The sequence below is a fragment of the Nonomuraea sp. NPDC050394 genome (assembly GCF_044459065.1).
GTDB lineage: Bacteria > Actinomycetota > Actinomycetes > Streptosporangiales > Streptosporangiaceae > Nonomuraea.
Genome location: NZ_JBITIO010000023.1, coordinates 55422 through 109931, shown reverse-complemented (window position 1 = coordinate 109931; position 54510 = coordinate 55422). Strand labels below are relative to the sequence as shown.

Genomic DNA, 54510 nt, shown 5'->3' with positions numbered 1-54510 from the left:
GACCGGGCGCTCGGCTACGCGGTGCGCATGCTCATGCCGCTCACCATGGCCCCGACCGGCGACCCGTGGGGCTTCCCGCGCGAGGCCGCCTTCGGCCTGCCCGGACTCACCCTCACGCCGGCCGCCAAGGAGGACCTCGTCACCCGGCATCTGGCCGCCTTCGGCCCCGCCACCGTCGCCGACGTACAGGCCTGGTCGGGCCTCGGCGGCCTCAAGCCCATCCTGTACGGCATGCCGCTCGACCGCCTGCGTGACGAACGCGGCAGAGAGCTGTTCGACCTGCCCGGCGCCCCGCGGCCCGGCGGCGGGGCGGAGGCGCCGGTGCGGTTCGTGCCCGACTTCGACACCCTGCTCCTCGGCCACGCCGACCGCGGCAGGGTCGTCGACCCCGCCTTCCCCGTCACCACCAAGAACCTGCGGGTGCGGGCGGTCTACCTGTCCGACGGCTTCGTGGCCGGAACCTGGCAGATCAAGCGCACGGCCCGCAAGGCGACACTGCTGCTCTCGCCGTTCACGCCGGTCCCGCGCGCGAGACTGGAGGAGGAGGCCCTGCGGCTGCTGGCCTTCGCCGAACCCGACGCCCCCGCACTTGAAGTCGTGGAGCAAGTCTGATTGGTTCGGGGCGGAGGTGTGACCTGTGCCACAGCTGACCGCCCTGGACGCCCAGTTCCTGCATTTCGAGACCGCCACCAACGTGCCCAACATCGCCGGGCTGGCCATCCTCGAGGGCGACCTGAACCGCTCGGATCTGCAGGCCCTGCTGGAGCAACGGCTGCCGTACGTGGCGGCGCTGCGCCGCAAGCTCGCGCCGGTGCCGTTCGGGCTGGACCATCCGTACTGGGTGCAGGAGGACGACCTCGACCTCGACTACCACGTGCGCGAGATCGGCCTGCCGCCGCCGGGCGACGAACGCCAGCTCGCCGACCAGGTCTCCCGGCTGCATCCACGCCGCCTGGACCGCGGTCATCCGCTGTGGGAGATCTACCTGATCCACGGCCTGTCGGGCGGCCGCATGGGCCTCTACACCAAGATCCACCACGCGGCCGTGGACGGCGTGGGCGGCGCCGACGTGCTGGCCGCCTTACTCGATCTGACCCCGGTGCCCGCTCCGCCGCCCCAGACCGCCCCCGACCGGGACGAACCCGCGCCCGACGGGCTGGAGATGGTCGGACGGGCACTGATCAGGATGAGCGCCAACCCGGCCCAGGCGGTGCGTTTCGCCGCGCGGGCACTGCCGCACCTGGACGAGATCCCGGTGGTGTCGTGGATCCCCGGCAGCCGGCTGGTCTCGGGGCTGGCGCGCCGCCTGGCCGGATCGGGGAAGCTGCCCGAGCTGCCCTCGCTGCCCGCGCCCCGCACGCCGTTCAGCGGGCCGGTCTCCGCCCACCGGCGCTTCGCCTTCGTCTCCCTGCCGCTGGACGAGATCAAGCTGGTCCGCAAGGCGAACGGCGTCACCGTCAACGACGTGGTCATGGCGGTGTGCGCGGGCGCCCTGCGGCGCTGGCTGGCCGCCCACGGCGGGGTGCCGAGGATGCCGCTGGCCGCCGGGGTGCCGTTCTCGCTGCGCTCGGCGGGGGAGGAGGGGCCGGGCAACCAGGTGGCGATCATGACGGCGCCGCTGGCCGTACACGTGGAAGATCCTCTGGAACGGCTGCGGCACGTCCGTGACTCGATGCGGCGGATCAAGGACAGGTTCTCGCTCGCGCCCGCGCGCTGGCTGCGGGAGTTCAGCGAGTCGATGCCCGCCGCGCTCATGGGGCTGGCCTCGCGTTCGGCGTTCGGGCTGGTGGGGCAGACGGCGCCACCGATCAACGTGGCGATCTCGAACGTGCCGGGCCCGCAGTTCCCCCTGTACGTGTGCGGGGCGCGGCTGCTGACCCACTACCCGGTCTCGGTGATCACCGACGTGAGCGGCGGGATCAACATCACCGCCTTCTCCTACGACGGCTCGCTGGACATCGGCGTCATCACCGACCGGCAGATGGTGCCGGACCCGTGGGAGCTGACCGGATACCTGCGCGAAGCCCTGGACGAGCTGCTCAATGCGGAATGAACCTTTCCGCATTGAGTTCTAGGTTGGGTCCATGGAGCTGAGCCAGAAGGTACTCAACCGCACCACGTTGCACCGGCAGCTGCTGCTGGAGCGCGCCGGCCTGGACGTGCGGGCGGCCCTCGAACGCCTGGTCGCCTTGCAGGGCCAGGAGGCCAACGCGCCGTACATCGGACTGTGGTCGCGCCTGACCTCCTTCACCCAGGACGACCTGACCTCCCTGCTGTACGGCAAGCAGGTCGTGCGCGGCACCATGCTCCGCGCCACCCAGCACCTGGCCGCCTCCGGCGACTACCTCTGGCTGCGGCCGCTGATGCAGGTGCCGATGAGCCGGGCGCGGCAGGCCGCCTTCGGCAGGTCCATGCCGGAGGTGGATCTGGAGGAGCTGGCCAAGCTGGCCCGCGAGCACCTGACCGGGCGGACGCTGACCCGGCCGCAGTTGCGCGACCTGCTGGCCGTGCGCTGGCCGGAGGTGGAACCGTCCGGGCTGGGCTGGTCGGCCCAGTCGTTGCTGCCGATCATCCACACGCCGCCGAACGGGACCTGGAACCGGGGCGGGGCCACGCCGTTCACGCTGGCCGAGGAGTGGCTGGGCCGCGCGCTGGAGTCGTCGCCGCCGGTGGAGCGTCTGGTGACGCGGTATCTGGCCGCGTACGGCCCGGCCGGCGTGATGGACGTCCAGGCCTGGTCGGGCCTGACCCGGCTGAAGCCGGTGATGGAGGCGATGGACCTGGCAAAATATCGCGATATATCCGGCAAAGTTCTCTATGACCTGCCGGGGGCGCCTCTGGTCTCGGCCGACACCCCGGCGCCGGTGCGGTTCCTGCCGTGGTTCGACAACCTCATGGTGGCCTTCGCCGACCGGCGCCGCATGATGACCGACGAGCAGCGCAAGGCGATCTGCGTCGGCTCGGTCATCTACCCCACCTTCCTCGTCGACGGAACCGTCGGCGGCATGTGGGACTTCAAGGACGGCGCCCTGGTCATGGTGCCCTTCTCGCCGCTGCCGGAGACGGCTCGGTCCGAGCTGGCCGAGGAGGGCGCGCGCCTGCTGGCCTTCGCCGGTCACGAGGGCGGGGCGATCGAGTGGCGGACCCCCGGGACCGGGATGCCGATCTAGGGCCGCCCATCGCCGAAGCCGCCGAATATGTCAAGAGCCTCAGCTGATGGAGCTTTGTTCGCCCCGGCGTTGGGTAGCGTGAAAGAGGCAGCCTCACCTCAGCATCCCCATCTAAAAATTTTAGGTCGGTCCTTATTTTAGGTTGACACTACTCTCGTGCTGACCTAAAGTTGGGCCCATCCTAAGTTTGGAGAAGGGTCCCTCTTGCCTCTACTCACCGCGTCACCGACGAAGCCGGCCCACCGAAGCGAGGAGAGCGTCTTGTCCGAAGTAGCAGAGCTTCCCGTCCTGGACGACAGCGCCCCGGGCACCGGCGACTCGGTCAAGGCGTACCTGAAGGAGATCGGCCGCGTCCCCCTGCTCACCGCCGAGCAGGAGATCGAGCTGGCCAAGCGCATCGAGGCCGGCCTGTTCGCCCGCGAACGGCTCGACACCGAGACCGACCTCCCCCTCGACCTGCGGGCCGACCTGGAATGGGTCGCCGAGGACGGCCTGCGCGCCAAGGAGCGCATGCTGGAGTCCAACCTGCGCCTGGTCGTCTCCATCGCCAAGCGCTACACCGGCCGCGGCATGCTCTTCCTCGACCTCATCCAGGAGGGCAACCTCGGCCTCATCCGCACCATCGAGAAGTTCGACTACCGCCTGGGCTTCAAGTTCTCCACCTATGCCACCTGGTGGATCAAGCAGGCCATCACGCGCGCCATGGCCGACCAGGCCCGTACCATCCGCATCCCGGTGCACATGGTCGAGCTGATCAACAAGGTCGCCCGGGTCCAGCGGCGCATGCAGATCGAACTCGGCCGCGAGCCCACGCCGGAGGAACTCGCCCCCGAGGTCGAGATCACGCCCGAGCGCGTGGTCGAGGTCCAGTCCTACAGTCGCGAGCCCATCTCCCTGCATCTCCCGCTCGGCGAGGAGGGCGACAGCGAGTTCGGCGACCTCATCGAGGACACCGAGGCGGTCTCACCGGCCGACGCGGTCTCGTTCACGCTCATGCAGCAGCAGCTCCGGTCGCTGCTGGACGACCTGACCGAGCGCGAGGCGGGCGTCATCACCATGCGGTACGGCCTGGCCGACGGCAAGCCCATGACCCTCGACGAGATCGGCAAGGTGTACGGGGTGACCCGCGAGCGCATCCGCCAGATCGAGTCCAAGACCATGTCCAAACTCCGCCACCCCTCCCGCGCCCTGGCCCTGCGCGACTACCTCAGCTAGCTCAACCGCCCCTGACCTCCGCCCCGGCTGGACTCCCGACCCCCGGCCCATGGGCCGCCCCTCGCCCGCCCGGGACCGCCGTCCCGCGCCGGCACCCGCTCCCTGCTCGGCACCCGCTCCCTGCTCGGCACCCGCTCCCTGCTCGGCGTCCGCTCCCTGCTCGGCACCCGCCCCCTGCCCGGCGTCCGCTCAGGACCCGCCGTCCTGTGTCCGCCGCCTCACCCTGCCCGGCCGGTCCGTTCTCGCGCGCCCGGAACCGCCCTTGGGCGCCGGCTCCGCGCCTGCCGGCCCCGCGAGCGCCGGGTTGAGGCGCCGGGCGGGGTGGAAAATGGGCTGCTTCGCAGGTGGGCGGTCGGTTAGGGTCCGTGCGGTGAGAGACCTGCGCGCGCTGCCCAAGGCACACCTGCACGTACACCTGGAGAGCACCGTCCGCCCCGAGACCTCGGAGGAGCTCGGCGGCCCCGCCGGACGCGGCGGCCCGTTCGCCACCTTCCGCGACTTCGCCGACCACCGCGCCCAGGTCAGGCAGCGCCTGGTCGAACCCGGGCACTTCCGCCGCGTAGCCAGGGAGTTCTGCCAGGACGAGGCGGCTCAGGGGACCCGTTACGCGGAGGTGAGCTTCACCGCGGCCGCCCACGGCGAACGGCTCGGCAGCCCGGACATGCCGCTGGAGTCCGTCCTGGAGGGCCTGGCCGAAGGGCGCCAGTACGGCATCGAGTGCCGGGTGATCCTCGACCACTCCCGCCGCCGCCCCGTCGAACGCCTCTGGAAAACCCTCAAACTTGCCCAAAGCCACCCCGAGGTCGTCGCCATCGGCCTGGCCGGCGACGAGGAGTACCCGCTGGCCCCCTTCACCGAGGTCATCGACGCCGCCCACGCCTCCGGCATCCGCCTGGTCCACCACGCCGGCGAGTCCGCGGGCCCGGACAGCATCCGCGCCGCCCTGGGCCCGGGCCGCACCGCCCGCCTCGGCCACGGCATCCGCATCCTGGACGACCCGGCCCTCACCGCGCAGGTGGCCGCCGCCGGCATCGCGCTGGAAGTCTGCCCGAGCTCGAACGTCCTGCTCAAACTCGTCCCCTCCCTGCCAGAACACCCCCTGCCCCGCCTCCTCGACGCCGGCCTGACGGTGACGATCAACACCGACGGAGAGACGGACCTGGCCACCGAGTACGAGCTCCTGCGAGAGGTCTTCGGGTACGGCGACGCCGTCCTGGCCGATCTCGCCAGAAACGCGGTGAACGCCTCCTTCGCCCCGGCCGCACTCAAGCACCGCCTGAACACCGGCATCACCACCTGGCTCACCACCGCCACGTGATCCGCGCGCTCGCGCACCGGCGGGACACGCCGCCTTCTGCCGCACTGCCCGCCTGTCACACGTACAGGGCGAAGGGCGTCGGGGGCACACCTGTCGCGGTCCGGCGTCACAGAGCGACCGGCGGCGGGTAGCCGGGGATCGGCCGGGGGGCGAGCCAGGGCTCGTGGATCAGCCGGGCGGGGACGTCGGCCAGTTCGGGGACGTGGCGGCGCACGTACGCGCCGTCGGGGTCGAAGCGCCTGGCCTGCCGGATCGGGTTGAACGTGCGGTTGGGCCGGGTGTCGTTGCCGGTGCCGGCGATCCACTGCCAGTTGCCGGAGTTGTTGGCCACCTCGCCGTCGAGCAGCAGGTCGAAGAAGTGGGCGGCGCCCGCCCGCCAGTCGACGCGCAGGTGCTTGACGAGGTAGGAGGCGGTGATCATGCGGGCGCGGTTGTGCATCCACCCCTCGGCGAGGAGCTGGCGCATGCCGGCGTCCACGATCGGCAGGCCGGTCTGCCCGGCCTTCCACGCCTGCAGCGCCTCCTCGTCGTCGCGCCAGTCGTGCCCGCGCGGACGGTAGTCGTCGCGCGCGATGTCCGGGAAGGCGAAGGTGACCTGGTGGTGGAAGTCGCGCCAGCACAGCTGCCTGGTGAAGGGCTCGTTGCCGTGCCCGGCCAGTTCCAGGGGTGACAGGCAGCCGAAGCGCAGGTAGGGGCTCAGCTTGGAGGTACGGTCCCCGGCGAGGTCGTCGTGCCTGTCGGAGTAGTCGTCGAGATGCGCGCCGATCCAGGTACGCATGCGGGCGCGGGCATGGGCCTCGCCGCCGGGCATCGCGCCCCAGCGTGGCGCGTGCGGGATCTTTCCCGGCTCCAGATCGGCCGGGACGGTGATCGTGGCCGGGACCGGCGCGAGCGCTCGCCGTCCGGCTTGGGTCCAGGCCCGCCAGTAGGGGGTGAAGATCCGGTAGTGGTCGCCTCCGGCGGGCCGCAGCAGGCCGGGCGGGACGACGGTCACGCCGGGAAACAGGCGCAGGCCGATCCGCTCGGCCGCCAGCCGCTGCTCTCTGCGGCGGGCCAGGGCGCTGACGTCGGCGGAGGTGAAGACCGCTTCCGCGGCGACCTCCCGGGCCAGGCGCACGGTTTCGGCCACGGTGTCGCCGTGCCGTACGAACAGGTCGGCGCCCTTGGCGCGCAGGTGGTCGCGCAGGTCGGTGAGGCTGTCGAGCAGGAAGCTCGTGCGGCGGCCCGCGGGCACGGCGGGATCGAGCACGAACAGCGGAACCACCGTGCGGGCGCGCTCGCAGGCGGAGCTGAGCGCGGGGTGGTCGTGCAGACGCAGGTCCCGGTTGAACAGGACGATCACAGTATCCATCACCAGGGTGTTCGTGAGCGCCACGGTGCCGGTTGCAACCGCGGGGGGCCGGCGTCCGAAAGAATGATGGACGATGTCGACGGAGAACGCGCCTGCCGAGGAGCCGGGATACGGCATAGGAGCCGTGGCCAGGCGGCTTGGCGTGCCCGCTCCCACGTTGCGCACCTGGAACCTGCGCTACGGCATCGGCCCGAGCCGGCGCAGCCCGGGCGGCCATCGCCGCTACGACCAGGCGGATCTGCGCCGGTTGGGGGAGATGGCCCGGCTGATCCACCAGGGGGTCGCGCCCGCGGACGCCGCGCGCGAGGCCCTGGGTATCCGGCTGGACCAGGCGCCGGCGGTGGCCGAAGCTCCGCGGCCGCCGTCGCCCCGGCCGCCGGAGGCGGCGGTGCCGTCGGCGGACATGCTGGCGCGGGCGGCCGCGGTGCTGGATGGCCGCACGCTCGACGAGGGCCTGTCGGCAGCACTGAGCAGGTACGGCGTGGCGTGGACGTGGCAGCGGCTCGTCCTGCCGGTCTTCGCGACGATCAGCAGGGGCCAGGAGCGCACGGGGGCGGGGATCGAGGTCGAGCACGTGTTCTCCGACCGGGTGATGGCGGCCCTGCATCCACTGATCGCCCGGCCGGCCGCGCCCGTCAACGTCCGTCCGGCGCTGCTGGCGTGTGCCGAGGACGAGCAGCACAGCCTGCCCGTCTACGCGCTGGCCGCGGCGCTGGCGACGCGCTGCCGGGTGGAAAGCCGCGTGCTGGGCGCCCGTACGCCGCCGGCCGCGCTGGCCGGCGCGATGCGGGCGCTGTCGCCGGGGGTGGTGTTCGTGTGGTCGCAGCAGCGGGCGACCGGGGATCCGGAGCCGCTGGGCGCGCTGCCCGCGCTGCGCCCGCCGTACCGGCTCATGGTGGGAGGGCCGGGCTGGCGGGGCGGGTTGCCGCGCGCGGCCGTGCGGGTCGGTTCGCTGGAGGAGGCCGTGCGGGCGATCACCGCCGCGCTGACGTGATCGGCGCCGCGGCGGCGATCACGTTGCGGGGCATTCTGCCGAAGATGAGCCGGTGGAACGGCGCGAGCGCCCGCCAGTACACGTGTCCGGCCAGCCCGTGCGGGTGGAACAGCGCGCGCTGTTCGTAGACCGTCCGCCCGTCCCGGGTGTGGACCCCGAGCTCGAGCCAGGCCAGGCCGGGCAGCCGCATCTCGGCGCGCAGGCGCAGGAGCCGGCCGGGCTCGATCTCCTCCACGCGCCAGAAGTCGATGGTGTCACCGACCCGCAGCAGGTGCGGGTGGCGGCGGCCGCGTCGCAGGCCCACGCCGCCCATGACGCGGTCGAGGGCGCCGCGCAGGCGCCAGGCGACGGGCAGGGAGTACCAGCCGTTCTCGCCGCCGATCGCCTCGATCACCCGCCACAGCGCCTCGGGCGCGACGTCGGTACTCCGGGTGCGGTGGTCGATGTAGAGGCTGCCGCCGGCCCAGCCGGGATCGGTGGGCAGCGGGTCGCTGGGCGCACCGGGGGTGGAGGCCGAGGACCAGCGGGTGTCGACGTCGGCTTCCTTGATCTTCTTGAGTGCCAGCTCGCACGCGTGGCGGAAGCCGATCAGGTTGTCCGCAGGGTCGGGGACGTATCGGGCGATGTCGTGCTCCCGGCAGACGGTCTCGTTGCGCAGCGACTCCACCAGAGGCCGGGCGATGGCGGCGGGGACGGGGGTCACCAGCCCGACCCAGAGGCTGGACAGCCAGGGGCTCAGCAGCGGCACCGGAATGATCAGCCGGGGCGGCAGGCCGGCCGTGGCGGCGTAGCCGCGCATCATGTCGGCGTAGGTGAGCACGTCCGGGCCGCCGATGTCGAAGGCGCGGTCGACCTCGCCCGGCACCGAGGCCCAGGCGGTCAGGTAGCGGAGCACGTCGCGGACGGCGATGGGCTGGGTCCGGGAGTTCACCCATCGCGGGGTCGTCATCAGCGGCAGCCGTTCGGTGAGATGCCTGAGCATCTCGAACGAGGCGGAACCCGAGCCGATGATCACGCCCGCGCGCAGCACGACGGCGGGCACCGCGCCGTCGAGCAGGACACGCTCCACCTCGGCGCGCGAGCGCAGGTGCGGCGACAGGTTCTCGTCGGTCGCCAGCCCGCCCAGATAGACGATCCTGCCCACGCCCGCGGCCTTGGCCGCCTCGGCGAAGGTCTGCGCGGCCCGGCGGTCGGCGGCGGCGAAGTCCCGTCCTCCGCCCATGGTGTGGATCAGGTAGTAGGCCACCTCCACGCCCTCCAGCGCCGCCCGCGTGCCGCCGGCGTCGAGCGCGTCGGCGGCGACGATCTCGGTCTGGGCGGCCCACGGCAGATCACGGAGCCGCGCGGGTGAGCGGACCATGCAGCGTACCCGGTGGCCGGCGGCCAGCAGGCTGGGCACGAGCCGCCCGCCGATGTAACCGCTCGCCCCGGTCACCAGGCAAAGCGCCATGATTCACTGCCCTTCTTCGCGACAAGCCCGCCAGGAGCGGTGTCTCATCCGGCGTCCCCGGCGGCCGGTTCCAGCATCCGTCATGGCGGGCTGATCAGGCGGGCACGTGGTTGCGTAGCCGCAGCGTGTCGGGATAAGGGGAGAAGTAGCTTTGATCGCGTACGTATCCGGCGTCCTGCCCGCGCGCGTGGTGGCGCAGCAACGTGGCGGGCACGCTGAGCGGCACCAGGCCCGCCCGGTAGGAGTCGATGACCGCGAGGAGGTCGTCGCGCCGGGTCTTGTCCAGGGAGAGCATGCCCAGGCAGTGATGCAGGACGTTGACGGTCCTGCCCGGGGTCGCCCTTCTCGCCAGTGACCGGCGGAAGGCGTCTGCGTAGGCGTGAGCCAGTTCCTCGCGCGCGCCGCGGCCCGCACCGGCCACGATCCGGCCCGCCTGCCGGTATCCGGCGGGGTCATGGGCGAGGATCTGCATCTTGTGCCGGGAGTGGAAGGCCACCAGGTCCCTCGGGCGCCAGTCGCCGGCCAGGAGCTCGCGCAGCCGCGCGTGCGCGAAGACCCGCTCGACGAAGGACTCCCTGAGAAGCGCGTCGTTCAGCCGCCCTTCGTCCTCCACCGGAAGCAGCGGATGCGCGCGCAGGATGGTGTCGGCGAACAGGCCCCGATGGCGGCGGTCGATCGGCGGGCCGTCCGGGGGGTAGAGCGCCACCCCGTGGATCCCGCAGGTCGGGCTCTTGGCCTTGAACACGTACCCGTCGACGTCGAGGACGGCGGCGCGGCGCCCGGCCAGGGCGGCCATCCGGTCGGTGAGGTCCCTGCCGGTTCTGCGCACCTTCAGGCGCGGCCCGGCGGACTCGTTCTCCAGGCGCAGGGTGTCGCGCGGCGCGCCCAGCCCCAGCTCCATCTCCGGGCAGATCGGCATCCAGTCTACGAACGGCGCCAGCAGCCCGGTGAGGAACCGGTCGCGGCTGTGGCCGCCGTTGAACCGGACCGGCTCGCCGAGCAGGCAGCTGGAGACGGCGATCACCGGCCGGGTCATGCCGCCACCAGGAGTGTGTGCAGGCGGTGCAGTCCACGCGCGGTCCTGGCCTTGACCGTGCCGAGCGGCACGTGCAGGCGTTCGGCGATCTCGCGCTGGCTGAGCTCGCCGTAGTACGCCAGCTCGATGGCCTCACGCTGCGGATCGGGCAGGACGGCCAGCGCCCGCCGGACCCGGTCACGGTCGGCCAGCCGCTCGATGTCGACGCGCCCGTCCCGCCCCGGCGGATCCGCCACCAGGTCGAGCGAGACCGTGCTCAGGCGCCGTACCCGCAGATGGTCGACAGCTCGCCGATGGGCGATGCTCAGCAGCCACGTCTCCAGGCTCCGGTCCGGGTCATAGCGCTCTCTCGATCGCCACACCTCGGCGAAGACCACCTGCGAGACGTCGTCGACCTCCTGCCACGGGATCAGCCGGCGCAGGTAGGACCGGACCAGCCACGCGTGGGTGCGGAAGCATTCGTTGATCGCTTCCATGGCGCCTCCCGAAAGATAACCTATTCAAAAGTTATTCAACCCCGACGGCCGTCGGCCTACAACCAAGCCGCAGAAGATTCCTCGGGACCGGGCCTTTGCGTCGCCGACATCGCCGCCTTCCTCGGCCCACCCCAGCGCACCAGGCTCGCGTGGCGCCTGAGGCGGCCGGGGATCGTCCCCTTTGGCGCGATCTCCTCACTTGTCACTTTCGCCCAGGGGCTTATTGGATTCAGAATCCAGTTTGGGTCTTGTCGGGCCTGGAGCTCCAGGGGATGGTGAGGGCGCACGGTTCGAAGACCCGGACAAGGAAGGCACGCTCATGGCACGTCGCTCCTTACAGGCTCTCGCCCTGCTCGCCGTACCGCTTCTCGCGCTGGCGCTCACCCCCGTCGCAGCGCACGCCGACCCCACCGTCGAGGCCACCTTCCCGCTGGTCGACCAGGCGGGCCCGCCGCCCGCGGGCGCCGCCGCGCTCGCTCCAGGAGACATCCGGATGGTGGCCGTCCAAAGCGACCAAGGCTGGATCAACTGCCAGCGGCCCTCGCTGTCCACCGGTTTCGGCCCGGTCGCGCAGTGCAGCATGATCTCCGGCGGCAAAGCCCGTTTCGGGCTCTACAGCCCCTTCACCAATGACTTCGGCCCCAACACCGACTGGCTGGACGTGCTCGACGGCCGCGGCTTCCGCTTCACGTGTACGGCCACCGCCGAATCGGGCGGCGCGGTCGGCACCTGCCTGGGCGGCCCGGTCGTCAACACCGCCTTCGGCGGCGGCTACAAGGCCACGCAGTACCAGTCCACCCGGGGTCGCTGGGGCTGGTGGAACGTGGTGACCACCCGGTTCTACCCCGACGGCGACGGCGCCTGGTCACCCCGGGTCAACGACTGACGCCGCGGGAGCGCGCGGGGCGGCCGGCCCGGCCCGCGCGCTTGGCGGCACCCGGTCCGAACCGGCCATCTCAGCGATCATGCCTGGTACCTCACGCCCGGCCTCGTCGCAGCCCCAAGATTCAGTGCTCGCCAACGGGAACTCCACTCGCGGCTCCGACCCTCACTCCTCGGCAACCATGGCAGAGGCTCCATCGGGAACTCCGTCGAGCACGGCCACACGAGAAGCGACCTTCAGAGGTTCCCTATCCTCCGAGTCGTGTCGGTGAGACGGCGCCGGCGGCTCCATCTGTGGCAGGGCGACGGCGAATGCCGGAAGCACCGCCCGAAATCAGGTCGTGGCTTCGTCCTGGTAATGCGACCAGCCCTCATCGAGGAGCCGAAACCCTGCATCGATGGTCGATTCCGGATCGGCGTCGCGGGTGGCGTTGAGTTGTATCTGGAGGGCGAACCGGACGTAGAAGCGGATCTCGTCGCTCGGTTCGGTGAGCCCGAAGTCTGCGGTGATCGCTGCGATCAGGGCGTCTTCGTGGCGGAACCACATGCGTTCGGCGTACTCGACGAGGGCGGGTGTCTGTTCCATCAGAGCGAGCATCTGACTTTGGGGTCCGGACCCGAACCCGGCGATCTCGGCGAGGTAGTGCGCCTTCAGCGCGGCGGAGATCGAGGTCCCCGGCGATCGGTCACGTATCGCGGCCACGAGCTGCTCGTGCCGCTCGTCCTCGTCGCCGAACGCGAGGGCCTCTTTCTGCGGGAAGTGCGCGAAGACGGTGGTCGGCGACACGTCGGCCTTGTCGGCGATCTCGCGCACGCTCACAGCGTCGAAACCACGCTCGAGGAACAGCTCGTGCGCGGCTTCCACGATCAACGCCCGGGTCGCGGCCTTCTTGCGCTCCCGCCGCCCCGCTTGGTGCACATCGCTCATGCCCGCCATCGTACTGGATCCAGCCAATAGTTGGCTTGACACCGAAACTGGTATCGATACAGTAATGAACTGATACCAGCCACCAGGTGCCCGGGACATCCGGACGGCGACTGAAGCGATCAGGCGACGGATCCGGAACGGAAAGGCCGCGGACATCACTTGCGAGTCACCGAAAGAAGGCAACCGTGAACGACCTGAAGACCGAGACGCTCACCCCAGGCGGTCATCGGATGGCGCAACGTCGCACCGCCGGCGCCGTACTCATCGCCGGAGGAGCGATCTTCTTCCTCGCCGAATTCGTCGCCGCCGCGGCATGGACGAATCCCCCCTACAGCTACACCCACCACTACATCAGCAACCTCGGCGTTCACGGCCCGTCCGAGGCGTTCGGGCAGTTCATGTACTCGCCACTCGCGTGGGTGATGAACACCGGCTTCTTCCTCTTCGGAATCACCCTGTTCGCCGGTACCGCCATGCTCAGGGGACTGCGGGGCCGGCGCCGCTGGGCAGTGCTCGCACCGGCGACCCTGCTGGCTGCCGGTGGCATCCTGCTGGCCTTCTTCCCCGGCTCCGGCGAAACAGCCGACAACGCGGCCATCGACTATCACGCACTGGGCGCCTTCGCGGGGATCGTGGGCGGCAACGTGCTCATCATCATGCTGGGATGGCTGCACCGACACGTCGCCATCGCTCAGAAGACCGGCAAGGCCATGGTCGTCCTCGGCGCGATCGGACTCGTGGCCCTGGTGGGCTTCCTCGCCCTCGCCGGCTCAGGGACCAACGTCCTCATCGGCCTCGTGGAACGCTGCGCCGTCTACCCGCTGCTGATCGGCCTCATCTGCGCGGGAGCGTCCATCTGGAACCGCAACACCCCGGAACACATCAGCGGCACACCCTCCCGGCCCGGACGAAGCCACTGATACAAGTGCGAGCGCGGCCTCGACCTGGAGGCGGACGCGCACCCGGGGTGCCCGCGGTGGGCGGTGCCGGCACCCGCAGGACCCTCGCCGTACACGGCCCGGTCCTGAAGATCTTCATCGCCGACCTGACCGCCCTCGCCGCCTCGCTCCCGGTCGCGGCAGGCGGGGCCGTACAGGCTGGCCGATCGCGACGTTGGGCGCAGTCACTTCTGGTGTACTGCCCCGCCTCGGTCCACGACCTTGAGTACCCGGTCTCGTTCGGCGGATCAGGCGGGCGGGCCGGGCGAGAAGACGGGCAGGAAGCTAAGGAAGCCGGCCGACCTCGTCGACGACCGCGACCCTGAGTGTGGCGGACATGTAGAGGACCTTGCCTTCGGGCATGTTCTTCTTCATCTCCGCAGAAGGGGTCTCCTCACCAGATGTGCCGCCGGAGGGGCGGAAAGAGGTGTCGTAGTCGACGACCTGTCGTTCGCCGAGGTACTTGAAGGTCTTCGGGTCGAAGATGAGGTCGTGGCGGATGCCGCGGAACGTCTGGCCGACGGCGATTCCGGGACGCCCGGCGGAGTCCGTCACGTTGTCGTACACCTTGGTGCCGGGGATCTCCGCGGCGGCCTTGAACATCGCGGCGAGCGCCTTGGGGCCGACGTAGGCCTCGCGGATCGTGTCCCCCAGTGTGACGAAGGCCTGAACGTCGGGCGGGTTGCCGCCGTGGCTGTTGCGGTAGAGCCAGTCCTTCATCGCCTTGACGTCCGTGGGCAGGTCGATACGGTACGCGGGTGCGTCCTCGCAGCCTGTCGGCGGCTTGGCGAGGTCGATCTCGTCCTCGATCGGCGCGATCGACGGCGCGGCCCCGTCGTTCTTGTGGCACAGCCACGTGCCGTTTCCTTGGCCGCCCTCCTCACGTACCAGCCCGGCCTCACCGCCGAACGCCGAGAGCCAGACGTGCCGGTGGGAGGCTCCGATGGGCTGACCCTGGCCGCGTTCATCGAGAATCTCGCTCTGGGCGCTCTTCGCCTCGACGTACACGAACTGGCCTCGCGCCGGCTTCAGTTCAGGCTCGCTCGCCGCGTACCGGGACGCCTTGACGAGCACCGCGGGGGCCCCGTCGAGCGCCACGGACGTGTCGGGCACAAGTCCGTGGCGCTCGACGGTCTCGCCGTGGAGACCGGGAATGGTCAGCGCGACGGCTGCGCCTGCGGCCAGGGCGGAGGCGACGAGGGCACTGAAGAGGAGCCTGCGGCGAGGCGGCGTGCGGTGAATGGTGGACAGTTCGGACATCAGATGCTGCTTCCTGGTCTCGTGGCCAGGCAGGTCCCGCCGTGTCGGGATGTTCATGAAAGTTCCTCCCTGAAAGGTTTTTCTCTCCCTTTGTGGCCGGTCGGTGGCGGGGGTTCCAGGAGCTTCGCCCGGAGGCGGCTGAGGCGGGAGCGGACGGTCCCGATCGGGATGTTCAGCGCGGCGGCGGCTTCGGCGTAGGAGAGTTCCTCCCAGACGCAGAGCGCGAGCAGTTCCTGGTCGCGGCGCGGAAGTGTCTGGATGTGGTCGAGGATTTCGCGCATGCGCCGCTGGTCGTCAACGCGTTCCACCACGAGGTCGGCGACCTCGTACGCCGGGACGGGCTTGGGCAGGCGGGCAAGGGCGTCGCCATGCCGTCTCAGCGCGCGCCGGTGGTTGCGCAGGCAGTTGGTCGCCACGCCGTAGAGCCAGGCGAGCAACGAGCCGCCCTCCATGCGGACCTGCGTACGGCGCCGCCAGGTCTCAAGGAAGACCACCGAGGTCAGCTCCTCGGCCACCGACCAGTCGGCCGTCCGGCGGAAGCAGTAGTTGTAGACAGCGCGGCTGTGCCGGTCAAAGAGGTCGCCGAAGGCATGCTCATCGCCGGCGAGCGCCAACGCCCACAACTCGGCATCGCTGTTGCTGGTCACATTCCTCTTGTGTCCGGTGCCGGGGGCCGGTTCCGCCCATGGCGCGATGCATTGGCCGGCCGTAGGGCTTCACCGGATCCCACGGAGAGGGTTCCGGGTCCGGCCTCGCCACGCAGCTCGGTTGACCTGCCTTCCGCGGGATCCGCACGGTCCGGAGATCGCGGCGCGGTCCCGCCCGGCAACGCCAAGGTGCCGCCGCGAGCGCACCGGCAGCGAAGAGGCCTGCCGGCCACCGGCTCAGGGGCTGCCCGGTTGGCGATCAACAACAAGGTGACCCACGCCCGGTAACACCCGCCGGACGTGGCCAGGCGCGAACGGCTCACCCGGCATCGCAGGCCGGTGTCCTGGTACACGAAGCTATGCGTTCACCGCGGCCAGCAGCGTGCGCGCTTCTTCGGCCTCCGGCAGGGAGAGGCGGTCGAAGATCTCCAGTGCTTCGGTGTAGCAGGCGTGACCGTGTTCCTGACGGCCGGTGGCGGTGAGGGACTGGCCGAGGATCATCAGGGCCTTGCCCTGCCAGTGCTCGTCGTCGACTTCCCGCAGCGCGGCCAGGCCCTGCTCGGCGAGTTCGAGGGCGCCGGCGTGATCGCCCAGGGTGAGGTGGATGCCGGCCATGCGGGTGGTGGCCGTGCCGATCCAGTCGAGCTCGCCGATCTCACGGAAACCCGTGACCGCGGTCTCGAACATGCGCAACGCCTCGTCGAGCGAGCCCACGGCCTGCAGCGTGAACGCGAGCTGGTAGGGCGCCCACGGGTGCCGCGGGGTGCCGCCGCCGAGTTCGGCGTGGACGCGGTAGGCCGATCGGGCCGCCTCCACGGCCTGGCCGGGCTCGTCCGCCGCGGCGAGTGAGCGGGCCAGCAGGCCGAGCCAGAGAGCCTCGGCGCCCCTGTCGCCGCTGCGCGAGAAGATGTCCACGCCCCGCCTGATGAGCTCGACCGAGGCCTGGTAGTCGCCGTCGTCGTAGGCCTGGACGCCGAGGGAGGCGGTGGCGACGGCCGTCACGTACTGGTCGCCCCGGGCCAGATCGATGGCCGCCAGGGCGTCGGACCGGCGGGTCTCGCGGTCGGCCGACGACAGGGCCGAACGCAGGTAGCGGGCCAGGCCCTCGGCCCGCGGTTCGTCTCCGGCCCGCGCGACCAGGAGGTCGAGGGTGTGCCGGAAGGCCACCGACTCCGGGGCGACGTCCGTCAGCATGTCCACGATCCAGGCCAGCCGGTAGCGGTCGGCGTGGTCGCGCGTGGCGGCCTGCCGTACCACTGACAGCAGGGCGTCGGTCTCGCCGGGGTCGAAGGCGTCCGGGCACTCGCCGGTGGGCAGCAGGTCGGCGCGCAGGTCGCCGGGGAACAGCGAGCGGAAGCGGTTGGCGACGGCGGCGGCGGAGTAATCGAGCAGCCGGTCGAGAGCCGCGCCGGCGGCGGGATCGACCCGGCTCCTGGCGAACACGCGCAGCAGATCGTGGAAGCGGTAGCGGCCGGGCGAGAGCGACTCGAGCATGCTGACGTCGACCAGCGCCTCGCAGATCGCCTCCGCCTCCAGCTCGGGCAGATCCAGCAGCGCGGCCGCGGCACGCAGCGGCACGTCCGCCATATCCGGTACGGCCAGCAGCCGAAAGGCCCGCGCGTGCGCCTCGTCGAGCTGCTCATAGCCCAGCGCGAACGTGGCCTCGATCGCCAGATCGCCGGCGCGCAGCTCCGACAGCCTGCGCCGCTCGTCGGAGAGCCGGTCGCGCATGCCGGCCACGCTCCAGCCGGGCCGGGCGGCCAGCCGGGCGGCCGCGATCCTGATCGCCAGCGGCAAGAACCCGCAGGCAGCGACCAGATCCATCGCCGCGCCCCGCTCGGCGCTCACCCGCTGCTCGCCCACGATCCTGGTGAACAGCCGCGACGCGGCCACCGGTCCGAGCACCTCCAGGTCCACCTGGCGTGCGCCGGTCAGCCCGATCAGCCGGGCCCGGCTGGTCACCAGCACGCCGCAGGTGGCCGAGCCGGGCAGCAACGGCCGCACCTGAGCCACACCGGCCGCGTTGTCGAGCACCACGAGCATCCGCCGGCCGGCGAGCATCGAGCGATACAGCGCCGCCCGCTCGGCCGGCTCCTCCGGCGCCTCCTCCAGGCCCAGCGCGCGCAGAAACGAACCGAGCACCAGATCGGGTTCCAGCGGCTGGGCGCCCGAGCCGCGCAGATCCACGAACAACTGCCCGTCCGGGTAGTCCCCGGCCAGCCGGTGGGCCACGTGCACGGTCAGCGTGGTCTTGCCCACCCCGCCCGTACCCGCCACCGCGGCGACCACCAGCGCCGAGCTCTCCCCGGGGCGCAGTGCCTCCACCAGCGCCTCCACCTCGCTCTCGCGGCCGGTGAAGTCGGCCACGTCGGCGGGCAACTGCCGCGGAACGTGTGGGGCGGCCGGCGCGGCGGCGGCTCTCGGCCGGGCGGGCGCCCGGCCGAGAGCCGGGTCGGCGCTGATGATCTGCCGGTAGAGCTCGGTCAGCTCTGGGGAGGGGTCCACGCCGAGCTCGTCGGCCAGCAGCTCGCGGGTGCCGGTGTAGACGCCGATGGCCTCGGCCTGCCGCCCGGCGCGGTAGAGGGCCAGCATGAGCAGGCCGCGCAGGCGTTCCCTGGTCGGGTACTCGGCGCACAGGGTGCTCAGTTCGACGACCACCTCGGCGTGCCTGCCTTCGTCGAGGTCCTGGCCGAGGCGGTGTTCGAGGGCGGCCAGCCGTTGCTCGGTCAGGCGGGCGCGCTGGGCTTCGGCGTAGTCGCCGCCGAGTCCGGCCAGGGGCTCGCCCCGCCACAGGGCCAGCGCCTCGGCGTAGCGGCCTTCGCCGTACAGCGTCCGCAGCTCGGCGACATCGCACGTGCCCGCCCGCAACGCGTAACCATCGCCAACGGACACCACGGCATCGGCCGGCAGCACCGCACGCAACCGCGAGACATAGGTGCGCAGCACCTGGACCGCGGTACGCGGGCGCTGTAGACCCCACAGCGCATCCATGAGCTGGTCGCCGCCGACCACCCTGCCTTCGGCGAGCAGGAGTACGGCCAGCACCAGGCGCTGCTGCGGCGAGCCGAGCTCCAGCTCCCGGCCACCACGCCAGGCCTGTACCGGGCCAAGCACCGAAAACCTGAGCTCATCGCCCATGCCCGCCCACCCCCGTCATCCTTCACGGCATGGACGATCACCCTACCGTCCGGGCAAATGGCGGCCTTCCACCCGACCTCCCATGCCGAACCCGCCCGAAACCTACCGCGATCCCGAGACGGCGGCAGGGCCTCACCATGGCTACAGGCCGCTTATGGGTAGTCACGCATGGTAGCGGACAATGGTGCTATGACACGACTGAGCGCGAACATGCTGCTTCTCCTGGTTTGCCTGGTGCTGGTTGGTTGTGGTGCTCCCGTCGGGCGGGAAGCCGAGCGCCCCGCCGGTGACGCGAACACCACAGGCGAGGAGGCCGAGGCGCCCGGTGCCCCCACAGGCGGCGGAGGCGGTGCGGAGGCGTACGGAGCTCCGATCGAGATCCCCGCGAAAACGGAGAACTATGGCTTCCCCCTGGATCAGATGACGGAACTGATCAAGGACGGCATCCGGCGGCAGTGTCCCCGGCGCAACCTGTGCGTCAAGGTGAGGTTCGAGGCGCGCGACAGGGGTTCACTCACGGCCTGCCAGTTCGCGGAGACGGAACCCAAGCAGGGGAGCATGGTCAGGCAGGGCTCCACCGTCGTGATCGTCACCGGCAAGGAGCCCTGCTCGACGCCGGCAACCCCCGGCCCCGGCGACTCGTCCCCGGCGCCCGAGAAGCCTCCCGCCCCACGTTCACCCGACGTTCTGGAGTCGGAGGCCGGTCAGTGACGGAGGGCTCGCCAGAAACCGGCCCCGCCGCGGCGAAGCAGCCGCGGCCGGCCGCCGACGAGGCGGCGAGCTGGCTCGGGACCGACTCCCCGATCATCAAAGTCCTCGGGGCGGTCGTGGCTCCCGCCACCGCGCTCACCGCGATCTTCTTCTACTTCGGCTGGTCCCGCGCCTTCTGGTTCTACGACTACCTCGGCGTGGATTCGACGCTGCTGGGCCTGACCACCCAGGACTACGTGTTCCTCAGCGTGGACGGCCTGTTCGTGCCGCTGGTCACGGCCGCCTGCGTGGGGCTGGCCGTACTCGTCCTGCGGTGGGTGCGGACCCGGCTGGGCATCCGCGTCACCCCCGCCCCCAGGGTGCTGGTCCCGTTGATGGTCGCGGCGGGGCTGATGTTGCTCCTCAACGGGGTCTCCCGCATCTTCGGCGAAACGATCTTCAACAGGCAACTGGCGATCGCTCCGCTGAGCCTGGCCGCCGGGGTGCTGCTTCTGGTGTACACGCCTCGCCTGACCCGGATCGCCCGCCCGCGCTGGGTCACCGTCCTGGAACTGGCGGTCGTGCTGGTACTGGTCGGCATGAGCCTCTTCTGGGCCGCCAACGACTACTCCGCCGCGGTCGGCCGTTCCCGGGCCCGCGAGTTCGTCTCCCAGCTCTCAAGAGCTCCGGCCGTGGTGGTCTACAGCGCCCATGGCCTGAGCCTTCAGCATGTGCCCGGTATCCGGCGGACCCGCTGCGAGGACCCTGACACCGCCTACCGGTTCCGTTACGACGGCCTGAAGCTTGTGCTGCGCTCCGGCGACCAGTATCTGCTGGTCCCGGCGGACTGGTCGCGCGCGGCGGGCGTCGCCCTGCTGCTGCCCCAGAGCGACACGCTCCGCTTCGAGTTCAGCCCGGCATCCGTCCGCGCCACCACCCGGCCACCGTCCTGCTGAGCGCACGAGGCCTCTGATCGCCGCGGCGCGGGCGGGCCGTACCCGTTGGTGCGGGTGTGGCAGGTCAGGGGCGGGTGATGGCCACGGTGTCGTACGGCGTGGCCGACGTCGGCTTCGTCGTGAAGCGCGCGTTGGGGAGGTACAGCCGGGACTTGAACGCGGCCACGGTCGTCGGGATGTCGAATCGCGGACTGCCCACCCGCCGCACGACGCGGCCCTCGGTACCCGCCGCGTTCACGCGCAGCGTGGTCAGGAGGCTGCGCCTGTTCGTCACCCCGTTCTCCACCGCGTACAGGGTCCGGCCGCGCAGCAGCAGGCCGTCCCCGTCCGGCAGTGACTCGCCGTTGAGGTCCACCCGGCGGGTCTTGCCGGATGGGTGGACGCGGAACAACCCGCCGGTGTTCGACTGGACCACGAGCAGGCCCCGGCCGTCCGGTGTCTGGGTGATGCCGTTGGCGTTGAAGCCCTTGCCGTACTTCAGATCTCCGGTGAGCCGGATCCGTTCCGCCTTCGCGGGCAGTCGTTGGCCGCGCAGCGGCAGCTTGTAGAGCACGGGGTTGGTGGAGTCGGTGAACCACGCGGCGTCCCGGGTGAGGACGACGTCGTTGACGAACGCCGGGCCCTTGGCCAGCCGGTAGGAGGCCAGTACCCGGCCGGTGCGGGTGTCGATGACGCGGGCGTCGCCGGCCGTGCCACCGGCGACGAACAGCCGTCCGTGCCCATCGGTCTTGATCCCGAGGGCCGGCTTGCCCGAACCCCGGCTGATGATCTCGCCGTGTCCGGTGCGCAGATCGGCGCGGTAGATGGAGCCGTCGGCCATGGAGCCGATGAACGCGTATGGTCCGGGACCGATGGCGATGCCTTCGGGCCGGAAGCCGTTGGGCAACGCCAGGGAGGTCGGATATTTCGCGGGCCGTCGGTCCGCTGTCGCGCCGGCGGGGCCGCCGACGGTGCTGACCAGTGGGAGTGTGACGAGAAGCGCACCCAGGATCCTGATCGATCGCATCATGTGCTGCCTTTCTCGAGAGCTTCGCGTAGGTGATGGGTTGCGGCCCCGGTCCGTGTCCGCCGTGGCCTGCCCCACCCACGGTAAAGATCTGATAGGTACCATTCGGTACCTTACGCACCATGAGTACCTTTGACCGGCCGGGTGACGTCTTCCTGGCCGACTGCCCGGCCCGGCTCGCCGTCGAGATCCTCAGCGACAAATGGTCGGTCGTGGTCGTCTACGCCCTCGGCAACGGCCCGCGTCGCCACGGCGAGCTCAAGGCCCTCATCGGCGGGGTCAGCACGAAAATGCTCACCCAGACCCTGCGCAGGCTCCAGCACCACGGGCTGGTACGGCGCGAGGCGTTCGCCGAGGCGCCGCCACGGGTCGAGTACACGCTCACCGGCCTGGGGAAGTCGGCGCTGGAGCCGGTCGACGCACTGTGCCGCTGGGCCGAACAGAACGGCGACGCCGTACTGGATGCCCAGGAAGGCCAGGCCCAGCTGATGTAGCCATCTCGGCCGGGTGTGTCTCAGGCCGCCGCGCACCCGGCGAGGATCGCCGCACTCTTCCGGCCGGGAGGCGCACCCGGTGTGCCCGCGAGGCGGCTCCTGGCTCAGAGGGCGGCGAGGTCGACGGCCTCGGCCATGGCCCGGTAGCCGGCGTCGTTCGGGTGCAGGCGGTCTCCGCTGTCGTAGGCGGGGCGGAGGCGATCGGTGTCGGCCGGGTCGGCCAGTGCGCGGTCGAAGTCCACGATGCCGTCGAACTCGCCGCCGCCGCGGATCCACCGGTTGACGGCGTCGCGTACCGACTCGCCGCGGTCGGTGAAGAGCGGGGAGTCCTTGAAGGGCGGGATGGTCCCGCCGATGATCTTCACGCCCTCGGCGTGGGCGGTGCGGATCAGCTGCCGGTAGCCGTTGATCAGGGCTTCGCTGGTCGCCTTCGGGTTCGGCGTCGTGCAGGTCGATGGCGTGGTGTCGCCGTGCATGATGTCGTTGATGCCGCCCATCGTGATCACCGTCCGTACTCTGGGGTGGCCGAGAGCGTCGCGCCGGAACCGGTTGAGGAAGCTCTCGCCGAGGCACGCCGAGTCGTTGAGTACCCGGTTGCCGCCGATGCCGCCGTTCAGCACCACTTCCGAGCGGCCCGCGCGCTTCAGCCGCCGGGCGAGTACGTCGGGGTAGCGTCGGTCGGCGTCGGTCGTCGCCGCCTGGCCGTCGGTGATCGAGTCACCGAAGGCCACGATCGTCTCCCTCTTCGCCGGGCGGTGGGTGGAGACGTCCAGCCCGGCGAGGTAGTACCAGGAGGTGCTCCGCTCGGTGAACGGCGCCGCGCCGGGATCGCGCAGGTGGTCGCCCGTGGCCCGGTAGGAAGTGGCGACCGCGAGGTTGTGGTTGGTCGCCGGGCCGGTGGGGTCCTTGAGATACAGGGTCACCGTCACGTGCTCGTCGGCTCTTACGCGCAGGTCCACCGGGTCGGCCGCCATGAGCCCGCCCGCGGGGATGGTCACGGACGCGGATCCGCCGAACCTGACCGTCCGCATCGTTCCCGGCCGCACGCTCGCGCCGCCCGCCGACTCGCCGACGCTCGCGCCGGTCAGCCGGAGGGGGGCTTTGCCGTACACGTTGGACAGCCGCAGCCGCAGGCTCGATCCTCCCGCACCGACGCGGACGACCTGCCGCACGGAGTGGTTCTTGAACCCCGTGTAGGCCCAGTTGGAGATCCACTCGCTCTGGCTGGGATGTTGTACGGCGGCCGCCCACCCCCTTGTCCAGTGGTGCGTGGTGGCGGTGGCCGGGGCGGGCAGGGCGATGAGAGACGATGCTCCCAGCAGGGCGATCAAGGCCATGCGAAACACGTGCGTCGTCCTTTCGTGGTGATGTGTCACGGTGCCGGGGTGACATCCAGGGCGGTGCCGTACAGGCGGGACACGGACAAGGTGATGACCACACGTTGCTCGCGTGCCTGCTGTTCCAGGAAGGCCGGTACGTCATCCACCTGGCCGGCGAACGCCAGCAACTCCTCCGGCTGATCGCTCACCCGAGCCTCGCCTTCCGCGACGGCGAACGACCATACGTCGTCTCCGCGTACGTGCAGGGCGACGCGCGGGTCGTTGCGAACCTGGCGGGCCTTGAGGCGGTCGGCGGTGGTGGAGATCCGGATGACCCGTTCGGCCGCGCTCCATCGGTACGACACCGTCGACATGGCCGGGTGGCCGTTGCGCCTGACGGTGGCGAGCACGCCGAACCGCTGCTCCAGCAGGAGTTGTTCCAGTTCCCGCGTGGTCAGGCCGCGTGGGGTGGGACCCGATTGCTCACTCATGTGTTCCCCTTTTCTTCTTCAGCCGGCGGCGAACCGGTGGAAGAAGTCGATCTGGTCGGCGACCACACGTGTTCGGAAGGTCGGGTCGGTGTAGAAGGTGAAATGGGTGCCCGGGTAGGCGCGCAGTTCGCCCTTGGGCGCGCGGTCGGCCAGCGCCCGCGTGGTCTCCAACGGCGTCTCCTGATCTTCGGCGGCGACGCAGACCAGCAGCGGGCAGGCCAGGCGCGCCGCGGCTTCCGCGGGCCGGTAGCGCATCATCTGCAGCAGTCCTCTGGGCGCGACGCTGTTCTGCCACAGCGTCTCCCCGCCGCCGGTGAGCGTCTGGATGTGCTGATCGGCTTCCGGAGTCGCGGTCACGGCGAGCTCTCCGGGCCGTCCCACCATGGGGATGTAGTACGGCCTGAGGCCCAGCTTGCCGCGGATCGTGTCCCAGACGATCGCGCCCAGCAGCCGCAGGGTGTTCCCGGTGGAGCGTCCCTGCACCTTCTTGGGGAATCCGTTGAACGGGATCTGCGCCACGACGGCGGGAACCCTGGGGTCGGCGGCGGCCACGGTGATGGCGTGCGCGCCACCCAGCGAGTTGCCCCACAGCAGCACCCTGCCGGGATCGATCCGCTCGTGCGCCCGCGCGAAGGCGACGGCGGCGCGGACGTCGATGATCTGCCCGGCGACATCCGGAAACTGGCGAGGCTCGCCGTCGCTTTCGCCGAAGCCCCGGTAGTCGAACACGAGCGCCGCGAAGCCCTCGGCCGCGAAGCGCTCGGCGTAGTCGAAAAGCCGGTCCATCGTCCCGCTGAAGCCGTGGCAGAGCACCACGCACGCCGACGGCCCCGATCCGGAGGGCAGATAGAGGTAGCCGGCACACCGGACGCCGGCGGCGGTGAAGGACACCTTGGTCCGCATACGGAATCATCTCCAGAGCAATAGACTGACTGCTGGTTAGCAATATAGCGAAAGAACTGACCACGGGTAAGTGAGCTTCATGACATCTCAGCGCATCCTGGACGCCGCGGGCGACCTGTTCGCCGCCCGCGGCTACCGGGCCACCTCCATGCAGGCCATCGCCGACCGGGTCGGTATCACCAAGGCCGCCCTCTACTACCACTTCGACTCCAAGGACGAGATCCTCCGCCGCCTCACGCTGCCGCTGCTGGACGAGCTGGAGCTGGTACTGGCCGAGGCCGAGTCCGGGGGTGGCGGCGCGGACGGGGTGCGGTGGCGGGCGATCGAGGGCTACGTCGACGTCCACCTGCGTCACCGCGGCACGCTCACGATGCTGGTCAAGGACATGACGCTGCTGGTGCAGGCTCCGGTGGGCGAGCGCTTCCGGGCCGCGATCGCCCTGACCAACGAGCTGGTGGCCGGTCCCGGGAGCGGCCTGGCTCAGCGGGTGCGCGCCTCGCAGGTGGTCGCCGGGCTGGCCGACCCCGTGGTGCTGTTCCGCGACGAACCCGCCGAGCGGCTGCGGGGCCTCATCCTCGACGGGGCCCGGGCGCTCCTCGGCGAGCCGGGCCCGCCCGGCCCGCGCGGCCGCGCCCGGGGACGGAACGGCGGGCGCCCCGCCGCGCTCACCCAGGAGCAGCTGGCGCAGGCACGTTCCCTGTACGCCGACGGTCTCGCCGTCGAGGAGATAGCGGCCCGGTTCGGTGTCTCCCGTGCCACCGTCTATCGCCGTCTCGAAATCAAATAATTATGAGAATTAGTTTTTGAGAAGAGATACTTGCCCGCGTGGGCGGACTTCACAGAGCGACGCGGGCCGCGTGGCGCAGGATCCTCGAGTCGCACAACTCGGGCACGTCCAGCGCGATCGAGTGCCCAGTGCCCGGCACCAGTTCTGCGCCGCTCGCTACGGCGATGGTTGGCCAGGACCCGGCGGGCCACGCCGTACAGCCAGAGTTTGCCCGCCTCGCCGTCGGGGAGTCCGGCGATCCGCTGCCAGGCGATCACATAGGTCTCGGCCACGATGTCGGCGGCGTCCTCGGGAGAGGAGCACCGCCGTATGGCGTATCCGAGAATCTGCTCGTAGGTTCGCCGGTACATCGCCTCGAACCGGGACCGGTCGTCTTGGTCACTCACGTCTCATCCTCGTCAGACCTTCCCAATGCCGCGTGCTTTCACTTCCTACGTGTCCGCGGGCGACGGCAGAATTTCAGGCCGGGTGTAAACGATGGAGCCGATCGGCGTGAGCCGTGGCCTGACACCGGAAACCCCTGCGCGTCGGCGAGGAGGCGCCGGGGGGAGGACCGACGAGGTGATCGGACGCGCGCGTGCTCACCCTCCCATCTCGCGGTGCGGCTCTTGCGCGGTCACCTCGGGGTGACCGCCTCGGGGGTGTTCTCCTCGGCCGCCGGCGCGGATGGCTTGTTCTCCGGGCCGCGGACGGCGGCGTAGACGAACAAGATGCCCATGACGATGACACCTGCCCACATGGCCTGCTGCCAGCCGTCGACGAAGGACAGCCTGGCGGCGTCAACCAGCGGCTGGGCGTGGGAGCCGGCGGTGTTCGCGGCCTCGATGGCGTTGGCGACGCCTTGGCGTGCGGCGTCCGCCGCGCCCCGGGGGATGCCGTGGAGCCTGTCGTCGATGGAGCCGCGGTAGCCGTTCGCCAGGAGCGCGCCGAGCAGGGCGACGCCGAGTGCGGTGCCGAACTCGCGGGTGATGTCGTTGAGCGCGGAGGCGACACCCTGCTTGTCCCGTGGCAGGGAGCCGGTGATGGCTTCCGTGGACGGGGTCATCGACAGGCCCATGCCGATGCCCATGGCGAGCATGCCGGGCAGGATGGACAGGTAGCCGCCCTCGACGGAGACGATGCCGGCGATGAGCGCCAGACCGGAGGCGAACAGCGCGATTCCCGCCGCCATGGTCGAGCGGGCGCCGACGTACGCGGCCAGCTTGGGCGCCAGGCCCGAGGTGATCATCATCAGCACGGCCATGGGCATCAGCGCCAGGGTGGACAGCAGTCCCGACCAGCCGAGGACGGCTTGGAGGAACGGGAACAGGACCACGAAGACACCCGCCTGGACACCGAAGACCACCAGCAGCGTGATGGAGCCGCCGGCCAGGCCGCGCTCGCGGAAAAGGCGCACATCCAGCAGAGAGGCGTCCCCGCGGCGCAGTTCCCAGGCCACGAAGAAGATCAGGGCCACCAGGCCGACGACGAGAGCGGCCAGGGTGACCGGGTCGCTCCAGCCACGCTCCGGGCCTTCCTGCAGGACGAAGATCAGGCCTGCCACGGCGACGACGGAGGCCAGCGCGCCCATGGTGTCGAAGGAGTGCCCGGAGTGCTCGCGGGAGTCGGGTACGGATCGCATCATGCCGAGCGAGACGACGACCAGGACGACGGGCAGCACGAACAGCCATCGCCAGTCCGCCACGTCCACGAGCAGGGCGGAGAGGAACATGCCGATGATGCCGCCGCCACCGGCGACGCCGGTCCACACGCCGATCGCCTTTCCGCGCTGCTCGTCGGGGAAGGTCGAGGTGATCACGGCGAGGGTGATCGGCATGATCATCGCCGCGCCCACACCGCTGAGCATCCGGGCGGCGATCATGACCTCGGATGACGGCGCCAGGCCCGCCAGCACGCCGGCGGCGCCGAAGACGATCAGGCCGGTGACCAACATGGGCTTGCGGCCCAGCCGGTCACCGATCGCGCCGAGCGGAAGCAGCAGCGCGGCCAGGGTGAGGGTGTAGACGTTGATGATCCACAGGATCGTCGTCTGCGAGGCGCCGAATTCGACGGCCATGTCGGGCTGGGCGACGTTCAGTCCGGTCACCGAGGCGATGACCGCCATCAGGGCGACGCAGACGGCGATCAGGATGGTACGCAGCCGGCGCGGATCCATCGCCGCCGGTGCGGACGGGTTGGTGCTCATGTGTTCCTCTCGGCGAAAGCAGGAGCTGTCTGCGGGCGACGATAGGCACGCTTTGCACCTGGCGCATGAGATGTTGCCTATAACGCAAGACAATGAGGGTCTGGACAGCCTCGTGCGCAAACACCTGCGGGTCGCGGAGGGCCGGCTCACCGCGCAGGCCCTCGTGGGAAAGACACGGCCGCTCCTCTGCATGACCGGACCTTCCGCCCGGGGATCGCCTGGTGGGTGGCCTGATTTTCCGTAACGACGGACAAGATCAATGATGCGCCGGGGTGTCGTCGACGTCGGTGAGGATCTTCGTCGTCCAGGGTCGGGAGGCCCTATCTTGATAGTTCCGGTGGTTCGGCCACCTCACCCGACGGCGAGAAGAGAGCCGCCATGCGGATCGGCATCGTCCTGCCGGCGCAGCCGGGCGTGGAACGCCTGGCTGCCCGCGCGGAAGAACTTGGTTTCACCAGTTTCTGGGTGTTCGACACGCCGATGGTCCACGGCGATCCGTTCGTCTCCCTCGCCCTCTGTGCCGCCTCCACGCACCACATCAGGCTCGGTATCGGTGTCACCTCGCCGGCGCTGCGCTCGGCGCCCGCCGCCGCGGCGGCCGTCGGCAGCCTCAACGCCCTGGCCCCCGGCCGCATCGTCTGCGGGGTCGGCACCGGCAACACGGCACGCCGTACGCTCGGTATGCGGCCCACGACCATCGCGGAGCTGGAGTCGTTCACCGCCGCTCTGCGGGATCTCACCGCCGGTCGCGAGACGGACTACCGCGAGGGCCATCGGTCCGGCAGGGTGCGCTTCCTGCACGTAGGCTCGCAGGTCAACACCGACGCCCCGGTGGAGTTCGTCGTGGCGGTGTTCGGCCCGAAGGCGGCCGCGGTAGCCGGTCGCCTCGGCGCCGGAGTGATCTCCTACGCGCTGCACGACCCCGCCGCCTGGTCCGCGCTCGGCCAGGCCAGGCGGACCGCCGGCGGCACCGAGGACGCGCGTTCGTACCTCATGACCTCCCTGCACGTCCTCGCCGACGGCGAGGACCGCTACGGCGACGCGGTCAAGGACGCGATGGGGCACGTCGCGCTGAGCGCGCTGATCCTCGCCGTGGAGAATCCCGGCGTCCGCGCCGCGCTCCCCCCTGACGAGGCCGCGGCGGTCGAGCGCCTCCTCCAGCGGCGCGGCACCACCCCCAACGACCCCAACCGGCATCAAGCGCTCTACCCCGGCTACCTCGGCCGGCTGTCGCCAGAGGATCGAGAGCTCGTCGTGCCCTCCCTGGTGGACAGGTTCGGCCTGGTCGGGACCCCGGACGAGCTCGCCGCGCGGATCGGCGCGCTGGGGAAGTCGGGGGTCGACGAGCTGGTGATCCAGCCCGTGGTGGACCCGGAGACCGAAATGGCCGAGCTCGCCCGGCTGCTGGGTTGACGCCGCCCGCGCCACACCTCGACATGCCGTCGCGCCTGCGGCCGGTGCGCGGTGGCGACCGGCCGGGCCGGCCGGCTCGACCAGCCGATCGGTGGGGCGAGGTATCGCAGCGCGTAAACCGTCGCCGGAGGGCATGACGCGGGCGACCGCGGGCTTGGGGGCCGGACAACACGCGCCGGGGCCGGCCTCGCGGCCCACCCGCGGCGCCCGACCCCGACGTTCCGTCAGCGGGCCCGTAGCGTGGCGAAGGGCAGCAGATCGAGCAGTTCGCCCTCGGCGGGGCGCCGGCCGTACGGGGCGAGCTGGAAGGTCTCCGGCCCGATGTGCTCGGCCCAGTACTCGCTCACGAACGTACGGCAGGCCGCCACGTCAGCGGGGTCGGGCACCTTGGCCAGCAGCCCGCGCTGGAAGGGCGAGTACTCCAGGAACTGGGAGGCGTGCGCCAGGCAGGCGTCGAGCTTGGCCTCCTGGACCGGGGCGACGTCCACGACGACGTCGTCCCGGTGGACGGGACGGGAGACGTAGTCGGTCATCAGCAGGCAGACCGGCTGCCGGTCCAGGGCGGGCTTGCCGCACTCGACGTTGCGCGTGGTGGAGAACTCCACCGCCTGCCCGGCGAGCGCGCCCGCGGCGCGGTTGTCGGGGTGGCCGCCACCGTCGGCGTGCAGGGCGATCACCAGGTCGGGACGCCAGCCGCGGATCTCGCGCAGGACGCGCACGCGCAGCTCCACGGTGGGTTCGAGGAAGCCGTCGTGCACGTCGTCGAAGATCTCGTACGTGGTCACGCCGAGCGCGTCGGCCGCGCGCCAGGCCTCCTCGGCGCGGCGGCGGGCCAGGGGGGCGCGTTCCATCTCGTGGTGGCCGGCGTCCCCGTTGGTGAGCGTCAGGAACTTCACCGCGTGCCCCGCCCCGGCCAGCAGGGCGGCGGTGCCGCCGGCGTAGATCTCGGGTTCGTCGGGATGGGCGGCGATGACCAGCGTGCGCAACATGTCTCAGCTTTCGTTAGGGGATGTGCTCTCCGGTACGGCCTGCCGTACCGGCATGGAAGACCCGCTCGCGGGCCAGATCGAGGGCGTAACGGACGGCGCCCTCAAGCACGCTGCCGCCGCCCGCGCGGCCGACGGCCACGGTGACCGGGGCCAGGCCGGTGGGGGCGAGCAGCGCGGCGACGCGGGCGCGCAGCGGCTCGGCGCCGGCCACGCAGAGGGGGCCGCTCAGGACGACACAGCCGGGGTCGAGCACGCCGACGGCGGCCGTGACGGCGATCGCGACGCGGGCGGCGACGTCGTCGAGGAAGGCGTGCGAGGTGCCGTCGCTCAGGAGGGCGGACACCTCGGCCAGTCCGCTGTCCGCGGAGGCGGGCAGGCCGTGGGCGGCGGCGAGGGCGGCGAGGGGGGAGGCGCCGAGGAGGGCGCCGAGGGGACCGCCCTCCGGGCCGTAGAGGCGGCCGCGGCGGGCCGGGTCGGGCACGGTCACGGAGCCGACCTCGCCACCGCGCCCGGTGACGCCGCGCCAGAGCGCGCCGTCGAGCACGGCCCCCGCGCCGACGCCGCCGCCGATCCACAGCAGGACGAAGCTCTGTCCCTCGCGGTCGGCCAGCTCGCGGATGGCGACCAGGTTGACGTCGTTCTCCAGCCGGAACCGTTCGGCCCCGAGGGCGTCGCACAGGTCGGCGAGGTCGTCGAGGTGGGACCAGCCGGACAACTGGACCGCCTGGCGCAGCCGCCGCCCGCCGGCTTCGACGATGCCGGGCACGCCGAGCACGATCTGGTCGAGGTCGTCGAGACCGAGCCCGGCCTCGGCGGCGGCCGCGGCGACTGCGGCGGTCAGGAACTCCACGGCGTCGGCCCCGGGGCCGGGCGCCTCGGCCCGGTGGCGGCCCAGGGTCGTTCCGGTCAGGTCGGCGACGCGGACCTCCACCGAGCTCGCGGTCAGGTCGGCCCCGGCGACGCGCGCGGCGCCGCCCTCCAGTTCCCACATCTGCGCGGCCGGGCCGGCGTTGCCCGGCTTGGTGCCGGCCTTGCGTGCCAGCCCGCCGTTCTCCAGACGGCGCAGCACCTCCGCGGCCGACGCCTTGGACAGGCCGGTGTGCTGTTCCAGCTCGGCGCGGGTGAGCCCGCCGTGGCGGAGCAGGAGTTCGAGCGCGGCGCGTTCGTTGAGGGTGCGGAAGACCGTGGGGTTCCCGGTGGACATGCTTACTTCACGGCTCCTGAGGTCAGCCCGGACTGGATGTGTCGCTGGAAGACGATATAGGCGACGACGACCGGCAGGACCGTCATGCTCAGGGCCGCGAACAGGGCGGGCCAGTCGGCCTCGTATCCGGCGATGGTGGAGATGTCGGCGATGCCCTGGGTGATGACCCATTTGTGCTTGTTGCCGGGCAGGAGCACGAGCGGCAGGAGGTACTGGTTCCACTGGCCGAGCACGTTGAAGATGGTCAGGCTGACCAGGCCGGGCTTGGCCATGGGCAGCATGATCTGGAAGAAGGTGCGGGTGTGCGAGGCGCCGTCCATCATCGCCGCCTCCGCGACCGCGTCCGGCAGGCCGCGGAAGAAGGAGGTCAGGAAGAAGACGGTGAACGGCAGCGAGTACGCGATGTAGACCAGCACCAGCCCGACGTGCGAGTTGAGCAGGCCGAGCCCGTCGACCACGAAGAACAGCGGGACGAGGGCCAGGAAGACCGGGAACGCCATGCCGGAGACGAACAGGAAGTAGATCGCCCGGTTGCCGGGGAAGCGGTAGCGGGCCAGCACGTACGCGGCCATCGAGCTGAGCAGCATGGTGCCGAGCACCCCGAAGAAGACCACGATCACGGTGTTGAGCAGGTAGGTGCCGACGTTCGCCTTCTCCCAGGCCCGCAGCCAGTTGTCCCAGCGCAGCTCACCGGGCAGTTGCAGGGCGTCGCCGAAGATCTCGGCGTTGCTCTTGAAGGAGGCGAGCAGCGTCCAGATCAGCGGGCCGATGATGAGCAGCGCCCACACGGCGAGCACGGCCTGGGACAGGCCGCCGAAGAGCCTGCGGCGCATCAGTACACGATCCTGTCTCGCCTGGTGACCCGCATCGTCACGGCGGCGAAGGTGAGGGTGAGGAAGAACAGCGCCACGCCCATCGCCGAGGCGTAGCCGAACCGCGAGTAGCCGAAGGCGTTCTTGTAGATCTCGGTGGCCAGTACCGTGGTGGCGCCGTCGGGGCCGCCCTGCTCGATGGAGAGCACGTTGACCAGGGCGAAGGCATCGAAGGCGGCGATGCCGAGGTAGATCCAGCCGACCTGGACGGTGTCCCAGATCAGCGGCAGCGTGATGCGGAAGAACAGGGTCAGCCGGCCGGCGCCGTCCAGTGAGGCCGCCTCGAAGACGTCCTTGGGGATGGCCGCCATGCCCGCGGAGAAGAGCACCACGTAGAAGCCGACCGCCTGCCAGACCATGACGGCGATGATCGACCAGAGGGCGAGCCGCTGGTCGGTCAGCCAGCCGGCGGGCTCCAGCCCGATCTTCATCAGCGCGCCGTTGAGCACGCCGCCGGCGTCGGGGCGGTAGACGGCCTTGAACAGCACGCCGACCACCGCGACCGCCAGCACCTGCGGAAGGAAGAAGACGACCCGGTAGAAGCCCGAGCCCTTGACTCCGCCCTGCGCGTTGAGCAGGTAGGAGAAGGCCAGGGCCAGGGCCACGGTGGCGAGCGGCATGGCGACGAGCAGGACCACGTGGTTGCGGATCGCCTGCCAGAAGGCGTCATTGCCGAACAGCCGCACGAAGTTGTCCAGCCCGACGTAGTTGAGCCCGGCCGACACGCCCCGCCAGTCGGTCAGCGCGATCTGGAACGCCTGCGCGTACGGGCTGATCACGAAGACGAGGTAGAGCGCGACGGGCAGGAGCAGGAACCCCGCGACGAAGCCGTGCCGCCGCATCGGTCAGACGCTCCGGGTCTGCTTGGTGATCGCGGAGTCGTTCTTGAGTTCGTCCGCCTTCTTCTGCATGTTCGCGCAGAACTGCTCGGCGGTGCCGCGCCCGGCCATGACCGAGTTGGTCTGGGTCTGGGCGTAGTCGAACAGCTCCTTGTACCAGGTCTCGAAGCGGGCGTCGGTGATGGTGTTCCGGCCCGCCGCCTCCTGGGCCTTGGCCGCGCTGTTGACCGCCGAGGTGAGCCGGAGGCCGTCGACGACGCCGTTGACCACGGTGAGGTTCTTGGTGAGCTCGGTGTAGCCGCGCGCGCCTTCCCTGGAGAGCATCAGCCGCAGGTACTCCAGGCCGCCCTGGGGGTTCTTGCCCTTGGCGCCGACGAAGAAGGCCTCGGACACCCCGACGAAGATCGCTTCGTACGGCATGGCGTCGGCGGCCCCGATGCTGGGGACGGGGGCGATGGCGTACTCGAAGCTGTCCGGTCTGTCCTTGGCCATCTCGTTCTCCAGCCAGGAGCCGCACGGGTAGAACAGCACCTTGTCCTGCAGGTGCTTGATCTGGGTCTGCGTGTGGTCGAGACCGAAGTACGCCTTGTCGCCGAAGTCCTTCTGGATCTGCGCCCAGGCCGCGACGGCCTGCCGTACCGGCTCGGCGGTCCAGGCGCCGTCGGCGAGATTGTCGATGTCGATGATGACCTTGTTGCCACCGATCTTGGCGGCGCTGTAGACCAGATTCCAGAGCTGGTAGAAGGGGCCGACCTGGCCGGGGTAGGCGAACAGGGCGATCCCCGCCTTCCTGGCCTCCTCGCCGAGGGCGTTGAACTCGGCCCAGGTCTTCGGCACCGCCCAGCCCTTGGCCTCGAAGAGCTTCGCGTTGTACCAGAGGGCGCGGTGGGCGACGGTGTACTGCAGTACCCGGGGCACGCCGTCGATCAGGGAGTTCTCGTAGACGCCGCCGACGAGGGTGTCCTTGACCTTCTTGCCGGGGAAGGCGAGCGAGGGGGCTTCGAACAGCGGAGTGAGGTCGGCCAGGTGGCCTTCCTGGACGAGGGCCTGCAGGTCCAGGGCCTCGGGCCCGGAGTTGTTGATCACATCGGGGACGTCGCCGGCGATGAAGCGCGGGCGCAGCTGCGTACCGACCTTCTGGGTGGCGACGTGCTTGATCTTCGCGCTCGGATAGGCCTTGCTGTAGGCGGCCTCATGCAGGTCGACGGCGTACTTGTCGCCGTTGCCGCCGCTGAAGATGACCACTTCGAGCGGGCTCGCGGCCTGCACTCCGAGCGGGTTGGCCGCCGACGTCGCTGCGGCGGTGGCGGTGGGGGCAGGAGCGGCGGTACGGCTCGCGGTCGCGCAGGCGGCGAGGGGGGTGGCCAACGCGGCCAGGCCGAGCCCGCGCAGGACGTCGCGGCGGTTGGGGGACATGGCTCCTCCTGAACACAACCGTCTGGATACCTTCCAGACGATTAGCCGCTGACTATAGGAGGGCACCGTGACCAGGGTCAAGAGGTCCGCGACTGCACTGCGCGTGCCGTGTCTCCGATCCGGACGAGATTCGCGATCGCCTTGAGAAGCTGATGCACGAGCTGTCTGTCTGACAAATGGGCCCTCTCAGGGACGATCAGGGCGCTTACGCTGTCGAAAGCCGTCGTTCATCGAGTGTTCATCAACGGCAGACGATCGGGAGTGCCCTGACCTTGCTTCGAGGGGAAGCACACATGACCGAGCTTGATCGACGATCGTTCCTCGGCAGCAGTCTCGCCACCGCCGGTGGCGTCCTGGCCAGCGGGGTCGCCATCGAGACCCTGGGCGCGCACGCGTCCTGGGCCGACGCCGGCCGCCCTGTCCCCGACCCTGGCAAGGTGGGGTATGGCCCGCTCCGCCGTACCGCCGCCAAGAACACCGGCCAGGAACTGCTGGCGCTGCCCGCGGGCTTCTCCTACATCGTCCTGGGCCAGACCGGCACGCCCATGACCGACGGGGTCCCGACCCCCATCGCCCACGACGGTATGGCGGCGTTTCCCGGCAGACGCCGCCACACAGTACGGCTGATCCGCAACCACGAGGTCCGCACGACTCCCGGATCGCCGACGGGCCGTGTGCACGTACCCGGCTCCCGGCGTTACGACGAACTCGGCGTCGCCGGCACCACCACGCTCGAAGTCGATCTGCGCAGCGGCGAGGTTCTGGAGCATTTCGTCAGCTTCAACGGGTCGATCGTCAACTGCGCCGGCGGCAAGATGTTGGCCGGCAAGGGCTGGCTGACCTGCGAGGAAACCACCTCCGGCCTCCAGCAGGGCTGGCAGCGCAAGCACGGTTACATCTTCGAGGTCCCTCTGGACGGCCCCAAACCGGGCAGGCCCGCCCCCTCGATGCCGCTCACCGCGATGGGTCGCTTCTCGCACGAGGCGATCGCCGTCGACCCGCACACCGGATTCGTCTACGAGACCGAGGACGACTCCGGCAAACCCGACGGCTTCTACCGCTTCCGTCCGAAGGACCCGCGCAACCTGGCCGGCGGCGGCGTACTGGAGATGCTCAAGGTCCGAGGCGTCACCAACTACGACTGCCGCGAGGGCCAGACGATGGGCAGCCGCCTGCGGGTGGAGTGGGTCGTCATCGACCAGCCCGACCCCGACCTGGAGAACGGCGCCCCCACCTGCACGCAGCAGGGCCTGGCCAAGGGCGGCGCCAAGTTCAACCGGCTTGAGGGCTGCTGGTACGGCGACGGCGGCATCTTCTTCAGCTCCACCAGCGGCGGCGACGCCAAGAACGGTGACGCCCCGAACGCCGACGGCTACCGCGAGGGGTACGGGCAGGTCTGGCAGCTGATCCCAGGCCGTGGCCGGCGGGGCGATGTCCTGGTGCTGGTCTATGAGTCGCCCGGCCGCAAGGAACTCGATTCCCCCGACAACCTCACGTTCACCCCGCGCGGCGGGATCGTCCTGTGCGAGGACGACGCGTCCGCCACCGACGCCGACCCGCACCCGCTGGCCCCGGGCCTGGAGAACGTCAACCGGGTGATCGGGCTGGCGCCGGGCGGGCAACCGTTCGAGTTCGCCGTCAACATCGCCGACGACAGCGAGTTCGCCGGGGCCTGCTTCAGCCCGGACGGCTCCGTCATGTTCGTCAACACGCTCGGCCACACCGCCGCCCTCGACCCGCCCGGCCGCACGTACGCGATCCGCGGGCCGTGGCGGCGCGGACCGCTGTAGGTCGCCGCCAGGATGCGGCCGGGTCCTGCCGACGCTCCGGGCGCCCTCCTGCCTCAGGTCCGGAGGAACTCGGCGATCGGCTCGCTCTGCCCGAAGATGGCGTGACCGGCTTCGGGGAGCAGGGTCACGGCCGCGTGCGGGACGCACTCACGGATGCGCCGCGCGCTCTGGCGGGAGTCGAACATGGCGTCCCGGCCTCCGACGATGACCAGGACGGGCATGGTGAGGCCGCGCAACGCGTCGTCGGGGAACACCGGGAGCTTCTCCCTGCGAGGGTTGAAGTGCGTAAACGTCAGGACGACGGCGTCGAGCGCCTGCCGGTCCTTGTCCGCGTCGAGTCCCGCGACGGCCATGGCCGACTCGCGTAGCCCGCCGCGCCGGAAGGGGCGGGCCAGGAGGGCCTTGAAGATCCAGCCGGCCTTCTGCCGTCCCACGCCACCGGGGCACATCAGGGCCAGGCGCGTCACTCGTTCCGGACGGCGGATCGCGTAGTCCAGGGCCGTCCAGCCGCCGAGGGACGTGCCGACGAACGCGGCGCCGGTGACCTGGAGCCCTTCCAGCACGTCGTCCAGCCAGAGGGCCACGGCGCCGGAGCCCAGGACGGGACGCGAGGGCGCGCTCAGGCCCGGCTCGCCGACGAGGTCGACCGCGTACGTGCGAAAGTGCCGCGACCAGGTGGCGATGTCCGCTCGCCACATCGACGTGTTCGCGCCCGAGCCGTGCAGCAGCACCAGAGGCGGCGCGTCCTGCGGGCCGGAGGCGAGGACGAAGGTCTCGCCCTCGCGAGTCGGCACCCGTATGTGCTCGGCGGGAACCGGCCAGGTGTCCAGGATCCGCCGGTAGTGGCCGAGGAGCTCGAGTCCGCCCTCGCGGGACTTGTAGATCATGGTCATGACGACGGCACCCCCGGGCGTGTCGAGTGGGACATGGGAACCACCTCCTTGGCGACAGTGAAGGCCTTGTCACTGTGTCAAGGTCAAGTGAGTGGCTTCCACGCTTGGTGCCGGTCGGCGGGGCGGGGTTCTGAGCATTCGCTCACTTTGTTCGAGCGAATGCCCAGCATCTACCCGTGTGCCCGGCGACGGGCCTCTAGCAGGGACGCCACCACGTGCCGTAGGCGGTGGACGGCGCACTGGCGCTCACCGCCTGGAAGCGGATGAAGACCCGGTAGGAGGTGCCGCAGGCCAGTGCCAGCATCCTGGAGTAGGCCCTCGGGAAGTGCCTCTGCCAGCCGTTGCCGCTTTCCGTACCGGCGCCGCCGGAGGTGCTGCGCAGGAGCTGGCAGGCACGGATGATCATCGACTCCGGCAGGTTGGTGATGGTGCACATGCCCCGGGCCTGGCCGGCGTTCCCGAAGATCGTGAGGTTGACCTTGTAGCCGTGGGCGTAGGAATAGACGTTTCGGTGCAGGACGCCGTCGGCGGACGCCACCGCCGGTGTGAGGGCCAGGGTGGCCGCGATGATGGAGAGGGCGCCCAGCAGTGTCCGGACTCGGCCTGACATCTGTCAGCTCCTTTGGTCGGGGTTTGGGGGACAGTGCCAGCTCGCCATAGCCGATTGCTCTTGTCATCGCTTCTGGGCTGCGCATCAATAGCAACAACAACCGCAACAACCCGGAGCGGGCCATGTCGCGAGGTGGACGCAAGGATCAGCCGATCGACCGCGAAACGGGTCCCATCGCGGAGTTCGTCGACGATCTGCGCCGGCTGCGAGGCGAGATGTCGTTGCAGGAGGTCGGGCAGCGGATGCGCTACCACTCCAGCACGATTTCCCGGCGGCTGAATCCGGTGGAGCTGCCGCCGCTGGACTTCGTCCGCTCGTATGTCGAGGCCTGCGGCGGGGATCTGGATGTCTGGGAGGCCCGGTGGCGCGCGATCGCCGGGGAGCCAGGGGAGCCGGGGGAGCCGGGAACATCCCCGGACCTTCCGGGGGAACCCGCCGGCGAGCCGTCACGGCGCGCGTCCTGGCGGCTCCCGCTGGCCGCCGCGCTCGCCGTCGTGATCGTCGCCGGGGGCGCCGGATACCTCTGGCTGTCCGGCCGTGAACCGGGTCCCGCGAACGCGACCCCCGCCTCGGCCTCTCCGTCGGTATCCCCATCCAGCGGCTTCCCCTGGAAGGTCACGAACATGTACAAGCAGGTGACCTCTCGCGAGTGGACGCAGCACACCGAGGGCGACCTCGAGATCTGGGCGAACTTCTCCTGCCCCACCGGGATGATCGAGTACTGGATCGCCTTACGCCCGGGCGGCGCGTCCGCCCGCTTCGCGTGCGACTCCTGGCAGGTTCACACCTGGACCGGCCTGCGCCCGGGCCGCTACAACTTCGAGCTCTGGAAGGACAATGACGGCCGCGCCGTCTCCGGGGTCGGCGTCGTCCGCTCCAGCTCCTCCATCGTGCAGCACCCGAAGCCGTCCCCGGCCTGAAGCGGGGTCAGCGTCGCCCTGGCGGGGGAACGCGCACCCAGGCCATGCCGGCGGCCTGAGCGGCTTGGATCCCGTTGTCGGCGTCCTCGAAGACCAGGCAGTGCTCCGGGTCGACGCCCAGTTGACGGGCGGCCATCAGAAACGGGTCCGGGGCGGGTTTGGCCCGCGGATAGTCACCGGCGCAGACCATCACCTCGAACTTGCCGAGCAGCCCCAGAGCGGTCAGCGTGGCCGTCACCGACTCACGGTCGCTACCGGATACGACGGCGAACGGGATGCGGCCGAACGCCGCCTCGATGTGCTCGAGCACGCCGGGCACCGCGGTCAGGCGGGGCAGCATCTCCTGGCAGAGCTCCTCACCGCGGCGCGCGACGGCCGGCACCGGCATGGCCAGCCCCTGGCTCGCATTGAGATCGGTGATGATGCCGGCCACCGTCCGGCCGGCCCACGCGTAGAACAGTTCCTCGGAAAGCTCACATCCCCACTCGCCCAGCGCCTGCCGCCATGCGAGAAAGCGCAGCGGCATGGAATCGGCGATGGTCCCGTCGCAGTCGAAGAGGTAGGCGCCGAACTCACCGGGGGGAAGACTCAAGATCACCGCAATATTCTACGGGGCCACCAATCGCGAGGCCGGCGGTCCTGGAAGGCCCCGCCCGGTTACCGGCCGAGCCCGTTGCGGTTCATCGCGCCGGCGCCGGACGTGGCCCGCACCTGCTCCACGGTGGAGGAGGTCAGGTGGTCGGCAGGTAGGGCGCGGTGCGCAGTTCACGGTAGAGCTTGCGTGCCGCGTCGAGCAGGCCCACGACGATGGAGGCGACCAGCACGACCTTCACGATCTGGTCGGCGGGCCCGGTGGCGAACATCGCACCCGCCGAGATGACCCAGCCGAAGACCGCGCACGCGGCGAGCGTCAGTGCGATCTCGATGCGCCTGGTCAACGGCTGCCACCTTCCACGGACGATCAGCACCGCGTACAGCACGAAGTGCCCGGCCAGCACCACCACCAGCCAGGGCGCGCGCTCACGCAGGAACCCCTCGTCCATCGCCAGTGCCCGGTACGCTTCGGGTGCCGCCTGGCTCCCGAGCAGCACCTGCCCGTTGAACAGCAGGAACAACCCCGCTCCTCCGGCGACGACGGCGGCCAGATAGCCGAGGCGGCTGACCTGATCGCGCCCGAAGCGGCGAGGCCGCCACGCGACGGCGCCGGGCCGGGCACGGCGCCGCCACGCGGCGGTGGCGAAGCCGGCCACAAGCACGCCAGGCCACCACAGCGCGCCCACGCCGATGCCGGTCCACCACTGACCGAGCGCGGTGAGCAGGTCGCCCGCCGACGCGATCGGATGCCGCATGAATGTGTCGAGCAGGCCGAGTACCCAGATGACGGCCACGCCGATGACGGCGAGCCTGACGAACCGGTGCGAGTCGGCGGGATCGATGAGGATCAGCGGCTGACGGTATCGCGCGGCGGTCTCGGCGGGGCGGCCGTAGCCGAGCACCAGGGCGGTGGCCATCGCCTCGTCGGCGGGGCGGCCCGCCTGCCCGGCTTCGGCGGCGAGCTGTTCGGTCAGCAGGCTGCGCAGCTCGTAGCCGACGTCGCGCCGCTGCGCCCGCGGCAGCAGCCTGGCCACGTCGTCCACATAATTCTGGATCAGGTCGTCGGGGGTCATGGGCGCTCTCCGCCTTTCAGGAGAAGATCCATGGTGTCGTTGAGTCCGCGCCACGAGGCCGTGAGCCGTTGACACAGCTCCAGGCCATCGGCGCTGAGCACGTAGTAGCGGCGTGGCGGGCCGCCGTCGGTGCGCCATTCACTGGTCAGCACGCCTTGGGATTCCAGCCGCCTGAGGAGCGGATAGAGCGTGCCCTCCTCGATCGGCATGCCGCTTTCCGCCAGCGACTGGCGCAGCTCGTAGCCGTAGCGCGCGGTGCGCAGCTGCGACAGCGCGGCGAGGACGACGACGCCACGCCGCAGCTCCAGTTCGAGCTTGTCGTACGCGCCTGCTGTCACCATGCGGCACACAGTACTATGTGCCGCACAGCTAGTCCAGGGTCGATGGTCCGCCGAGCCGGCGCCACGCGGCCGCCCATGGCCGGAGGGCGAGGTCAGCCGACGTGGACGACGGGCCGGCGGTCGGGGTCGGGTTCGGCTTGGCGGAGGACTTCACGGGTCAGGGGCGGGATGTCGCCGCCGCCGAAGACGAGATAGCGCAGCAGGGCGCCGATGGGGTTGCCTTCCGCGGCCCAGTGGAAGTAGACGTGCGGGGTCTTTCCGGTCTGGTCGCGCAGGTGCAGCAGGAGGGCGGCGATGGAGTTGGCGATGGTGGTGCTGTGCATGCGCAGGATGCGGAAGCCGTGGCGTTCCTCGCCGGTGACGCGGAGCTCCCCGGCGAACTCGGAGGCGTCAGGGACGGTGACCTCCAGGAAGAGGAGTCCTTCGCTGGTGCGCAGGCGGTGCAGTTCCCATGCTTCGCGGGCCTTGTCGACGTACTCCTTGGCGTCCCTGCCGTGGGGTTCGTTGGCGATGAGGTAGAGCTCCGCCGCCTCGTTGATGAAGCGGCGGGCCCGGTCGTCCAGGGAGATGCGGGTGACGCGCAGTTCGGTGGAGCGGGTGGCGCGCGAGATGAGGGAGACGACCACGATGGCCAGCACGAACAGCAGGGCGATGACGAGCCCGTCGGGGCGTTCGATGATGTTGGCGACGGTGGCGTAGGCGAAGACCAGGGTGACGAAGCCGAAGAACAGGGCGGGCCGGGTACGGCCCGCGGTCCAGGCCGAGAGGGTGACGGCGACGGCCGCGGACAGGATGAGGGCCAGGACGCCGGTGGCGTAGGCGCCGCCCTGGGTTTCGACTTCGGCGCCGAAGACCATGGTGATGACGAACGCTATGGCGGTGAAGACCAGGACCATCGGGCGTGAGGCTCGGGTCCAGTCGGGGGCCATGCCGTACCGGGGGAGATAACGCGGCACGATGTTGAGCAGGCCCGCCAGCGCGGAGGCTCCGGCGAACCACAGGATGGCGATCGTGGACAGGTCGTAGGCGGTGCCGAACCAGTCGCCCAGGTACTCGTGGGCGAGGTAGGCCAGGGCCCGGCCGTTGGCCGCGCCGCCCTCGGCGAACTCCGCGGGCGGGATGAGCACGGTGGTGGCGAAGCTGGAGGTGATCAGGAAGACGCTCATGATGAGCGCGGCCGTGGTCAGCAGCTTGCGCGCGCCTGTGACCCGCTCGGCGAGGTCGCCCTTGACCAGCGGCATGACGGCCACACCGGTCTCGAAACCGGACAGGCCGAGGGCGAGCTTCGGCATCACGTACAGCGCCACCGCGACCATGGCGAGGGGGCTGGCGTAGTCGGTGCTCAGCGCGTTCTGCCAGCCGGTCACCTTCTCCGGCGCCGTGAGCACATGTTGTACGGCCGAGCCCACCACGACCACGTTGAGCAGCAGGTAGACGGCCACCAGCACGACGGCGATGGAGATCGCCTCACTGAAACCCGCCAGGAACACCCCGCCGAGCGCCGCGATCAGCATCAGCGTGACGGGAACCTGCCAGCCCGCCAGGAACTCCGGCACGAACGGATTGTGCAGGATGTGCGCGGTGGCGTCGGCCGCCGACAGGGTGATGGTGACGATGAAGGCGGTGGCCACGAACCCGAGCAGGAACAGCACCAGCAGCTTGCCGCGCCAGCCGGGCAGCAGCCGCTCCAGCATCGACAGTGACCCGAGCCCGTTCGGGCTCTGCTCGGCCACGGCCCGATAGGTCGGCAATGCGCCGAAGAGCGTCAGCGCCACCAGGACGAGCGTCGCGATGGGACTCAGCGCGCCGGCGGCCAGGGCGGCGATGCCGGGCTGGTAGCCCAGCGTGGAGAAGTAGTCCACGCCGGTCAGGCACATCACCTGCCACCAGGAATGCTGATGTTCCGGCGTTTCCTCTTCGTGGGGCGCGCTGCTCAGCCCCTCGGGACGTTTGAGACCCTTCAGCAGCCATTGCCGCATCGTTCGCTCCCGGACAGCGCCGGCCACCGGGCCACCTCCACTTTTGCGGCATGTCAGACGAGTGCACGCTACTGAGCCCGAAGGTCGAACCCGCGTGATCATGGCGTCAAGAAAACGTAAATATTGCCGCGGCGCGTCGTGGGTGGTGGCTGGTCAAGGCGACGGGCGGGCGCCGGCGCCGTCAACGACACGAAGATGGCCGTCGTCGATTGCCGCGTACGCGGATCCGGGCTACCTTCTAAGTATCCATACATTTGGTTGAGACAGTCATCCGAATGGATGATCGTCGGGGACGGGGAAGCATGACTTTCCACGTGGCAATCGTCGGAGCCGGGGTGGGCGGACTCTGCCTGGCTCAGGGCCTGCACAAGGCGGGCGTCGACATCACCGTGTACGAGCGGGACCGCACACCGGCCAACCGCCTCCAGGGCTACCGTCTGCACATCAACCCCCTCGGTGCCCAGGCGCTGCGCGAGTGCATGTCCCCTGAGCTGTGGCAGGCGTTCCTGGCCACCACCGGCAGGGGCGGGCTCGACTTCGTGTTCATGACGGAGCGGCTGCGGCCGTTGATCAAGCTGGAGGCCGGCGAGCGGGACGCCAACTGGCGCGACCACCACTCGGTCAGCCGGATCACCCTGCGCCAGATCCTCCTCACGGGCCTGGACGAGGTGGTGCGCTTCGGCCGGACGTTCGAGCGGTACGAGCGCCGGGCCGACGGCCGGATCACGCTGCACTTCGCGGACGGCTCCACAGCGGCCACCGACGTCCTGGTGGCCGCCGACGGCAGCGGCTCGCGGGTGCGGCAGCAGTACCTTCCGCAGGCCGAGCGGATCGACACCGGCATCACCCGCGTCGCCGGCAAGTTCCCGCTCACCGAGGAGACGAAGCGGCTCATCCCGGCCCACCTGTACGAGGGCCTGACCAACATCGTCCCGGCCAGGGGCTACTCGATGTTCTGCGCGCCCCACGACTTCGGCGGCAATCCGGTCGTGCTGCCCGGCGGCATCGGAGCCAGCGAGCGCGAGGGCGCGATGCACGACAACACCAGCAGCTACATCCTGTGGGCCTTCGGCGCCGAAACCCGGCGGTTCCCGGCGGACGCCGCCGAGCTGCCGGGCGCCGAGATCCGCGACCTCGTCACCGGCATGATCGGCGACTGGCACCCGGACCTGCTCCGGATGATCGGCATGACCCCTCCGGAGACGGTGTCGCTGCTGCCGATCCGCAGCGCCGTACCGACGGGGCCATGGGCCGCCACGAACATCACGCTGCTCGGTGACGCCATCCACACCATGGCCCCGCACCTGGGCCTCGGGGCCAACACCGCGCTGCGCGACGCCCGGCTCCTCTGCCGCGAACTGACCGCCGCCCGGGGCAACGACGTCGTCGCCGCGATCGCCGCCTACGAGAGACAGATGACCGAGTACGGCTTCGCCGCCGTGCGCGACTCCCTGAAGACGGCCAGACGGTTCGTCACCAGGAGCCCGCTGGCCCGCCTGGGCTTCCGCACCTTCCTGCGCACCGCCCAGCGGATCCCGAAGCTGAAGGAACGCGCCTTCACGGCCGGGGGCGCCTGAACTCCTGACCGACCGAAGACGCAGTCAGAGCGGCTTGTCGCCGATGAGCAGGGTGCTGAGCTCGTTCAGCGCGACCGGCGGCCGGACCGCGAAGCCCGCTTCCTTCAGCCATCCGAGGCCCTCGGCGGCCGTGTACTCCGAGGATCCACTGATCATCGCCATGTTGAGGCTCATCAGAAGTCCGAAGGCCGCCTCGCGCCGCTCGTCGTCGATCATGCTGTCGTAGATCAGCAGCGTGCCCCCCGGGGGCAGCTGCTCGAACGCCCGGTTCACCAGCGCCCTGCGCCGCTCGTCCGCCCAGTCGTGCAGCACGTGTCCGAAGATGTACACCTGGGTGTCGGGCAGGTCGTCGGTGAAGAAGCTGCCCGCCCGGTAGCTGACCCGGTCCCGCAGGTCGCTCGCACCGCTCTCCTTCTCGATGAGTTCGTCGAAGAGTGGTTCCAGCGGGGGCAGGTCGAAGGTCACCCCGCGCAGGTGCGGGTGGGCGGCGGCCAGCCGCATGGTGAGCAGTCCGCGGCAGCCGCCGAGGTCGGTGAAGGACTTGACCGTGTCCCACGCGTACCTCTCCGCCAGCGGGCGGCCGAGCAGCACCGCGTACCCGTCCATCGCGTCGGCGAAGTGGCGGGTGCGCGTGGGGTCGGCGTACAGGCCCTCGGTGAAGTCGGCCTCCGACAACTGCCGCACCAGGCTCTCGCCTGAGCGCAGGAAGCCGGGCAGCTTGCCCCACGCCGGGTAGAGCCGGCGCTGGTTGTGGGCGAGGAAGCCGCCGATGTACTCGGGCCGGCGCGGGTCGAGGTAGGTCGCGGTCAGGGGGGCCGCCGTGTAGGCGGAGCCGTTCCGCGCGAGCAGTTCCATCGCGACCAGCGAGTCCAGATAGTCGCTCGTCAGCTTGGGATGCAGGCCGAACTCACGCTGGATCTCCTCCGCGGTGGCGGGCGCGGCGCAGATGCGGGCGAACAGTCCCAGCTCGATCCCGGCGAACAGGGCCTGCGCCTGGAAGAATCCCGTCGCTGTCCTGACAAGGGGTGTTGCGGACATCCGGCGTCCTTTCTCAATGATCCAGAGGAAGCGGTCAGGGGGTGAGCCGCAGAGGGAGCGCGTGCAGGGAACGCTGGAAGAAGTCGCGGTGCCAGCGCACCTCAGCGGGGTCGCAGGCGAGCGTCATGTTCGGGAACCGGCGCAGCAGCGCGGTGATGGCCACCTGCGCTTCGAGCCTCGCCAGCGGCGCGCCCAGGCAGTGGTGCACACCGTGGCTGAAGGCCAGGTGCGGGTTGGGATTGCGGGTGATGTCCAGCCGGTGCGGGTCGGGGAACGCCTCCGGGTCGCGGTTGACCGAGTGCACGGGGACGATGATCAGGGCGTCGGCCGGGATCACGGTTCCGGCGATCTCGATGTCCTCCTTGGCGTGCCCTTCGATCAGGGCCAGCGAGCTGTCGTAGCGGAGGAACTCCTCCACGGCGGAGCCGATGAGGTCGGGGCGCGCGGCGAGCAAGGCCTGCTGGCCGGGGTTGCGCACCAGAGCGTGCATGCCGTTGGTGATCAGGTTCACGGTGGTCAGGAAGCCGGCGAAGATGAGCAGCATCACCGTCGCGACGAGTTCCCGCTCGGACAGCTGATTCTCGCCGTCGCGGGCCTCGATCAGCCCCTGGATGAGGTCGTCGCCGGGGGTACCCCTCCGATGCTCGATAAGATCGCGCACGTACGCCCCTATGCTGGCCTGCCGAGCCCGGAACACGTCGACAGGGCTGCCGGTGAACTCCTCCTCCATGAACCAGAAGATGCTCTTCTCGCGCAGGTCGGCGAGGTCCTCCGGGGGCAGTCCCAGGAGCTCCCCGATGACCATCATGGGCAACGGGAAGGAGAAGTCCTCCATGAGCTCCACCTCGCCCGCCTTCTCCATCTTGTCGAGCAGTTCGTCGGTGAACCGCTCCACCTGGGGGCGCAGGAGCTCGATCCGGCGGCGGGTGAACGCCTTCTGCACCAGCTTGCGCAGCCGGGTGTGCTCGGGAGGGTCGGTGCTGACCATGTTGTCGGCGAACGAGCTCTCGGCCTTCCGCCCGTCCTCCATGACCACGTCGGAGTGGTGCGCGGCCTTGCTGAAGCGGGGATCGCTGAGCAACGGGCGGGCGTCCTCGTAGTGCGGGACGAACCACGCCTTCAGTCCGATGGGGGTGTCCAGGTGGTGTACCCGCCCCTGCGCGCGCAACAGTTCATAGAAGGGATAGGGGTCGGTCAGGGCCGAATGAGGGATGCCGCCGATCGGCACCGTCACCTCAGGCATTTGCGCTCCTCCGAGGTCGTCGCGAGCGGGTCAGACGACCCAGTGGCCACGGGTCATCACGGTGCGGCCGGGGATCTCGCCGCGGTGCCGCCAGGCGAGGACGCGCTGGGGCGTGAGGAAGAGGTAGACGCAGCCCGGAACCCGGGTCGGGTTCACCGGGAGGTCCGCGAGCACGCCCGGGGCGTCGGGAGGAAGGTCACGATGCGCGATGATCTCCACGGTGCCGTCGATGAGGACGACGTCGGCGGGATCGCCGAGCGCGACGCGGCATTCGGCGCGCCGGCGCAGGTTGCGCACGGTCACGTGCTGTGCGCGCGTGGCCATCACCAGGCGGGCGCCGTCCCACACGCACCCGAGCGGGACGAGGTGGGCGCCGGACTCGCCGCCGGTCGCCAGCCAGGCGTACCTCTCTGTTTCGAGTTTGCCGAGCACGTCGGCCTTGCGCTGGGCGAGGTCGCGGGGCGGGGCGAGGCCGAAGCCCCGCACGCTGCCGGTCGCGGACATGTGAATCCTCTCGGCTGAGATCTGGTTTCAGAAACGAGCTGAGCCCTGTTTCAGAACGCGGACACGGCCGCCGCTGAATTTCCCACGAGGGCGAGTACGGCGAATGTCGTCCGGACCATGTTCCATTTTCCCCAGGCGCTTCTCGGGTCTTTCCAGTCCGCCGGAATGGCCTGGGGGTCGAGTGATTTCACCCGCCGGTTGATCGGCACGTTCCTGGTCTGCGAAACCGCGCCGACGCCGACCAGGCATACGGCAGAGGCGATGAACAGATTCTGGGTCAGGCTGTTCTCGGTGATAAAGGCCAGGCTGACGTCAAGGATCGTCGACGTGCCGACGATGATCGGCATCATGGGGTCGTAGGCGCGGCCCAGCAACTTGTGGGCGGCGACGTAGCGCTCCGGTGTCATCGCCTGCAGGGCCGGCCACACGCCGACGGCGTGGGCGAACAGCACGCCGGCGGCGAGCCCGCTGGTGACCAGCACGGCGGCGGTGAGAATGTGGGCCATCACGTATGTCGCTCCTCCCTCTGTCGCCACCCGAAGTATCCGGCCGGCACCTTGAGGCGGACTCGAATATCGGTGGGGAAATAGCGCCGAGCGTCATTTGCGGAGGGCTTGAGCACGCTTCGAGTATTCCTCTAGCCGGCGCCGCCATGCTGCCTACAGCAGAGTCGTCCGCCTGAATGGGAGGCTTCGACGTGACGATTACCCGGGCATCAAAGATCAGGGCCAGCGAGATCACGCCCAATCGCCGGCGTGGTGGTGATATTCGTGTTCTGCTCGGCCCTGCGACAGTGGGCGCGACGTCCGGATTCATGGGAATGCTCACGCTGGAACCGGGGGAGTTCGTGTCCGAGCATTACCACCCCTACTCGGAGGAGTTCCTTTGCCTCGTCCGGGGCGAGCTGACCATCGTGGTGGACGGAACGCCGGTCCGGCTCAGTCCCGGCGAGGCGCTCCACATTCCCATCGACGTCCGGCACCGGGTCGAGAACACCGGCGACGCGCAGGCCATGGTCGTGTTCCACCTCGGCCCGCTCGCGCCGCGGCCGGACCTCGGCCACGTCGACACCGAGCCGCTGCCCAACCCCGCCGAGCCCTCGCTCCACGTGGGGGAGAAGACATGAACCGCAGGCGGGTGGCCCTCACCGGCATCGGTGTCGTGGCTCCTGGCGGCACGGGCCGCAAGGCGTTCTGGGAACTGCTGACGGCCGGGCGTACCGCGACGCGGACCATCTCGTTGTTCGACGCCGGGGCGTTCCGGTCGCGCATCGCGGCCGAATGCGACTTCGACCCGGCCGCGGAGGGGCTCAGCGCGCGCGAGATCCGCCGCATGGACCGCGCCGCGCAGTTCGCGGTCGTCTCCACCCGGGAGGCGCTCGCAGACAGCGGCCTCGACCCCACCGACCTGGAGCCGACACGCACCGGCGTGACCCTGGGCAGCGCGGTCGGGTGCACCATGAGCCTCGAAGAGGAGTACGTGGTCGTCAGCGACTCCGGCCGCGGCTGGCTCGTCGACTCCTCCTACGGCGTCCCGCACCTGTACGGGCACCTGGTGCCGAGTTCGCTGGCCGCCGAGGTCGCGTGGGCATGCGGCGCGGAGGGCCAGGTCACGCTCATCTCGACCGGCTGCACCTCGGGACTCGACGCCGTCGGGTACGGGGCGCGGCTGATCGCGGAGGGCTCGGCGGACGTCGTGCTGGCCGGCGCGACCGACGCCCCGATCTCGCCCATCACCGTGGCCTGCTTCGACGCGATCAAGGCGACCTCGCCCAGGAACGACGACCCGGCCCACGCCTCCCGCCCGTTCGACCGCGAGCGCAACGGCTTCGTGCTGGGCGAGGGAGCGGCCGTGTTCGTGCTGGAGGACCTGGAGCGCGCCCGGCGCCGGGAGGCTCATGTCTACTGCGAGGTCGCCGGGTACGCCACGCGCGGCAACGCGTACCACATGACCGGGTTGAAGCCGGACGGCCGGGAGATGGCGGAGGCCATCCGGGTCGCACTCGGCCAGGCCAGGCTGAACCCGGACGCCGTCGGCTACATCAACGCCCACGGCTCCGGCACCAAGCAGAACGACCGGCACGAGACGGCCGCGTTCAAGCGAAGCCTGGGCGAGCACGCCTACCGGACCCCGGTCAGCTCGATCAAGTCGATGGTCGGGCACTCGCTCGGCGCGATCGGGGCGATTGAGGTGGCCGCCAGCGCGCTGGCGATCGAGCACGGCACGGTGCCGCCGACGGCCAACCTCGAGACGCCGGACCCGGAGTGCGACCTCGACTACGTGCCCCACGTGGCGCGCGAGCGGCCCGTCGACGTGGTCCTCAGCGTCGGCAGCGGCTTCGGCGGCTTCCAGACGGCGATGGTGCTCACCGCACCCGGACGGGAGGTCGCATGACGACCGCCCCCGTGATCACTGGGATCGGTGTCGTCGCCCCCACCGGTCTCGGCGCGGAGGCGCACTGGTCCGCCACCCTGAGCGGGACGAGGGCGATCGACACGATCAGGAGATTCGAGGGCGGTTCCTACCCGGTGCGCGTGGCCGGGGAGACGAGGAACTTCGTCGCGACCGGTAACGTGCCCGGCCGGTTGATCCCGCAGACCGACCACTGGACCCACATGGCGCTGGTGGCCACCGACATGGCGCTCGCCGACGCGGGCGTGGACCCGTCGGCCCTGCCCGAGTACGAGATGGGCGTGGTCACGGCGAGTTCGGCGGGCGGGGTGGAGTTCGGCCAGCGCGAGATCCAGGAACTGTGGAGCAAAGGCCCGAGGCACGTGGGCGCCTACCAGTCGATCGCCTGGTTCTACGCGGCGACCACCGGCCAGATCTCGATCCGGCACGGCATGCGCGGCCCGTGCGGGGTCGTCGTCGCCGAGCAGGCCGGCGCCCTGGAGTCGCTCGCGCAGGCCCGGCGGGTGCTGCAGGACGGCGCCCGCCTGGTCGTGAGCGGCGGCACCGAGGCCCCGTTCAGCCCGTACGGCCTGACCTGCCAGATCGCCAACGGCCTGATGAGCACCCAGGGCGATCCCGCGCTCGCCTACCGGCCCTTCGACACCGGCGCCAACGGCTACGTGGCCGGCGAGGGCGGAGCCATCCTCATCGTCGAGGACGCCGCGAGCGCCCGGTCGCGCGGGGCGGAGAAGGTCTACGGTGTGATCGCCGGTCACGCCGCCACGTTCGATCCGGCCCCGGGCACCGGACGCCCGCCAGGGCTGCGCCGGGCCATCGAGCTGGCACTCGCCGAGGCGGGTCTGGCACCGGGGGACGTCGACGTGGTCTTCGCGGACGCCGCCGGCACTCCGGAGCTCGACCGGGCGGAGGCCGAGGTGATCGCGGCCGTCTTCGGTGCCTACGGGGTGCCGGTGACGGCGCCCAAGACCATGACCGGCCGGCTGTACGCGGGCGGGCCGTCCCTGGACGTGGCCACCGCGCTGCTGGCCATGCGCGACTCGGTGCTGCCGCCGACGGTCGGCGTGTCCAAGCTCGTCCCCGACTACGAGATCGACCTGGTCAGGGACGAGCCCCGCCCCTGCCGAGTGCGCTCCGCACTGATCATCGCCCGCGGCTATGGCGGGTTCAACGCCGCGCTCGTGCTGCGCGCACCCAGCAGCGCCGACGCCGGCACCGCGACAGGAGGAGACCGATGAAAGAACTCACGCTTGACGACCTGCGAAGCCTGATGCGGCTCAGCGCCGGTGAGGACGAGTCGATCGACCTCGACGGCGACATCATCGACATCACGTTCAAGGACCTCGCCTACGACTCGCTGGCCGTGCTCGAAATGGCCGGCCGTCTGGAGCGGGACTGGGGCGTGATCGTGCCCGACGAGGTGGCGGCCACGCTGGAGACGCCGCGCGCGGTCCTCGACTACGTCAACGAGCGGGCGGCGGTGAACTAGCCATGGCCGGAGGACACACCGAGAACTCGATCGTGATCGCGGCGCCGATGGAGCTGGTCTGGACCATGACCAACGACGTCGAGTCGTGGCCGAACCTGTTCAGCGAGTACGCGAAGGCCGAGGTCCTGCACCGCGAGGGCGACATGGTCCGCTTCCGCCTCACGATGCACCCCGACAAGGACGGCAACGCCTGGTCGTGGGTGTCGGAGCGGACCGCCAACGCCAAGACGCGCACGGTCCAGGCGCACCGTACCGAGCTGGGCTGGTTCGAGTACATGCACCTGCACTGGGAGTACGTGGAGGTCCCCGGCGGCGTGGAGATGCGGTGGATCCAGGACTTCCGCATGAAGCCGGACTCCCCGGTGAACCTGGAGCAGATGACCAACCGGATCAACGGCAGCTCGCCCGGCCAGATGAAACTGATCAAGGAGAAGGTCGAGCAGGCGGCACAGCAGGCCGGGAAGTCGTGAGCCGGCCATGACCGAGGTGGCGCTGCCGCTGGCCCTGCTGGCCAATGGCCTTGCCGCGGGCGTGCTGATGGCCACCGTGCTGGGGGTCGTCCCGTTCTACATGACGCTCACGGCCGGCAACTACGTCAGGGCCCACGCGTTCGCCGTCGGGCGGTACGACCCGTTCCAGCCCGCCTGCCTGGTGGTCACCCTCCTCGCCGACGTGCTCGTCGCGGCGGCGGAGCCGCGCTCGGCGGGGCGGCTGCTGTGCGCGGCCGCCGCCCTGGCGGCCGGCTCGGTGGTGGCCATCTCACTCATCCGGAACGTTCCGATGAACCGCTGGGTCAAAGCGCAGGATCCGGACGCGCTGCCACCCGGCTGGGACATGGATGCCTTCCGCCGCCGGTGGGCGCGGTGGAACAAGACCCGGACGGGGCTGGCCGTACTCGCTCTCACGCTGAACACCGGCGCCGCAGTCGCGCTGCTCTGAACCGCAGCCCGCGACACCAACCGCGAACCCAGAGGAGACCCATCATGAGCTTCCGGCTTGAGGGCAAGAACGTCCTGGTCACCGGAGGGACGAGAGGGATCGGCCGCTCGGTCGTGCTCAGCCTGGCCCAGGAGGGCTGCAACGTCGTCGCGTGCTACCGCGGTGACACCGAGGCGGCGGCACGGCTGGAGCACGACCTGTCCGTCACACCGGGCAAGCACGGCGTCATCCAGGCCGACGTGGGCAAGGCGGACGAGGTCGTCAGGCTGATCGACGAATGCCGTACGCGACTCGGCACGCTGGACGTCGTCGTGCACAACGCCGGCGCCATCAGCCACATACCGTTCGCCCAGCTCGAGCTGGAGGAGTGGCAGCGGGTGCTGGACACCAACCTCACCGGCATGTACCTCGTGGTGCGCGGCGCGCTACCGCTGATGTCGGAGGGCGGCTCCGTGGTCGCGATCGGCTCCAAGGCGGCGATGGTCGGCGTACCCCTGCGTACGCACTACACGGCCTCGAAGGCGGGAGTCCTCGGCCTGGCCAGATCGCTGTGCAAGGAGCTCGGCCCGCGCGGCATAAGGATCAACGTGATCGCGCCCGGGATCATCTCCACCCACGCCGCGGAGGGCCTCACCCCCGAGCAGGAGCAGCGCTACCGCAACATGACCGCGCTCGGCCGGCTCGGCGAGCCGGAGGAGATCGCCGACGTCGTGCTGTTCCTGGCCAGCGACCGCTCCCGCTACATGTCCGGCGAGACCGTCCACGTCGACGGAGGGATCTGAGATGGGCGACAACGCGCAGGTGTTCCGGGTGATGCTGAGGATGCAGATCATCCCGGGCAAGGAGAAGGACTTCGAGCGGGTCTGGTACTCCGTCGCGGACGTGGTCGGCGGCAATCCGGCCAACGTCGGCCAGTGGCTGTCGAAGAGCGCAGAGGAAGAGGGCGTCTACTACATCATGAGCGACTGGGTCGACGAGGCCAGGTTCCGCGCGTTCGAGCGCAGCGACGCGCACGTCGAGCACCGCAAGAAGCTGCACCCCTACCGCTCGCACGGCACGATGACGACCCTGCACGTGGTTTACGACCTCGGCCGTGAACGCTCAGAGGCCGGCCGATGAGCGGCGCGGTCCGCGTCCTGGTCTTCTACTCGGCCGCCGCCGGTCACGAAAGCTCGGTGATCGACGCCTACAGGCGGGTCAGCATGGGGATGCGCGGCACCGCGGGCCTGCTGAGCAGCCAGCTCCTCCAGTCGGCGCTGGACCCGAGCGAGTTCGCCGTGCTCAGCGAGTGGACGAGCCTGTCGCAGTTCAACTCCTGGGAGCAGGGCTCGCGGCACAAAGGTCAGACGTCGGCACTCCGGTCATACCGCGCCGACGACAGCGGCAAAGGCTACGGGATCTATGAAGTCGTGGACCAGTTCTGAAGGACGGTCGGGCCCTGGGGACCTGCGGCAGATCATGCACGCGGTGGGACAGCACGTATGGGCCGGTTTGCAGGCAATCGGGCGGACGAACTTCGCCGACGGCTGGTCGAGCGAGGAAAAGGAGGAGCGACGATGACCATCACTTTTCCCCCCACGGTCGAAGTCGCCGAATGGATCCGCTGCACGCGGTGCGGGGAGATCGTGTACGGCAAGCGGTTCACCCGCGATCTCGGCGTGTGCCCGGGGTGCGCGTCGCACACCCGGCTCACCGCCCGGCAGCGGATCGAGCATCTCTTCGACGACGGATCGGTGCGGACGATCGACGCGCCGCCGACTCCCGAGGATCCGCTCGGGTTCGTCGACAGCCGGTCCTATCCCGACCGGCTGCGAGAGGCGCGCGCGAAGACCGGGATGGACGAGGCCGTGCTGTGCGTGCGCGGCACGATCGAGGGCCACGTCGCCGTCGCCGCCGCCATGGACTTCCGGTTCATGGGCGGCAGCCTCGGCGTCGGCGTGGGAGCGCGCATCGTCGCCGCGGCCGAGGTCGCGCTGGTGGAGCAGGTGCCCTTCCTGCTGGTGACGGCCTCGGGCGGAGCGCGTATGCAGGAGGGCGCGCTGTCGCTCATGCAGATGGCCAAGACCAGCCAGGCCCTGGCCGAGCTCGACGAGGCCGGGATCCTGACCATCGCGGTGATCACCGATCCGACGTATGGCGGGGTGGCGGCGTCCTTCGCGACGCTTCCCGACGTCATCCTCTCCGAGCCGGGCGCCCACATCGGGTTCGCCGGCCCGCGGGTGATCGAGCAGACGATCGGCCAGGAGCTGCCCGACGGATTCCAGACAGCGGAGTTCCTGCGGGCGAAAGGGCTCATCGACGACGTACGGCCCCGCGCCGCGCTGCGATCCACGCTCGCCCGCCTCTGCTCCCTGGGGAAGCCGGCCGGGTGCGTGCCCGCCGCCGAGCCGTCCCAGCTCTTCTTCCAGCCGGAGCGGCTGCCGGTCAGGGACGGCTGGACGGCCGTCCAGCTCGCCCGGCACGCCGACCGGCCCACGACGCTCGACTACGCCGGCTACATGCTGGAGGAGTTCGTGGAACTGCACGGTGACCGGCTGAGCGGTGACTGCCCGGCGGTCGTCGGCGGTCTCGCCCGGCTCGGCGGCAGGCCGATCGTCTTCATCGGCCACCAGAAGGGCCACACCACCAGGGAGCGCGTCGAGCGCAACTTCGGCATGCCCACGCCCGCCGGATACCGCAAGGCGGCCCGGCTGATGCGGCTTGCCGCCAAGCTGGGATATCCGATTCTCACACTGGTCGACACG

The 54510-nt window shown here is 70.4% G+C and carries 54 protein-coding genes and 1 pseudogene (2 of these 55 running past the window's edge); 26 read left to right on the top strand and 29 right to left on the bottom strand.

The window, feature by feature from the left end; translation table 11 throughout:
* The 5 genes and pseudogenes from ACIBKY_RS50175 to ACIBKY_RS50155 all read left to right on the top strand — a co-directional run.
* Positions 1–612: the 3' portion of a winged helix DNA-binding domain-containing protein gene (locus ACIBKY_RS50175; protein WP_397108927.1), read on the top strand. The gene continues 432 nt to the left of window position 1, outside the view; only the last 612 of its 1044 coding nucleotides appear in the window; its start codon lies beyond the left edge, outside the window; the stop codon is at positions 610–612.
* Between the two features lie 25 nt (positions 613–637).
* Positions 638–2053 carry a wax ester/triacylglycerol synthase family O-acyltransferase gene (locus tag ACIBKY_RS50170; RefSeq protein ID WP_397108925.1) on the top strand — a complete coding sequence of 472 codons (1416 nt, stop codon included), beginning with the start codon at positions 638–640 and terminating at the stop codon, positions 2051–2053.
* A gap of 31 nt (positions 2054–2084) precedes the next feature.
* Positions 2085–3170, top strand: a complete 1086-nt coding sequence (locus ACIBKY_RS50165; protein ID WP_397108923.1) for a winged helix DNA-binding domain-containing protein — start codon at positions 2085–2087, stop codon at positions 3168–3170.
* Between the two features lie 309 nt (positions 3171–3479).
* Positions 3480–4385: pseudogene (locus ACIBKY_RS50160) on the top strand (RNA polymerase sigma factor); the annotation flags it as partial.
* Between the two features lie 370 nt (positions 4386–4755).
* The gene (locus ACIBKY_RS50155) at positions 4756–5703 is read left to right on the top strand and encodes an adenosine deaminase (RefSeq protein WP_397108921.1); all 948 of its coding nucleotides are present in this window, start codon (positions 4756–4758) and stop codon (positions 5701–5703) included.
* Between the two features lie 106 nt (positions 5704–5809).
* On the opposite strand, the gene ACIBKY_RS50150 is transcribed toward ACIBKY_RS50155, so the two are convergent.
* Positions 5810–7054 (bottom strand): cryptochrome/photolyase family protein, encoded by a 1245-nt coding sequence (locus tag ACIBKY_RS50150; protein WP_397108919.1) that lies wholly within the window; start codon positions 7052–7054, stop codon positions 5810–5812.
* Positions 7055–7127: 73 nt separating this feature from the next.
* Here ACIBKY_RS50150 and ACIBKY_RS50145 point away from each other — a divergent pair, with 73 nt between their 5' ends.
* Complete coding sequence (locus ACIBKY_RS50145; RefSeq protein ID WP_397108917.1) at positions 7128–8048, top strand: MerR family transcriptional regulator; 921 nt, start codon at positions 7128–7130, stop codon at positions 8046–8048.
* Here ACIBKY_RS50145 and ACIBKY_RS50140 read toward each other — a convergent pair.
* The 3 genes from ACIBKY_RS50140 to ACIBKY_RS50130 all read right to left on the bottom strand — a co-directional run bounded on the left by ACIBKY_RS50140 (position 8029) and on the right by ACIBKY_RS50130 (position 11010).
* Positions 8029–9498 carry an SDR family oxidoreductase gene (locus tag ACIBKY_RS50140; protein ID WP_397108915.1) on the bottom strand — a complete coding sequence of 490 codons (1470 nt, stop codon included), beginning with the start codon at positions 9496–9498 and terminating at the stop codon, positions 8029–8031. The two genes, ACIBKY_RS50145 and ACIBKY_RS50140, sit on opposite strands and share 20 nt — an antisense overlap.
* Before the next feature lie 94 nt (positions 9499–9592).
* Complete coding sequence (locus ACIBKY_RS50135; protein ID WP_397108913.1) at positions 9593–10534, bottom strand: YbgA family protein; 942 nt, start codon at positions 10532–10534, stop codon at positions 9593–9595.
* Positions 10531–11010 carry an RNA polymerase sigma factor gene (locus ACIBKY_RS50130; RefSeq protein ID WP_397108911.1) on the bottom strand — a complete coding sequence of 160 codons (480 nt, stop codon included), beginning with the start codon at positions 11008–11010 and terminating at the stop codon, positions 10531–10533. Before ACIBKY_RS50130 ends, ACIBKY_RS50135 begins: the two co-directional genes overlap by 4 nt.
* Positions 11011–11329: 319 nt before the next feature.
* On the opposite strand from ACIBKY_RS50130, the gene ACIBKY_RS50125 reads away from it, so the two are divergent.
* Positions 11330–11896, top strand: a complete 567-nt coding sequence (locus tag ACIBKY_RS50125; RefSeq protein ID WP_397108909.1) for a hypothetical protein — start codon at positions 11330–11332, stop codon at positions 11894–11896.
* A gap of 330 nt (positions 11897–12226) precedes the next feature.
* Here ACIBKY_RS50125 and ACIBKY_RS50120 read toward each other — a convergent pair whose 3' ends face one another.
* Entirely contained in the window at positions 12227–12820 is a 594-nt protein-coding gene (locus tag ACIBKY_RS50120; protein WP_397108907.1) for a TetR/AcrR family transcriptional regulator, read from the bottom strand.
* A gap of 185 nt (positions 12821–13005) precedes the next feature.
* Here ACIBKY_RS50120 and ACIBKY_RS50115 point away from each other — a divergent pair, with 185 nt between their 5' ends.
* Positions 13006–13740: a DUF998 domain-containing protein gene (locus ACIBKY_RS50115; protein ID WP_397108905.1), complete on the top strand. Its 735-nt coding sequence runs from the start codon at positions 13006–13008 to the stop codon at positions 13738–13740.
* 303 nt (positions 13741–14043) lie between these two features.
* Here ACIBKY_RS50115 and ACIBKY_RS50110 read toward each other — a convergent pair whose 3' ends face one another.
* From ACIBKY_RS50110 to ACIBKY_RS50100, 3 genes are all read right to left on the bottom strand, one after another.
* Positions 14044–15075, bottom strand: coding sequence for a CU044_5270 family protein (locus tag ACIBKY_RS50110; RefSeq protein ID WP_397108903.1), 1032 nt, complete (start codon positions 15073–15075; stop codon positions 14044–14046).
* Positions 15072–15665 carry an RNA polymerase sigma factor gene (locus tag ACIBKY_RS50105; RefSeq protein ID WP_397108901.1) on the bottom strand — a complete coding sequence of 198 codons (594 nt, stop codon included), beginning with the start codon at positions 15663–15665 and terminating at the stop codon, positions 15072–15074. The genes ACIBKY_RS50110 and ACIBKY_RS50105 overlap by 4 nt, the downstream gene beginning before the upstream one ends.
* A gap of 357 nt (positions 15666–16022) precedes the next feature.
* Positions 16023–18803: a BTAD domain-containing putative transcriptional regulator gene (locus tag ACIBKY_RS50100; RefSeq protein ID WP_397108899.1), complete on the bottom strand. Its 2781-nt coding sequence runs from the start codon at positions 18801–18803 to the stop codon at positions 16023–16025.
* A gap of 420 nt (positions 18804–19223) precedes the next feature.
* Between ACIBKY_RS50100 and ACIBKY_RS50095 the strand changes: the two genes are divergently transcribed.
* Together ACIBKY_RS50095 and ACIBKY_RS50090 are read left to right on the top strand one after the other, a co-directional pair.
* On the top strand, positions 19224–19514 hold the full coding sequence (locus tag ACIBKY_RS50095; protein ID WP_397108897.1) for a hypothetical protein: 291 nt from the start codon (positions 19224–19226) through the stop codon (positions 19512–19514).
* Positions 19511–20449 carry a hypothetical protein gene (locus tag ACIBKY_RS50090; protein WP_397108895.1) on the top strand — a complete coding sequence of 313 codons (939 nt, stop codon included), beginning with the start codon at positions 19511–19513 and terminating at the stop codon, positions 20447–20449. The genes ACIBKY_RS50095 and ACIBKY_RS50090 overlap by 4 nt, the downstream gene beginning before the upstream one ends.
* A 64-nt stretch (positions 20450–20513) precedes the next feature.
* On the opposite strand, the gene ACIBKY_RS50085 is transcribed toward ACIBKY_RS50090, so the two are convergent.
* Complete coding sequence (locus ACIBKY_RS50085) at positions 20514–21458, bottom strand: SMP-30/gluconolactonase/LRE family protein (protein WP_397108893.1); 945 nt, start codon at positions 21456–21458, stop codon at positions 20514–20516.
* A 119-nt stretch (positions 21459–21577) separates the two neighbouring features.
* Here ACIBKY_RS50085 and ACIBKY_RS50080 point away from each other — a divergent pair, with 119 nt between their 5' ends.
* Positions 21578–21949 carry a winged helix-turn-helix transcriptional regulator gene (locus ACIBKY_RS50080; RefSeq protein WP_397108891.1) on the top strand — a complete coding sequence of 124 codons (372 nt, stop codon included), beginning with the start codon at positions 21578–21580 and terminating at the stop codon, positions 21947–21949.
* A 104-nt stretch (positions 21950–22053) separates the two neighbouring features.
* Here the strand turns inward: ACIBKY_RS50080 and ACIBKY_RS50075 are convergent, their stop codons facing one another.
* The 3 genes from ACIBKY_RS50075 to ACIBKY_RS50065 are packed head-to-tail and all read right to left on the bottom strand — an operon-like array spanning position 22054 to position 24662.
* On the bottom strand, positions 22054–23286 hold the full coding sequence (locus tag ACIBKY_RS50075; RefSeq protein ID WP_397108955.1) for an SGNH/GDSL hydrolase family protein: 1233 nt from the start codon (positions 23284–23286) through the stop codon (positions 22054–22056).
* Positions 23287–23321: 35 nt separating this feature from the next.
* Positions 23322–23759, bottom strand: coding sequence for a pyridoxamine 5'-phosphate oxidase family protein (locus ACIBKY_RS50070; protein ID WP_397108889.1), 438 nt, complete (start codon positions 23757–23759; stop codon positions 23322–23324).
* 18 nt (positions 23760–23777) lie between these two features.
* The gene (locus ACIBKY_RS50065) at positions 23778–24662 is read right to left on the bottom strand and encodes an alpha/beta hydrolase (protein ID WP_397108887.1); all 885 of its coding nucleotides are present in this window, start codon (positions 24660–24662) and stop codon (positions 23778–23780) included.
* A 79-nt stretch (positions 24663–24741) separates the two neighbouring features.
* Between ACIBKY_RS50065 and ACIBKY_RS50060 the strand changes: the two genes are divergently transcribed.
* Positions 24742–25449, top strand: coding sequence for a TetR family transcriptional regulator (locus ACIBKY_RS50060; protein ID WP_397108885.1), 708 nt, complete (start codon positions 24742–24744; stop codon positions 25447–25449).
* Here ACIBKY_RS50060 and ACIBKY_RS50055 read toward each other — a convergent pair.
* Both ACIBKY_RS50055 and ACIBKY_RS50050 read right to left on the bottom strand, forming a co-directional pair.
* Entirely contained in the window at positions 25425–25799 is a 375-nt protein-coding gene (locus tag ACIBKY_RS50055; protein WP_397108953.1) for an RNA polymerase sigma factor, read from the bottom strand. The genes ACIBKY_RS50060 and ACIBKY_RS50055 overlap by 25 nt on opposite strands.
* Before the next feature lie 266 nt (positions 25800–26065).
* Entirely contained in the window at positions 26066–27634 is a 1569-nt protein-coding gene (locus ACIBKY_RS50050) for an MFS transporter (protein WP_397108883.1), read from the bottom strand.
* Positions 27635–28012: 378 nt separating this feature from the next.
* On the opposite strand from ACIBKY_RS50050, the gene ACIBKY_RS50045 reads away from it, so the two are divergent.
* On the top strand, positions 28013–29047 hold the full coding sequence (locus ACIBKY_RS50045) for an LLM class flavin-dependent oxidoreductase (RefSeq protein WP_397108881.1): 1035 nt from the start codon (positions 28013–28015) through the stop codon (positions 29045–29047).
* A gap of 224 nt (positions 29048–29271) precedes the next feature.
* On the opposite strand, the gene ACIBKY_RS50040 is transcribed toward ACIBKY_RS50045, so the two are convergent.
* The 5 genes from ACIBKY_RS50040 to ngcE are packed head-to-tail and all read right to left on the bottom strand — an operon-like array spanning position 29272 to position 34367.
* Positions 29272–30036, bottom strand: a complete 765-nt coding sequence (locus tag ACIBKY_RS50040) for a PIG-L deacetylase family protein (RefSeq protein WP_397108879.1) — start codon at positions 30034–30036, stop codon at positions 29272–29274.
* 13 nt (positions 30037–30049) lie between these two features.
* Entirely contained in the window at positions 30050–31240 is a 1191-nt protein-coding gene (locus tag ACIBKY_RS50035; RefSeq protein ID WP_397108877.1) for an ROK family protein, read from the bottom strand.
* 2 nt (positions 31241–31242) lie between these two features.
* Complete coding sequence (locus ACIBKY_RS50030) at positions 31243–32073, bottom strand: carbohydrate ABC transporter permease (RefSeq protein ID WP_397108875.1); 831 nt, start codon at positions 32071–32073, stop codon at positions 31243–31245.
* Complete coding sequence (locus ACIBKY_RS50025; protein WP_397108873.1) at positions 32073–32954, bottom strand: carbohydrate ABC transporter permease; 882 nt, start codon at positions 32952–32954, stop codon at positions 32073–32075. The genes ACIBKY_RS50030 and ACIBKY_RS50025 overlap by 1 nt, the downstream gene beginning before the upstream one ends.
* A gap of 3 nt (positions 32955–32957) precedes the next feature.
* On the bottom strand, positions 32958–34367 hold the full coding sequence (gene ngcE, locus ACIBKY_RS50020) for an N-acetylglucosamine/diacetylchitobiose ABC transporter substrate-binding protein (protein WP_397108871.1): 1410 nt from the start codon (positions 34365–34367) through the stop codon (positions 32958–32960).
* A 293-nt stretch (positions 34368–34660) separates the two neighbouring features.
* Here ngcE and ACIBKY_RS50015 point away from each other — a divergent pair, with 293 nt between their 5' ends.
* Positions 34661–36157: a PhoX family protein gene (locus ACIBKY_RS50015; RefSeq protein ID WP_397108869.1), complete on the top strand. Its 1497-nt coding sequence runs from the start codon at positions 34661–34663 to the stop codon at positions 36155–36157.
* A gap of 53 nt (positions 36158–36210) precedes the next feature.
* Here the strand turns inward: ACIBKY_RS50015 and ACIBKY_RS50010 are convergent, their stop codons facing one another.
* A complete protein-coding gene (locus tag ACIBKY_RS50010; protein ID WP_397108867.1) occupies positions 36211–37050 on the bottom strand; it encodes an alpha/beta fold hydrolase in 840 nt (279 codons plus the stop codon).
* Between the two features lie 196 nt (positions 37051–37246).
* On the bottom strand, positions 37247–37660 hold the full coding sequence (locus ACIBKY_RS50005; protein WP_397108865.1) for a hypothetical protein: 414 nt from the start codon (positions 37658–37660) through the stop codon (positions 37247–37249).
* Positions 37661–37782: 122 nt separating this feature from the next.
* Between ACIBKY_RS50005 and ACIBKY_RS50000 the strand changes: the two genes are divergently transcribed.
* Entirely contained in the window at positions 37783–38580 is a 798-nt protein-coding gene (locus ACIBKY_RS50000; protein WP_397108863.1) for a helix-turn-helix domain-containing protein, read from the top strand.
* A 7-nt stretch (positions 38581–38587) separates the two neighbouring features.
* Here ACIBKY_RS50000 and ACIBKY_RS49995 read toward each other — a convergent pair whose 3' ends face one another.
* The 4 genes from ACIBKY_RS49995 to ACIBKY_RS49980 all read right to left on the bottom strand — a co-directional run bounded on the left by ACIBKY_RS49995 (position 38588) and on the right by ACIBKY_RS49980 (position 42567).
* Positions 38588–39178, bottom strand: coding sequence for an HAD family hydrolase (locus tag ACIBKY_RS49995; RefSeq protein ID WP_397108861.1), 591 nt, complete (start codon positions 39176–39178; stop codon positions 38588–38590).
* 133 nt (positions 39179–39311) lie between these two features.
* Entirely contained in the window at positions 39312–40247 is a 936-nt protein-coding gene (locus tag ACIBKY_RS49990; RefSeq protein WP_397108859.1) for a hypothetical protein, read from the bottom strand.
* Complete coding sequence (locus tag ACIBKY_RS49985; RefSeq protein WP_397108857.1) at positions 40244–40588, bottom strand: PadR family transcriptional regulator; 345 nt, start codon at positions 40586–40588, stop codon at positions 40244–40246. The genes ACIBKY_RS49990 and ACIBKY_RS49985 overlap by 4 nt, the downstream gene beginning before the upstream one ends.
* A gap of 92 nt (positions 40589–40680) precedes the next feature.
* A complete protein-coding gene (locus tag ACIBKY_RS49980; RefSeq protein WP_397108855.1) occupies positions 40681–42567 on the bottom strand; it encodes an amino acid transporter in 1887 nt (628 codons plus the stop codon).
* Between the two features lie 314 nt (positions 42568–42881).
* On the opposite strand from ACIBKY_RS49980, the gene ACIBKY_RS49975 reads away from it, so the two are divergent.
* On the top strand, positions 42882–44144 hold the full coding sequence (locus ACIBKY_RS49975; protein ID WP_397108853.1) for an FAD-dependent oxidoreductase: 1263 nt from the start codon (positions 42882–42884) through the stop codon (positions 44142–44144).
* A gap of 24 nt (positions 44145–44168) precedes the next feature.
* Here the strand turns inward: ACIBKY_RS49975 and ACIBKY_RS49970 are convergent, their stop codons facing one another.
* From ACIBKY_RS49970 to ACIBKY_RS49955, 4 genes are read right to left on the bottom strand one after another with little or no spacing between them, the layout of a single operon-like run.
* A complete protein-coding gene (locus ACIBKY_RS49970) occupies positions 44169–45182 on the bottom strand; it encodes a methyltransferase (RefSeq protein ID WP_397108851.1) in 1014 nt (337 codons plus the stop codon).
* Positions 45183–45216: 34 nt separating this feature from the next.
* A complete protein-coding gene (locus tag ACIBKY_RS49965; protein ID WP_397108849.1) occupies positions 45217–46425 on the bottom strand; it encodes a cytochrome P450 in 1209 nt (402 codons plus the stop codon).
* 30 nt (positions 46426–46455) lie between these two features.
* The gene (locus ACIBKY_RS49960; protein WP_397108847.1) at positions 46456–46929 is read right to left on the bottom strand and encodes a pyridoxamine 5'-phosphate oxidase family protein; all 474 of its coding nucleotides are present in this window, start codon (positions 46927–46929) and stop codon (positions 46456–46458) included.
* A gap of 50 nt (positions 46930–46979) precedes the next feature.
* Positions 46980–47435 carry a DUF1772 domain-containing protein gene (locus ACIBKY_RS49955; protein WP_397108845.1) on the bottom strand — a complete coding sequence of 152 codons (456 nt, stop codon included), beginning with the start codon at positions 47433–47435 and terminating at the stop codon, positions 46980–46982.
* 308 nt (positions 47436–47743) lie between these two features.
* Here ACIBKY_RS49955 and ACIBKY_RS49950 point away from each other — a divergent pair, with 308 nt between their 5' ends.
* The 10 genes from ACIBKY_RS49950 to ACIBKY_RS49905 form a co-directional block, all read left to right on the top strand.
* Positions 47744–48055 carry a cupin domain-containing protein gene (locus tag ACIBKY_RS49950; RefSeq protein WP_397108843.1) on the top strand — a complete coding sequence of 104 codons (312 nt, stop codon included), beginning with the start codon at positions 47744–47746 and terminating at the stop codon, positions 48053–48055.
* Entirely contained in the window at positions 48052–49323 is a 1272-nt protein-coding gene (locus ACIBKY_RS49945; protein WP_397108841.1) for a beta-ketoacyl-[acyl-carrier-protein] synthase family protein, read from the top strand. The genes ACIBKY_RS49950 and ACIBKY_RS49945 overlap by 4 nt, the downstream gene beginning before the upstream one ends.
* Positions 49320–50576, top strand: a complete 1257-nt coding sequence (locus tag ACIBKY_RS49940) for a ketosynthase chain-length factor (RefSeq protein ID WP_397108839.1) — start codon at positions 49320–49322, stop codon at positions 50574–50576. The genes ACIBKY_RS49945 and ACIBKY_RS49940 overlap by 4 nt, the downstream gene beginning before the upstream one ends.
* Positions 50573–50827: an acyl carrier protein gene (locus tag ACIBKY_RS49935; protein WP_397108837.1), complete on the top strand. Its 255-nt coding sequence runs from the start codon at positions 50573–50575 to the stop codon at positions 50825–50827. Before ACIBKY_RS49940 ends, ACIBKY_RS49935 begins: the two co-directional genes overlap by 4 nt.
* A 2-nt stretch (positions 50828–50829) precedes the next feature.
* Positions 50830–51297 (top strand): SRPBCC family protein, encoded by a 468-nt coding sequence (locus tag ACIBKY_RS49930; RefSeq protein WP_397108836.1) that lies wholly within the window; start codon positions 50830–50832, stop codon positions 51295–51297.
* A 7-nt stretch (positions 51298–51304) separates the two neighbouring features.
* Complete coding sequence (locus ACIBKY_RS49925) at positions 51305–51766, top strand: anthrone oxygenase family protein (protein ID WP_397108834.1); 462 nt, start codon at positions 51305–51307, stop codon at positions 51764–51766.
* Positions 51767–51810: 44 nt separating this feature from the next.
* Complete coding sequence (locus tag ACIBKY_RS49920; RefSeq protein WP_397108832.1) at positions 51811–52548, top strand: SDR family NAD(P)-dependent oxidoreductase; 738 nt, start codon at positions 51811–51813, stop codon at positions 52546–52548.
* Between the two features lies 1 nt (position 52549).
* The gene (locus ACIBKY_RS49915) at positions 52550–52885 is read left to right on the top strand and encodes an antibiotic biosynthesis monooxygenase family protein (RefSeq protein WP_397108830.1); all 336 of its coding nucleotides are present in this window, start codon (positions 52550–52552) and stop codon (positions 52883–52885) included.
* Positions 52882–53190, top strand: a complete 309-nt coding sequence (locus tag ACIBKY_RS49910; protein ID WP_397108828.1) for an antibiotic biosynthesis monooxygenase family protein — start codon at positions 52882–52884, stop codon at positions 53188–53190. Before ACIBKY_RS49915 ends, ACIBKY_RS49910 begins: the two co-directional genes overlap by 4 nt.
* Before the next feature lie 132 nt (positions 53191–53322).
* A protein-coding gene (locus ACIBKY_RS49905) for an acetyl-CoA carboxylase carboxyltransferase subunit alpha (protein ID WP_397108826.1) crosses the window boundary here: on the top strand, positions 53323–54510 show its 5' portion. It continues 477 nt past the right edge of the window; 1188 of the gene's 1665 nt are visible here — the first part of the coding sequence; the start codon lies at positions 53323–53325; its stop codon lies off the right edge, out of view.

Excerpts from the sequence above, each read along its gene's own strand:
- ACIBKY_RS50165 (WP_397108923.1), top strand. The coding sequence starts at position 2,085 with ATGGAGCTGAGCCAGAAGGTACTCAACCGCACCACGTTGCACCGGCAG.
- ACIBKY_RS50150 (WP_397108919.1), bottom strand. The coding sequence starts at position 7,054 with ATGGATACTGTGATCGTCCTGTTCAACCGGGACCTGCGTCTGCACGAC.
- ACIBKY_RS50145 (WP_397108917.1), top strand. The coding sequence starts at position 7,128 with ATGTCGACGGAGAACGCGCCTGCCGAGGAGCCGGGATACGGCATAGGA.
- ACIBKY_RS50140 (WP_397108915.1), bottom strand. The coding sequence starts at position 9,498 with ATGGCGCTTTGCCTGGTGACCGGGGCGAGCGGTTACATCGGCGGGCGG.
- ACIBKY_RS50135 (WP_397108913.1), bottom strand. The coding sequence starts at position 10,534 with ATGACCCGGCCGGTGATCGCCGTCTCCAGCTGCCTGCTCGGCGAGCCG.
- ACIBKY_RS50130 (WP_397108911.1), bottom strand. The coding sequence starts at position 11,010 with ATGGAAGCGATCAACGAATGCTTCCGCACCCACGCGTGGCTGGTCCGG.
- ACIBKY_RS50125 (WP_397108909.1), top strand. The coding sequence starts at position 11,330 with ATGGCACGTCGCTCCTTACAGGCTCTCGCCCTGCTCGCCGTACCGCTT.
- ACIBKY_RS50120 (WP_397108907.1), bottom strand. The coding sequence starts at position 12,820 with ATGAGCGATGTGCACCAAGCGGGGCGGCGGGAGCGCAAGAAGGCCGCG.
- ACIBKY_RS50110 (WP_397108903.1), bottom strand. The coding sequence starts at position 15,075 with ATGAACATCCCGACACGGCGGGACCTGCCTGGCCACGAGACCAGGAAG.
- ACIBKY_RS50100 (WP_397108899.1), bottom strand. The coding sequence starts at position 18,803 with ATGGGCGATGAGCTCAGGTTTTCGGTGCTTGGCCCGGTACAGGCCTGG.
- ACIBKY_RS50095 (WP_397108897.1), top strand. The coding sequence starts at position 19,224 with ATGACGGAACTGATCAAGGACGGCATCCGGCGGCAGTGTCCCCGGCGC.
- ACIBKY_RS50085 (WP_397108893.1), bottom strand. The coding sequence starts at position 21,458 with ATGATGCGATCGATCAGGATCCTGGGTGCGCTTCTCGTCACACTCCCA.
- ACIBKY_RS50080 (WP_397108891.1), top strand. The coding sequence starts at position 21,578 with ATGAGTACCTTTGACCGGCCGGGTGACGTCTTCCTGGCCGACTGCCCG.
- ACIBKY_RS50075 (WP_397108955.1), bottom strand. The coding sequence starts at position 23,286 with ATGGCCTTGATCGCCCTGCTGGGAGCATCGTCTCTCATCGCCCTGCCC.
- ACIBKY_RS50070 (WP_397108889.1), bottom strand. The coding sequence starts at position 23,759 with ATGAGTGAGCAATCGGGTCCCACCCCACGCGGCCTGACCACGCGGGAA.
- ACIBKY_RS50065 (WP_397108887.1), bottom strand. The coding sequence starts at position 24,662 with ATGCGGACCAAGGTGTCCTTCACCGCCGCCGGCGTCCGGTGTGCCGGC.
- ACIBKY_RS50060 (WP_397108885.1), top strand. The coding sequence starts at position 24,742 with ATGACATCTCAGCGCATCCTGGACGCCGCGGGCGACCTGTTCGCCGCC.
- ACIBKY_RS50055 (WP_397108953.1), bottom strand. The coding sequence starts at position 25,799 with ATGTACCGGCGAACCTACGAGCAGATTCTCGGATACGCCATACGGCGG.
- ACIBKY_RS50050 (WP_397108883.1), bottom strand. The coding sequence starts at position 27,634 with ATGAGCACCAACCCGTCCGCACCGGCGGCGATGGATCCGCGCCGGCTG.
- ACIBKY_RS50045 (WP_397108881.1), top strand. The coding sequence starts at position 28,013 with ATGCGGATCGGCATCGTCCTGCCGGCGCAGCCGGGCGTGGAACGCCTG.
- ACIBKY_RS50040 (WP_397108879.1), bottom strand. The coding sequence starts at position 30,036 with ATGTTGCGCACGCTGGTCATCGCCGCCCATCCCGACGAACCCGAGATC.
- ACIBKY_RS50035 (WP_397108877.1), bottom strand. The coding sequence starts at position 31,240 with ATGTCCACCGGGAACCCCACGGTCTTCCGCACCCTCAACGAACGCGCC.
- ACIBKY_RS50030 (WP_397108875.1), bottom strand. The coding sequence starts at position 32,073 with ATGCGCCGCAGGCTCTTCGGCGGCCTGTCCCAGGCCGTGCTCGCCGTG.
- ACIBKY_RS50025 (WP_397108873.1), bottom strand. The coding sequence starts at position 32,954 with ATGCGGCGGCACGGCTTCGTCGCGGGGTTCCTGCTCCTGCCCGTCGCG.
- ngcE (WP_397108871.1), bottom strand. The coding sequence starts at position 34,367 with ATGTCCCCCAACCGCCGCGACGTCCTGCGCGGGCTCGGCCTGGCCGCG.
- ACIBKY_RS50015 (WP_397108869.1), top strand. The coding sequence starts at position 34,661 with ATGACCGAGCTTGATCGACGATCGTTCCTCGGCAGCAGTCTCGCCACC.
- ACIBKY_RS50010 (WP_397108867.1), bottom strand. The coding sequence starts at position 37,050 with ATGACCATGATCTACAAGTCCCGCGAGGGCGGACTCGAGCTCCTCGGC.
- ACIBKY_RS50005 (WP_397108865.1), bottom strand. The coding sequence starts at position 37,660 with ATGTCAGGCCGAGTCCGGACACTGCTGGGCGCCCTCTCCATCATCGCG.
- ACIBKY_RS50000 (WP_397108863.1), top strand. The coding sequence starts at position 37,783 with ATGTCGCGAGGTGGACGCAAGGATCAGCCGATCGACCGCGAAACGGGT.
- ACIBKY_RS49990 (WP_397108859.1), bottom strand. The coding sequence starts at position 40,247 with ATGACCCCCGACGACCTGATCCAGAATTATGTGGACGACGTGGCCAGG.
- ACIBKY_RS49985 (WP_397108857.1), bottom strand. The coding sequence starts at position 40,588 with ATGGTGACAGCAGGCGCGTACGACAAGCTCGAACTGGAGCTGCGGCGT.
- ACIBKY_RS49980 (WP_397108855.1), bottom strand. The coding sequence starts at position 42,567 with ATGCGGCAATGGCTGCTGAAGGGTCTCAAACGTCCCGAGGGGCTGAGC.
- ACIBKY_RS49970 (WP_397108851.1), bottom strand. The coding sequence starts at position 45,182 with ATGTCCGCAACACCCCTTGTCAGGACAGCGACGGGATTCTTCCAGGCG.
- ACIBKY_RS49965 (WP_397108849.1), bottom strand. The coding sequence starts at position 46,425 with ATGCCTGAGGTGACGGTGCCGATCGGCGGCATCCCTCATTCGGCCCTG.
- ACIBKY_RS49960 (WP_397108847.1), bottom strand. The coding sequence starts at position 46,929 with ATGTCCGCGACCGGCAGCGTGCGGGGCTTCGGCCTCGCCCCGCCCCGC.
- ACIBKY_RS49955 (WP_397108845.1), bottom strand. The coding sequence starts at position 47,435 with ATGGCCCACATTCTCACCGCCGCCGTGCTGGTCACCAGCGGGCTCGCC.
- ACIBKY_RS49950 (WP_397108843.1), top strand. The coding sequence starts at position 47,744 with ATGGGAATGCTCACGCTGGAACCGGGGGAGTTCGTGTCCGAGCATTAC.
- ACIBKY_RS49945 (WP_397108841.1), top strand. The coding sequence starts at position 48,052 with ATGAACCGCAGGCGGGTGGCCCTCACCGGCATCGGTGTCGTGGCTCCT.
- ACIBKY_RS49940 (WP_397108839.1), top strand. The coding sequence starts at position 49,320 with ATGACGACCGCCCCCGTGATCACTGGGATCGGTGTCGTCGCCCCCACC.
- ACIBKY_RS49935 (WP_397108837.1), top strand. The coding sequence starts at position 50,573 with ATGAAAGAACTCACGCTTGACGACCTGCGAAGCCTGATGCGGCTCAGC.
- ACIBKY_RS49930 (WP_397108836.1), top strand. The coding sequence starts at position 50,830 with ATGGCCGGAGGACACACCGAGAACTCGATCGTGATCGCGGCGCCGATG.
- ACIBKY_RS49925 (WP_397108834.1), top strand. The coding sequence starts at position 51,305 with ATGACCGAGGTGGCGCTGCCGCTGGCCCTGCTGGCCAATGGCCTTGCC.
- ACIBKY_RS49920 (WP_397108832.1), top strand. The coding sequence starts at position 51,811 with ATGAGCTTCCGGCTTGAGGGCAAGAACGTCCTGGTCACCGGAGGGACG.
- ACIBKY_RS49915 (WP_397108830.1), top strand. The coding sequence starts at position 52,550 with ATGGGCGACAACGCGCAGGTGTTCCGGGTGATGCTGAGGATGCAGATC.
- ACIBKY_RS49910 (WP_397108828.1), top strand. The coding sequence starts at position 52,882 with ATGAGCGGCGCGGTCCGCGTCCTGGTCTTCTACTCGGCCGCCGCCGGT.